The sequence below is a fragment of the Bradyrhizobium algeriense genome, assembly GCF_036924595.1.
Classification (GTDB): Bacteria; Pseudomonadota; Alphaproteobacteria; order Rhizobiales; family Xanthobacteraceae; genus Bradyrhizobium; species Bradyrhizobium algeriense.
In genome coordinates this window covers 112,790-169,860 of record NZ_JAZHRV010000001.1, presented here as the reverse complement: position 1 = coordinate 169,860, position 57,071 = coordinate 112,790, and the positions used below count along the sequence as shown (strand labels likewise).

59 protein-coding genes (1 of these 59 cut by a window edge) are annotated in these 57,071 nt (G+C 62.8%); 21 read left to right on the top strand and 38 right to left on the bottom strand.

Translation table 11 applies throughout. The features are described from left to right. The 8 genes from cysW to cysG form a co-directional block, all read right to left on the bottom strand. Positions 1–226: the beginning of a sulfate ABC transporter permease subunit CysW gene (gene cysW / locus V1286_RS00810; protein ID WP_334476970.1), read on the bottom strand. It extends 773 nt beyond the left edge of the window; 226 of the gene's 999 nt are visible here — the first part of the coding sequence; it begins with the start codon at positions 224–226; its stop codon lies off the left edge, out of view. Positions 227–236: 10 nt separating this feature from the next. Then, positions 237–1,043 carry a sulfate ABC transporter permease subunit CysT gene (cysT, locus tag V1286_RS00805; RefSeq protein WP_334489473.1) on the bottom strand — a complete coding sequence of 269 codons (807 nt, stop codon included), beginning with the start codon at positions 1,041–1,043 and terminating at the stop codon, positions 237–239. A 69-nt stretch (positions 1,044–1,112) separates the two neighbouring features. Continuing rightward, positions 1,113–2,102 (bottom strand): sulfate ABC transporter substrate-binding protein, encoded by a 990-nt coding sequence (locus V1286_RS00800; RefSeq protein ID WP_334476968.1) that lies wholly within the window; start codon positions 2,100–2,102, stop codon positions 1,113–1,115. A gap of 138 nt (positions 2,103–2,240) precedes the next feature. Beyond that, positions 2,241–2,966: a phosphoadenylyl-sulfate reductase gene (locus V1286_RS00795; protein ID WP_334489470.1), complete on the bottom strand. Its 726-nt coding sequence runs from the start codon at positions 2,964–2,966 to the stop codon at positions 2,241–2,243. A gap of 2 nt (positions 2,967–2,968) precedes the next feature. Then, positions 2,969–3,484 (bottom strand): DUF934 domain-containing protein, encoded by a 516-nt coding sequence (locus V1286_RS00790; protein WP_334476966.1) that lies wholly within the window; start codon positions 3,482–3,484, stop codon positions 2,969–2,971. Next, on the bottom strand, positions 3,471–5,126 hold the full coding sequence (locus V1286_RS00785; protein WP_334476964.1) for a nitrite/sulfite reductase: 1,656 nt from the start codon (positions 5,124–5,126) through the stop codon (positions 3,471–3,473). Before V1286_RS00785 ends, V1286_RS00790 begins: the two co-directional genes overlap by 14 nt. A gap of 25 nt (positions 5,127–5,151) precedes the next feature. After that, positions 5,152–5,463 (bottom strand): DUF2849 domain-containing protein, encoded by a 312-nt coding sequence (locus tag V1286_RS00780; RefSeq protein ID WP_108514273.1) that lies wholly within the window; start codon positions 5,461–5,463, stop codon positions 5,152–5,154. Beyond that, on the bottom strand, positions 5,460–6,896 hold the full coding sequence (gene cysG / locus V1286_RS00775; RefSeq protein WP_334476961.1) for a siroheme synthase CysG: 1,437 nt from the start codon (positions 6,894–6,896) through the stop codon (positions 5,460–5,462). Before cysG ends, V1286_RS00780 begins: the two co-directional genes overlap by 4 nt. A gap of 254 nt (positions 6,897–7,150) precedes the next feature. Between cysG and cysD the strand changes: the two genes are divergently transcribed. From cysD to V1286_RS00755, 4 genes are all read left to right on the top strand, one after another. After that, the gene (cysD, locus tag V1286_RS00770) at positions 7,151–7,945 is read left to right on the top strand and encodes a sulfate adenylyltransferase subunit CysD (protein ID WP_334489468.1); all 795 of its coding nucleotides are present in this window, start codon (positions 7,151–7,153) and stop codon (positions 7,943–7,945) included. Between the two features lie 24 nt (positions 7,946–7,969). Next, complete coding sequence (gene cysC / locus V1286_RS00765) at positions 7,970–9,907, top strand: adenylyl-sulfate kinase (RefSeq protein WP_334476960.1); 1,938 nt, start codon at positions 7,970–7,972, stop codon at positions 9,905–9,907. 133 nt (positions 9,908–10,040) lie between these two features. Further along, positions 10,041–12,203: a malate synthase G gene (locus V1286_RS00760; protein WP_334476959.1), complete on the top strand. Its 2,163-nt coding sequence runs from the start codon at positions 10,041–10,043 to the stop codon at positions 12,201–12,203. 84 nt (positions 12,204–12,287) lie between these two features. Further along, positions 12,288–12,488, top strand: a complete 201-nt coding sequence (locus V1286_RS00755; RefSeq protein ID WP_190241775.1) for a CsbD family protein — start codon at positions 12,288–12,290, stop codon at positions 12,486–12,488. Between the two features lie 146 nt (positions 12,489–12,634). Here V1286_RS00755 and V1286_RS00750 read toward each other — a convergent pair whose 3' ends face one another. Then, on the bottom strand, positions 12,635–12,787 hold the full coding sequence (locus tag V1286_RS00750) for a Thivi_2564 family membrane protein (protein ID WP_156438825.1): 153 nt from the start codon (positions 12,785–12,787) through the stop codon (positions 12,635–12,637). A gap of 202 nt (positions 12,788–12,989) precedes the next feature. On the opposite strand from V1286_RS00750, the gene V1286_RS00745 reads away from it, so the two are divergent. Beyond that, positions 12,990–15,083: a methyl-accepting chemotaxis protein gene (locus V1286_RS00745; protein ID WP_334476954.1), complete on the top strand. Its 2,094-nt coding sequence runs from the start codon at positions 12,990–12,992 to the stop codon at positions 15,081–15,083. A gap of 109 nt (positions 15,084–15,192) precedes the next feature. On the opposite strand, the gene V1286_RS00740 is transcribed toward V1286_RS00745, so the two are convergent. Together V1286_RS00740 and V1286_RS00735 are read right to left on the bottom strand one after the other, a co-directional pair. Further along, on the bottom strand, positions 15,193–15,837 hold the full coding sequence (locus V1286_RS00740) for a DUF2865 domain-containing protein (protein ID WP_334476952.1): 645 nt from the start codon (positions 15,835–15,837) through the stop codon (positions 15,193–15,195). A 35-nt stretch (positions 15,838–15,872) separates the two neighbouring features. Next, a complete protein-coding gene (locus V1286_RS00735; RefSeq protein ID WP_334476950.1) occupies positions 15,873–16,640 on the bottom strand; it encodes a L,D-transpeptidase in 768 nt (255 codons plus the stop codon). Between the two features lie 295 nt (positions 16,641–16,935). Between V1286_RS00735 and V1286_RS00730 the strand changes: the two genes are divergently transcribed. From V1286_RS00730 to V1286_RS00720, 3 genes are all read left to right on the top strand, one after another. Further along, positions 16,936–18,039: an AI-2E family transporter gene (locus V1286_RS00730; RefSeq protein ID WP_334489465.1), complete on the top strand. Its 1,104-nt coding sequence runs from the start codon at positions 16,936–16,938 to the stop codon at positions 18,037–18,039. Positions 18,040–18,114: 75 nt separating this feature from the next. Continuing rightward, the gene (locus V1286_RS00725) at positions 18,115–18,486 is read left to right on the top strand and encodes an ElaB/YgaM/YqjD family protein (protein ID WP_334476948.1); all 372 of its coding nucleotides are present in this window, start codon (positions 18,115–18,117) and stop codon (positions 18,484–18,486) included. A gap of 137 nt (positions 18,487–18,623) precedes the next feature. Then, a complete protein-coding gene (locus V1286_RS00720) occupies positions 18,624–19,076 on the top strand; it encodes a hypothetical protein (RefSeq protein ID WP_334476946.1) in 453 nt (150 codons plus the stop codon). 430 nt (positions 19,077–19,506) lie between these two features. Here V1286_RS00720 and V1286_RS00715 read toward each other — a convergent pair whose 3' ends face one another. The 6 genes from V1286_RS00715 to V1286_RS00690 form a co-directional block, all read right to left on the bottom strand. Then, complete coding sequence (locus V1286_RS00715) at positions 19,507–19,932, bottom strand: hypothetical protein (protein WP_334476944.1); 426 nt, start codon at positions 19,930–19,932, stop codon at positions 19,507–19,509. A gap of 246 nt (positions 19,933–20,178) precedes the next feature. Next, a complete protein-coding gene (locus V1286_RS00710) occupies positions 20,179–20,823 on the bottom strand; it encodes a 2-hydroxychromene-2-carboxylate isomerase (protein ID WP_334476942.1) in 645 nt (214 codons plus the stop codon). Between the two features lie 49 nt (positions 20,824–20,872). After that, on the bottom strand, positions 20,873–21,109 hold the full coding sequence (locus V1286_RS00705) for a hypothetical protein (protein ID WP_334476939.1): 237 nt from the start codon (positions 21,107–21,109) through the stop codon (positions 20,873–20,875). Positions 21,110–21,241: 132 nt separating this feature from the next. After that, entirely contained in the window at positions 21,242–22,516 is a 1,275-nt protein-coding gene (locus V1286_RS00700) for an MFS transporter (RefSeq protein WP_334476937.1), read from the bottom strand. Positions 22,517–23,266: 750 nt separating this feature from the next. Then, complete coding sequence (locus V1286_RS00695) at positions 23,267–24,265, bottom strand: DUF808 domain-containing protein (RefSeq protein WP_334476936.1); 999 nt, start codon at positions 24,263–24,265, stop codon at positions 23,267–23,269. A 127-nt stretch (positions 24,266–24,392) separates the two neighbouring features. Then, positions 24,393–25,199 carry a response regulator gene (locus V1286_RS00690; protein ID WP_334476934.1) on the bottom strand — a complete coding sequence of 269 codons (807 nt, stop codon included), beginning with the start codon at positions 25,197–25,199 and terminating at the stop codon, positions 24,393–24,395. A gap of 304 nt (positions 25,200–25,503) precedes the next feature. On the opposite strand from V1286_RS00690, the gene V1286_RS00685 reads away from it, so the two are divergent. Beyond that, positions 25,504–25,701, top strand: a complete 198-nt coding sequence (locus V1286_RS00685; RefSeq protein ID WP_108514289.1) for a NepR family anti-sigma factor — start codon at positions 25,504–25,506, stop codon at positions 25,699–25,701. Further along, a complete protein-coding gene (locus V1286_RS00680) occupies positions 25,701–26,249 on the top strand; it encodes a sigma-70 family RNA polymerase sigma factor (RefSeq protein WP_108514290.1) in 549 nt (182 codons plus the stop codon). Before V1286_RS00685 ends, V1286_RS00680 begins: the two co-directional genes overlap by 1 nt. 197 nt (positions 26,250–26,446) lie before the next feature. Here the strand turns inward: V1286_RS00680 and V1286_RS00675 are convergent, their stop codons facing one another. From V1286_RS00675 to urtA, 15 genes are all read right to left on the bottom strand, one after another. Next, positions 26,447–28,096, bottom strand: a complete 1,650-nt coding sequence (locus tag V1286_RS00675) for a CHASE domain-containing protein (RefSeq protein ID WP_334476930.1) — start codon at positions 28,094–28,096, stop codon at positions 26,447–26,449. 351 nt (positions 28,097–28,447) lie between these two features. After that, the gene (gene ureG, locus V1286_RS00670; RefSeq protein WP_334476928.1) at positions 28,448–29,086 is read right to left on the bottom strand and encodes an urease accessory protein UreG; all 639 of its coding nucleotides are present in this window, start codon (positions 29,084–29,086) and stop codon (positions 28,448–28,450) included. 156 nt (positions 29,087–29,242) lie between these two features. After that, positions 29,243–29,977 carry an urease accessory protein UreF gene (locus V1286_RS00665; protein WP_334489463.1) on the bottom strand — a complete coding sequence of 245 codons (735 nt, stop codon included), beginning with the start codon at positions 29,975–29,977 and terminating at the stop codon, positions 29,243–29,245. Next, entirely contained in the window at positions 29,958–30,575 is a 618-nt protein-coding gene (gene ureE, locus V1286_RS00660; protein ID WP_334476926.1) for an urease accessory protein UreE, read from the bottom strand. The genes V1286_RS00665 and ureE overlap by 20 nt, the downstream gene beginning before the upstream one ends. Positions 30,576–30,596: 21 nt before the next feature. Next, a complete protein-coding gene (locus tag V1286_RS00655; RefSeq protein ID WP_212419428.1) occupies positions 30,597–30,896 on the bottom strand; it encodes a putative quinol monooxygenase in 300 nt (99 codons plus the stop codon). A gap of 24 nt (positions 30,897–30,920) precedes the next feature. Then, positions 30,921–31,220, bottom strand: a complete 300-nt coding sequence (locus V1286_RS00650) for a putative quinol monooxygenase (protein ID WP_108514295.1) — start codon at positions 31,218–31,220, stop codon at positions 30,921–30,923. Between the two features lie 48 nt (positions 31,221–31,268). Next, the gene (ureC, locus tag V1286_RS00645; RefSeq protein ID WP_334476922.1) at positions 31,269–32,984 is read right to left on the bottom strand and encodes an urease subunit alpha; all 1,716 of its coding nucleotides are present in this window, start codon (positions 32,982–32,984) and stop codon (positions 31,269–31,271) included. After that, entirely contained in the window at positions 32,981–33,286 is a 306-nt protein-coding gene (locus tag V1286_RS00640; RefSeq protein WP_334476920.1) for an urease subunit beta, read from the bottom strand. Before V1286_RS00640 ends, ureC begins: the two co-directional genes overlap by 4 nt. Before the next feature lie 9 nt (positions 33,287–33,295). Beyond that, positions 33,296–33,598, bottom strand: a complete 303-nt coding sequence (locus V1286_RS00635) for an urease subunit gamma (protein WP_334476918.1) — start codon at positions 33,596–33,598, stop codon at positions 33,296–33,298. Positions 33,599–33,622: 24 nt separating this feature from the next. After that, the gene (locus V1286_RS00630; protein WP_334476916.1) at positions 33,623–34,459 is read right to left on the bottom strand and encodes an urease accessory protein UreD; all 837 of its coding nucleotides are present in this window, start codon (positions 34,457–34,459) and stop codon (positions 33,623–33,625) included. 30 nt (positions 34,460–34,489) lie between these two features. Beyond that, entirely contained in the window at positions 34,490–35,185 is a 696-nt protein-coding gene (gene urtE, locus V1286_RS00625; protein WP_334476914.1) for an urea ABC transporter ATP-binding subunit UrtE, read from the bottom strand. Positions 35,186–35,188: 3 nt separating this feature from the next. Then, positions 35,189–35,950, bottom strand: a complete 762-nt coding sequence (urtD, locus tag V1286_RS00620) for an urea ABC transporter ATP-binding protein UrtD (RefSeq protein ID WP_334476912.1) — start codon at positions 35,948–35,950, stop codon at positions 35,189–35,191. Between the two features lie 4 nt (positions 35,951–35,954). Further along, on the bottom strand, positions 35,955–37,121 hold the full coding sequence (urtC, locus tag V1286_RS00615) for an urea ABC transporter permease subunit UrtC (protein WP_334476909.1): 1,167 nt from the start codon (positions 37,119–37,121) through the stop codon (positions 35,955–35,957). Further along, positions 37,118–38,695: an urea ABC transporter permease subunit UrtB gene (urtB, locus tag V1286_RS00610; protein ID WP_417021234.1), complete on the bottom strand. Its 1,578-nt coding sequence runs from the start codon at positions 38,693–38,695 to the stop codon at positions 37,118–37,120. Before urtB ends, urtC begins: the two co-directional genes overlap by 4 nt. A 141-nt stretch (positions 38,696–38,836) precedes the next feature. Beyond that, positions 38,837–40,120: an urea ABC transporter substrate-binding protein gene (urtA, locus tag V1286_RS00605; RefSeq protein WP_108514304.1), complete on the bottom strand. Its 1,284-nt coding sequence runs from the start codon at positions 40,118–40,120 to the stop codon at positions 38,837–38,839. A gap of 596 nt (positions 40,121–40,716) precedes the next feature. Between urtA and V1286_RS00600 the strand changes: the two genes are divergently transcribed. The 5 genes from V1286_RS00600 (at position 40,717) to V1286_RS00580 (ending at position 45,673) form a co-directional block, all read left to right on the top strand. Then, entirely contained in the window at positions 40,717–42,219 is a 1,503-nt protein-coding gene (locus V1286_RS00600; RefSeq protein WP_334476905.1) for a DEAD/DEAH box helicase, read from the top strand. 23 nt (positions 42,220–42,242) lie between these two features. Next, entirely contained in the window at positions 42,243–42,527 is a 285-nt protein-coding gene (infA, locus tag V1286_RS00595) for a translation initiation factor IF-1 (protein ID WP_074819689.1), read from the top strand. A 269-nt stretch (positions 42,528–42,796) separates the two neighbouring features. Beyond that, positions 42,797–43,009, top strand: coding sequence for a cold-shock protein (locus V1286_RS00590; protein WP_002714433.1), 213 nt, complete (start codon positions 42,797–42,799; stop codon positions 43,007–43,009). 297 nt (positions 43,010–43,306) lie between these two features. Continuing rightward, positions 43,307–45,028 carry a TadE/TadG family type IV pilus assembly protein gene (locus tag V1286_RS00585; protein WP_334476903.1) on the top strand — a complete coding sequence of 574 codons (1,722 nt, stop codon included), beginning with the start codon at positions 43,307–43,309 and terminating at the stop codon, positions 45,026–45,028. Between the two features lie 264 nt (positions 45,029–45,292). Then, positions 45,293–45,673 carry a hypothetical protein gene (locus V1286_RS00580; protein WP_334476901.1) on the top strand — a complete coding sequence of 127 codons (381 nt, stop codon included), beginning with the start codon at positions 45,293–45,295 and terminating at the stop codon, positions 45,671–45,673. Positions 45,674–45,945: 272 nt separating this feature from the next. Here V1286_RS00580 and V1286_RS00575 read toward each other — a convergent pair whose 3' ends face one another. From V1286_RS00575 to V1286_RS00550, 6 genes are all read right to left on the bottom strand, one after another. Continuing rightward, a complete protein-coding gene (locus tag V1286_RS00575) occupies positions 45,946–46,548 on the bottom strand; it encodes a TadE/TadG family type IV pilus assembly protein (protein ID WP_334476899.1) in 603 nt (200 codons plus the stop codon). A gap of 28 nt (positions 46,549–46,576) precedes the next feature. After that, on the bottom strand, positions 46,577–47,134 hold the full coding sequence (locus V1286_RS00570) for a TadE/TadG family type IV pilus assembly protein (protein WP_334476897.1): 558 nt from the start codon (positions 47,132–47,134) through the stop codon (positions 46,577–46,579). A 318-nt stretch (positions 47,135–47,452) separates the two neighbouring features. Next, complete coding sequence (locus tag V1286_RS00565) at positions 47,453–47,944, bottom strand: pilus assembly protein N-terminal domain-containing protein (protein ID WP_334476895.1); 492 nt, start codon at positions 47,942–47,944, stop codon at positions 47,453–47,455. A 244-nt stretch (positions 47,945–48,188) separates the two neighbouring features. Beyond that, positions 48,189–49,016 (bottom strand): sterol desaturase family protein, encoded by an 828-nt coding sequence (locus tag V1286_RS00560; protein ID WP_334476893.1) that lies wholly within the window; start codon positions 49,014–49,016, stop codon positions 48,189–48,191. Positions 49,017–49,080: 64 nt separating this feature from the next. Then, positions 49,081–50,532, bottom strand: a complete 1,452-nt coding sequence (locus tag V1286_RS00555; RefSeq protein ID WP_334476891.1) for a hypothetical protein — start codon at positions 50,530–50,532, stop codon at positions 49,081–49,083. 18 nt (positions 50,533–50,550) lie between these two features. Continuing rightward, on the bottom strand, positions 50,551–51,378 hold the full coding sequence (locus V1286_RS00550) for a sterol desaturase family protein (protein WP_334476889.1): 828 nt from the start codon (positions 51,376–51,378) through the stop codon (positions 50,551–50,553). 354 nt (positions 51,379–51,732) lie between these two features. Here V1286_RS00550 and V1286_RS00545 point away from each other — a divergent pair, with 354 nt between their 5' ends. The 6 genes from V1286_RS00545 to V1286_RS00520 all read left to right on the top strand — a co-directional run bounded on the left by V1286_RS00545 (position 51,733) and on the right by V1286_RS00520 (position 57,058). Then, positions 51,733–51,897 (top strand): Flp family type IVb pilin, encoded by a 165-nt coding sequence (locus V1286_RS00545; protein ID WP_334476887.1) that lies wholly within the window; start codon positions 51,733–51,735, stop codon positions 51,895–51,897. 200 nt (positions 51,898–52,097) lie between these two features. Next, the gene (locus tag V1286_RS00540; protein WP_334476885.1) at positions 52,098–52,622 is read left to right on the top strand and encodes an A24 family peptidase; all 525 of its coding nucleotides are present in this window, start codon (positions 52,098–52,100) and stop codon (positions 52,620–52,622) included. 127 nt (positions 52,623–52,749) lie between these two features. Beyond that, positions 52,750–53,544 carry a Flp pilus assembly protein CpaB gene (gene cpaB / locus V1286_RS00535; RefSeq protein WP_334476883.1) on the top strand — a complete coding sequence of 265 codons (795 nt, stop codon included), beginning with the start codon at positions 52,750–52,752 and terminating at the stop codon, positions 53,542–53,544. 17 nt (positions 53,545–53,561) lie between these two features. After that, positions 53,562–55,028: a type II and III secretion system protein family protein gene (locus V1286_RS00530; protein WP_334476881.1), complete on the top strand. Its 1,467-nt coding sequence runs from the start codon at positions 53,562–53,564 to the stop codon at positions 55,026–55,028. Between the two features lie 21 nt (positions 55,029–55,049). Further along, entirely contained in the window at positions 55,050–55,790 is a 741-nt protein-coding gene (locus tag V1286_RS00525) for a CpaD family pilus assembly protein (protein WP_334476879.1), read from the top strand. Next, on the top strand, positions 55,787–57,058 hold the full coding sequence (locus V1286_RS00520; RefSeq protein ID WP_334476877.1) for an AAA family ATPase: 1,272 nt from the start codon (positions 55,787–55,789) through the stop codon (positions 57,056–57,058). The genes V1286_RS00525 and V1286_RS00520 overlap by 4 nt, the downstream gene beginning before the upstream one ends. Positions 57,059–57,071 lie beyond the last annotated feature (13 nt).

Below are 57,071 nucleotides of genomic sequence, written 5' to 3'. Positions count from 1 at the left end.
CCACGACCAGCGGCAGCACGACAAAGACGGTGAGGAAGGTGACGGCAAGCGCGATGATGATAAAGCGGACGGGTGCCGGCTCGGTCCGCAGGTCTTTTGGTGAAGCAACAGCGCGTGCCCGGTCGCTCGCCTCGCGGTGCGATGGCGGGGAGATCGCGAGGTCCGCCGTCGACGTATAGGCCCTTAGCGGCGCCGCCGGAGTCACGAAGCTCGTTTGCGTCGACATCGTCAGGTCCTCAATGCGCGGGAATGCGGGTTTGCGCCCAGCGTTGCAGGCGATTGACGACGAGGATGATCAGGAACGAAGCCAGCAGCATGATGACGGCGATGGCCGTCGCATCGGCATAACGAAATTCGGACAACCTGATCACGATCAGGAGCGGCGCGATCTCCGACACGTTCGGCAGATTACCGGCAATGAAAATGACCGAACCGTATTCACCGACGGCGCGCGCGAATGCCAGCGCAAAGCCTGTCAGCAGCGCCGGAATAAGACTCGGCAGGATCACCCGGAACACCGTGTGCCAGCGGTTGGCCCCCAGGCTCGCGGCCGCCTCCTCGATTTCAGGATCGAGATCGATCAGCACCGGCTGAACCGTCCGCACCACGAACGGAATGCCGATGAAGACCATCGCAATGAAAATTCCGATCGGCGTGAATGCCACCTTGATGCCAAGTTCGGCGAGCGGCGCGCCGAGCCAGCCCTTTTGCGCGAACAATTGCGTCAGCGCCACGCCCGCGACCGCGGTCGGCAGCGCAAAGGGAATGTCGACGATGGCGTCGAACAGCCGCCGGCCCGGAAAGCGATACCGCACCAGCGCCCACACGATGATCGTCCCCATCACCAGATTGACGCAGGCTGCGGCAAACGAAAGGCCGAATGAAATTTTCAGCGCGTTCAAAGTGCGGCGGCTGGTGAGGATTTCCCAGAACTGTCCGGGCGAAAGCTCGAGCGTCTTGAGGAACAGGCCGGCGAGCGGGATGAGGATGATAACGGAGAGCCATGTCAGGGTCAGGCCCATGGTGAGCCCGAACCCGGGCAAGCTCGTCCGCCGTGCGACCGCTGTGCTCACAAATCCCCCTGCTTCCGCTTTGGCTGGCTGTTGGCCAGATCAATTCTTGTAAATCTGGTCGAAAATGCCGCCTTCGCCGAAGTGATCCTTCTGCGCCTTGGTCCAACCACCAAAAACGTCGTCAATCGTGAAAAGTTCGACCTTGGCGAAGGATTTTTCGTACTCCCTCGCAATTTCCGAATCGCGAGGACGATAGGAATTGCGTGCGGCAATTTCCTGACCTTCCTTGGTATACCAATACTTCAGGTAGGCCTCGGCGACAGCGCGGGTGCCTTTTTTATCGGCAACCTTGTCGACGACCGCGACCGGCGGCTCGGCAAGAATCGACAATGGCGGCGCGACGATCTCGAACTTGTCCTTGCCGAACTCGCGCTGCGCCAGGAACGCCTCGTTCTCCCACGCCAGCAGCACGTCGCCGACGCCGCGCTCGACGAAGGTCACCGTCGAGCCGCGCGCGCCGGTATCCAGCACCGGCACGTTCTTGAAGAGGTCGGCGACGAACTTCTTTGCCTTGTCGGCGGAGCCGAATTTCTTTTCCGCAAAGCCCCACGCCGCCAGATAATTCCAGCGCGCACCGCCCGAGGTCTTCGGGTTCGGCGTGATCACCTGCACGCCGGGCTTGATCAGATCGTCCCAATCCTTGATCGCCTTGGGATTACCCTTGCGCACCAGGAACACGATCGTTGACGTATAAGGCGACGCATTCAGCGACAGGCGCTTCTGCCAGTCCGGCGCCACCAGGCCCTTGGCGGCGATGGCGTCGATGTCATAGGCCAGCGCCAGCGTGACCACGTCCGCCTGCAGGCCGTCGATCACCGCGCGCGCCTGCGAGCCCGAGCCGCCATGCGACTGCTTGATCTCGACGCTCTTGCCGGTTTCCTTCTGATAGGCCGCCGCGAACGCCTTGTTGAAATCGGCGTAGAGTTCGCGCGTCGGATCGTAGGACACGTTGAGCAGGGTATGATCGGCAGCGAAGGCCGAGCTCGCCCAGAACAGTCCGGCGACGAGCGGCAGAATGCGACGGATCATCGTTGATCTCCATTCGGCTAGATGAAACATATCATCAAGCAGGAAGCGCATAAGTCGCGACGAAAGGTCGCTTAGTCAACGAAACGGCATTTCATTGTTTTTGGTTCCGTAGCTTCGTTGTCCTATGAAGTCCAAGTTCTAGGAAGTTTTCATCGTATGGATGCCGCATTCGGTCTTTTGCCTGCCCCGCCAGCGGCCGGCACGGGCGTCTTCGTCCGGCGCGGTCCGGCTCGAACATGGCATGCACCCGACCGACAGATAGCCCGAGGCGATCAAGGGATGTGGCGGCAATTTGGCGAGCTTGTAGATCGCCTCGATCTCCTCGCGCGACACGTTGGCGAACGGATTGAATTTCAGCTTCGCGCCGTCGTCCTCGACGACGGAAATCTCGGCGCGCGCGCCACCCTGAAAACGCTTGCGTCCGTTGATCCAGGCCGAGAACGGCTTCAGCGCCCGCGCCAGCGGTTCCACCTTGCGGATACGGCAGCAGGCGTCGGGATCGGAAAACCACAATTCGCGATCGGGATCCTGGCGTGACAGCGCCTCTTCCAGCGGCTTGATCGAGCGAACGTCACGAAGGCCGAGGGCTGCGACCAGCGTGTCGCGATAGGCGAGCGTCTCTTCGAACAGCCATCCGGTATCGAGGAAGATCACGGGAATCGCGGGATCGACATCCGCCATCACCTTGAGCAGCGCCGCCGATTCCGTGCCGAACGACGACACCAGTGCAAGCTGTTCGCGGCCGACGGTCTTCAGTGCAGTTTCAATAACTTCCGCCGGAGACGCATCGCGCAACGCGCGGTCGAGCGCCTGCGCCGGCGAAACATTCGCCGCATCCGTGGTCAGGGCCTGCTGTACGATCATGCTCACTGGCCGGCACTCTCCGAATGACGCAACTGCATCCGCCGATTGAGCGCGGTGACGCGGCCATCGCCGGTCGGCTGGTAGAACACCGAATAGCGTTTCATGGTCTCGGCGAAGGCATCGGCGTCGGCATCCTTCTTCACCTCGAACGCGTCGAAGCCGGCGCGCGACATGAACACGAACTGATCGCGCAGCACCTGGCCGGTGGCGCGCAATTCGCCGTCATAGCCGTGGCGTTCGCGCAACAGGCGCGCCTGGCTGTAGGCCCGGCCATCGCGGAAGGACGGGAACACCAGCGCTACCGCGGCGAGACGATCGAGATATGGTACGAGATCGTCGAGATTTCGATTATTCGGCCAGATCACCCCAAGCTTGCCCGGGCGCCGCAGCATGGCTTCCGGATCTTCGAGAAATCGCGCCGCCGGAACAAGGATCGCTCCATCGCCCGGCAATTCGGCGCCTTCGGCAATATGGACGAACAGGTCGGTGGTAATTCTTCCGTTCTTAACGAGTGGCATAAACCCGCTCCTTGAATGGCTCGACGCCCAGACGCTTCACCGTATCGACGAACAGTTCCTCGGGACGGTCGCGCAGCGCGAGATAGGCTTCAACAATGTCTTCGATCACATCGGCAACTTCCGCATAGGGAACGGCCGGGCCGATCAGCGCGCCCATCTGCGCGTTCTCGTCGGCGCGGCCGCCGATCGTGATCTGGTAGAATTCCTCGCCGTTCTTCTCGACGCCGAGAATACCGATGTGGCCGACATGGTGATGGCCGCAGGCGTTGATGCAGCCGGAGATGTTGATGTGCAGACGGCCGATCATCTCGGCGGTGTCATGATTGGCGAAACGCCGGGTCAGTTCCTGCGCGATCGGAATCGAGCGCGCATTGGCCAGCGAGCAGTAATCCAGCCCCGGGCACGCGATGATGTCGGTGACCAGATTGACGTTCGGGGTAGCGAGCCCGATCCGGTCGAGCGCCTTCCATAGCTGCGGCAAGTCGCGCTTGGCGACATGGGGCAGCACCAGGTTCTGCTCGTGACCGACACGGATTTCGCCGAAGGAATACTTGTCGGCGAGATCGGCGACCGCATCCATCTGGTCGGCGGTGGCGTCGCCGGGCGGGCCGCCCACCGGTTTCAATGACAGCGTCACGATCGAATAGCCCTGCACCTTGTGTGGGGCCACAGAGTTCTTGCGCCAGCGCTCGAACAACGGATCATGCGCGGCCTGCTTCAGCTCGTCCGGCATGTGCGGCAGCTTCTCATAGGCCGGATAGGAGAAGCGCGAGCGCACTTCCTCAATGACGGAATGGTCGAGCGTCAGGGCGCTGTGACCCATCTGCTTCCATTCCTCATCGACCTCCTTGGCGAACTTCTCGATGCCGAGCTCATGCACCAGGATCTTGATGCGCGCCTTGTAGATGTTGTCGCGGCGACCGTACTGGTTGTAGACGCGCAGGATCGCCTCGACGTAACTCAGGATATCGCGGCCTGCTACGTACGGCTTGATGGTCTTGCCGATGAACGGCGTGCGGCCGAGGCCGCCACCGACCAGTACCTCGAAGCCGGTCTCGCCGTCGGCGTTCCTGTGCAGGCGCAGGCCGATGTCGTGGACCTTGATCGCGGCGCGGTCATGCTCGGACGCAGTGATCGCGATCTTGAACTTGCGCGGCAGGAACGAGAATTCCGGATGCAGCGTGGTGTGCTGGCGCAGGATTTCCGACCAGATACGGGGATCCTCGACCTCGCCCGGCGCGACGCCGGCCCACTGGTCCGAGGTGACGTTGCGCATGTTGTTGCCGGACGTCTGCATCGCGTGGATGCCGACCTCGGCGAGTTCAGCGAGCGCATCGGGCAGATCGGAAAGCTTGATCCAGTTGAACTGGATGTTCTGCCGGGTCGTGAAATGGCCGTAGCCGCGGTCGTAGCGGCGCGCGACATGCGCAAGCCGCCGCAGCTGCTTCGACGACAGCGTGCCGTAGGGAATGGCGACGCGGAACATGTAGGCGTGCAGTTGCAGATAGACGCCGTTCTGCAGCCGCAGCATCTTGAATTCATCCTCGGTGAGTTCGCCGGTGAGACGGCGCTTCACCTGGTCCCGGAATTCGGACACGCGTTCATTGATCAGCGTGCGATCGAGTTCGTCATATGCGTACATGATGGATCAGCCTTGATACGTCGTTTCAAGCCGGAAGCAGGTCAATGGTGAGACCCTTCGACCGGATACGTTCGCGCAAATTGCCGGGTTTGATTTCGCCGCTGTCCTTGAGCTCGACCGGCGCGATATAGGCGCCGATCGCGCCGACGTCGTCGGCATTGGCTTCGTTGAGCAGCACCCGCGCCTCATCGGAAGTGTGGACGATCGCAGCGTCCGACAAGCTTGCCGACCAGCCCTGCTGCGCGGTGCGATAGATCACGATGCCATCCGAGGTGCGGTTGGCGGTCACCATCGAGGGGCCGGTGATCTTGATTTTTTGTTGAAGCGGAGAGGTCATTCAGCAGCATCCAGCAGTTTGGAGATGACTTGATTGAGGTTGGACTGGCGCCACGGCGCGGAATGCGCGACGACGTCGCCGATGATGAGGATGGCAGGACCGCCATCGATTTTTTCGACCAGCGCAGGAAGATTCTCGAGCGTGCCGACCACGGCCTGCGCATCCGCCCGCGTCACCCGCGCGAACACGCCGACGGGCGTTTGCGGCAACCGGCCGGCGGCCAAAAGACCCGCGCGCACCGACGGCGCGGCCGTCATGCCCATGTAGACCACGATGGTCATCTTCCTGTCTGTCAGCACCGACCAGTCGACCGTCTCGGCGTCCTTTGCCTTGTGCGCGGTCAGAAAGGTGATGCGTAGCGCTTCATGCCGGTAAGTCAGCGGCGCCTCGAATTGCGCAGCGGCGCCGAGGCCTGCGGTAATGCCCGGCACCACCGAATAGGCGACGCCGGCCGCGCGCAGCTCTTCGATCTCCTCGCCGCCGCGGCCGAAGATGAAGGGATCGCCGCCCTTCAGCCGCACCGCGCGCTGTCCTGCCTTCGCAGCGTCAATCAGCAGCTTGTTGATCGCATCCTGGCCGATGCCGGGTTTGCCGACACGGCGGCCGACCGGAATGCGCGCGGCGTCGCGGCGGATGCGATCGAGAATTTCCGGCGAGACCAGTTCGTCGTAGAAAACGATATCCGCATCCTGCAGCGCGCGCAGCGCCTTGATGGTGAGCAGATCCGGATCGCCCGGTCCGGCGCCGACCAGCGTCACACGGCCTTCCGCCTTGCCGTCCTTGCTCGCGCCGGCGAAGGCGGAGGGGTCGGCGATTTCGTTCAAGGCTTTTTCGGCCTCGTCCTTGCGGCCGGCGAGTACCAGCGCGCCGATTGGGCCGTCGATCACGCGCTCCCAGAAGCGGCGGCGCAACGGGAATTCGGGAATGCGCGCATGCATCGATTTGCGAAAGCTGCCGATGAAGGCGGCGAGATCGCCGATGCGTGCCGGCAGCACCGCTTCGATGCGCTCGCGCACGCGGCGCGCGACCACCGGCGACGCGCCGCCGGTGCCGACGGCAACGACGACGTCGCCGCGATCGACGATCGCGGGAAAGATGAAAGTGGAATGCGCGAGATCGTCCATCACATTGATGGGCAGCCCGACCGCTTTCGCGCGCGCCGACATCGCAACACCGATATCGCCGGCGCCGGCGCAAAGGATTGCGATCACGCCGGACAGATCGGAAGTGAGCGGATCGCCGGTGGCGCGTTCGATCCGGGCATCAACGGCCGCATCGAGCCCCGAAACGTCATGGCTGCCGTCGGTCGCATACCAGCGGACACTCGCTCCGGCTGACGCCAGCAGGCGCAACTTCGCGCGCACGAGTTCGCCGGCTCCGACGAGCAGCACCACGCCGCTTTGCAGATCGAGAAACACGGGCAGGAATCGCATGCGAAACTCGCTTCCCCCACTTCGGGGTTGACTGGAATTATTTTCTATATATGTGTCGTTCAACGCCCGCAAAGAGAAAATTATTTCTTCTCTATTGCGGCGCAACTTTAGAATTTTTCCACTCCGAAGTCCAAGGCCCAGAGATGCATCTTCTCGACAATGAATCCGGCGGACACGGGTTGCGGCCCGCAGCCTTCACCAAAGCATCATCCGTGCCGAAAATTTTGGCCGACGGACGGCTGCCGCCGCCCTCGATGGACCATCTCGACGAACTCGAGGCGCAGAGCATCTACATTCTCCGGGAGGCGTTCGCGCGGCTGAAGAAGCTCGCGTTGCTGTGGTCGTTGGGCAAAGATTCCAACGTGATGATCTGGCTGGCGCGCAAGGCCTTCTTCGGCCGCGTGCCGTTTCCGGCGCTTCACGTCGACACCGGCAAGAAATTTCCGGAGATGTATGCGTTCCGCGATCGCTTCGGCAAGGAATGGGAGCTCGATCTCAAGATCGAGCCCTGCCCGCCGATCGACGCCGTCGACCCGACCCTGCCGCCGGCCGCACGTTCCGCCGCGCGCAAGACCGAGGGGCTCAAATGGGCGCTGACCAAATATGGTTTCGACGGCTTGATCGCCGGCATTCGCCGCGATGAAGAAGCCACACGCGCCAAGGAGCGCGTGTTCTCGCCGCGTGGACTCGAAGGCGGCTGGGACGTGCGCGATCAGCCTCCGGAATTCTGGGACCAGTTCAACGCGTCGCCTCCAACAGGCGCGCATTTGCGCATCCATCCGATCCTGCATTGGACCGAAGCCGACATCTGGGCCTACACCAAGCGCGAGAACATTCCGATCATCCCGCTGTATCTGTCGAACGACGGCAAGCGCTATCGCTCGCTGGGTGACCAGGACATCACCAACCCGGTGGCTTCGACCGCTTCCAGCATCGATGAGATCCTGACCGAACTCGACGGCACCAAGGTGCCGGAGCGCGCCGGCCGCGCACTCGATCACGAAACCGAAGATGCATTCGAGCGGCTGCGTGTCGCCGGCTATCTCTGACAGACATTTGGTGTGAGCGTCGCAATGAACATGATCCTCCCCGCAAGCGTCTCGGCCACGCCGAACGGCACCACGTCGATGCCAAATGGCACGACGCGACCGCAGGTTCGCATCGTCATCGTCGGCCATGTCGATCACGGCAAATCCACCCTGGTCGGTCGCTTGCTGCATGAAACCGGCAGCCTTCCCGAAGGCAAGCTTGAAATGCTGAAGGCGGTCAGCGCGCGGCGCGGCATGCCGTTCGAATGGTCGTTCCTCCTGGACGCGCTGCAGACCGAGCGCGACCAGGGCATCACCATCGACACCACGCAAATCCGCTTCCGCACCCGCTCGCGCGACGTCGTGCTGATCGACGCGCCCGGCCATGCCGAATTCCTCCGCAACATGATCACCGGCGCCTCGCAGGCCGATGGCGCGGTGCTGATCATCGACGCGCTCGAAGGCGTGCGCGACCAGACCAGGCGGCACGGCTATCTGCTGCATCTATTGGGCATCAAGCAGGTCGCGATCGTCGTCAACAAGATGGACCGCGTCGATTTCAGCGCGGATCGTTTCAAGGAAATCAGCGACGAGATTTCGGCGCACCTGATTGGCCTCGGCGTGACGCCCACAGCCGTGATTCCGATTTCCGCCCGCGACGGCGACGGCGTTGCCGAACACACGCCGCGGATCGGCTGGTATCAGGGACCGACCGTGGTCGAAGCGCTCGATGCGCTTGAACCGGCCCGGCCGCTGGTGCAACTGGCGCTGCGCTTGCCGGTGCAGGCGATCTATAAATTCGACGACCGCCGCATCGTGGCGGGCCGCATCGAATCCGGCAGCTTGAGCGCCGGCGACGAAATCGTCATCATGCCGGCCGGCAAGATTGCGAAGATCAAGACCGTCGAGAGCTGGCCGGTGACGCCGCTCACGGGCAGCCATGGCGCCGGCCGTTCGGTCGGCATCACTCTCGACCGTGAATTGTTTATCGAACGCGGCGACGTCATCGCCCATGCCGGTGCCACTCCGCGCGACACAAGGCGGATTCGCGCCCGAATCTTCTGGCTGCACGACAAGCCGCTGTCGAAGGGCGATCAGATCCTGATCCGCCTCGGCACGCGGGAATCGCGCGCCAGTGTCGTCGCTATCGAGAAGGCCGTCGATCCCGGCGAACTCTCCAATGAGGAGACCAAGGCGATCGCGCGCAATCATGTTGGCGAAATCGATATTTCGCTGGCGCAGCCGATCGCGGCCGATCCCTATCAGGATAATCCGCGCACCGGGCGGCTGGTGATCGAGGTCAACGGCCGCATCGCCGGCGGCGGCCTCGTGCTGTCGGTCGACGCCGGACAGCGCGCCGTCCCGATCGACATCGTGCCGGTCGAAAGCGCATTGCGCCCCGAGGAACGCTCGGCGCGCTATCGCCACAACGGCGCGGTGATCTGGCTGACCGGCCTGCCGGGCTCGGGAAAATCGACGCTGGCGCGCGCGCTGGAGCGGCGACTGTTTTCGCGTGGCGGTTCGCCGATCCTGCTCGACGGCGACACCTTGCGCGCGGGCCTCAACGGCGATCTCGGCTTTTCGCCGCAAGACCGCACCGAAAACATCCGCCGCTTGGCGGAAGTCGCAACGCATCTGGCGCGCAACGGACACATTGCGGTTGTCGCCGCGGTGTCACCGTCGGCGGATGATCGCGCCGCCGCCCGCCGCATCGCCGACACGACGTTCCGCGAGATCTATGTCGCGACGCCGGCCGAGATCTGCGAGAGCCGTGACCCCAAGGGCCATTACGCCAAGGCGCGCGCCGGCACGCTGCAGGCCTTCACCGGCATCGGCAACGACTACCAGCCGCCGGCCCGCGCGGAGCTCAGCATCGACACCTCGGCCAAGACGGTTTCGGATGCGACCGACGAGATCGAGCGGATGCTGGCGGAAACCGGCATTCTGTTCGACGAATTGGTGGATCTGGCGGCCAATATCTAGGCCTTTTAGGCACTTCTCATCGACCCGGCTTTAGGGCTAAAAGGGCGGCCAACGCTTGCCCCTTTGGCGCGTTTTTTGCTGCTTTTCGCCTGAAAACAGCGTGTAAGCGCCATTCCTTTTGAGAAAGCCCGTCATGAATCGTGTCGACGCCCACGGATTGAAGATCGCCCCCGTCCTGTTCGATTTCATCGCCAAGGAGGCGACCCCCAAGACCGGAATTTCGCCCGACGCGTTCTGGGCCGGTGTCGCGGCCATCGTCAAAAAGCTGGGGCCGAAAAATCGTGAGCTGCTCGCCTTCCGCGATGCGCTGCAGGCCAAGATCGACGGCTGGCACCGCGCCAACAAAGGCAAGCCGTTCGACATGAACGCCTATACGGCTTTCCTCAAGGAGATCGGCTATCTGCTGCCGGAGCCGGCGACAAAGGCAGTTGAGACCGCCAACGTCGACGAGGAAATCGGCAAGATCTGCGGACCGCAGCTCGTCGTTCCCTTGACCAACGCCCGCTACGCGCTGAACGCGGCGAATGCGCGTTGGGGTTCACTCTATGACGCCTTCTACGGCACCGACGCGATCCCGCACGATCCGAGCGAGGCTGGCCGCGGCTACAACAAGGCGCGCGGCGACAAGGTGATCGCCAAGGCAAAAGCCTTCCTCGATGCGGCTGTGCCGCTCGCGACCGGCAGCCATACCGACGTGACGTCCTACAGCGTCATCGCCGGCCAGCTCGCCGTGAAACTCAAGAGCGGCAATGCCACCGCATTGAAGTCTGCTTCGCAGTTCGCCGGATATCAGGGCGATGCTGCCGCACCGACTGCGATCCTGCTGGTCAACAACGGCATGCATGTCGAAGTGAAGGTCGATCGCAGCCACGTCATCGGCAAGGACGATCCCGCAGGCGTCGCCGACATGATCCTGGAATCGGCGGTCTCGACCATTCTCGACATGGAAGACTCGGTCGCCGCCGTCGATGCCGAAGACAAGGTGCTGGTCTATCGCAACACACTCGGCCTGATGGACGGCACGCTCTCGGCGGATTTCGAGAAGGGCGGCAAGACGCTGAAGCGCGCGCTCAATCCCGACCGCGTCTACAAGACGCCCGACGGCAAGCAACTCACCCTGCACGGCCGCAGCCTCTTGCTGATGCGCAATGTCGGCCATCACATGTTCACCGACGCCGTACTCGACGAAAAGGGCGAGGAGATTCCGGAAGGCCTGCTCGATGCCGCTGTAGCCGGCCTGCTCGCCATCCACGACCTCAAGGGCTCTTCGAAGACGAAAAACAGCCGCACCGGCTCGGTCTATATCGTCAAGCCGAAGATGCACGGCCCCGACGAAGTCGCACTGACTTGCGAATTATTCGCTGAGGTCGAGAAGCTGCTCGGCCTGCCGGAAAACACCATGAAGGTCGGCATCATGGACGAGGAGCGCCGCACCACGGTCAACCTCAAGGCCTGCATCCAGAACGCGTCAAAGCGCATCTGCTTCATCAATACCGGCTTCCTCGACCGTACCGGCGACGAAATCCACACCTCGATGGAAGCGGGCCCGATGATCCGCAAGAACGACATGAAGGCGCAGCCCTGGATCAAGGCCTATGAAGACTGGAACGTCGACATGGGCCTGATCGACGGCCTGCCCGGCCATGCCCAGATCGGCAAGGGTATGTGGGCGGCGCCCGACAAGATGGCCGACATGCTCACCCAGAAGCTCGGCCATCCGCAGGCCGGCGCGACCACCGCGTGGGTGCCGTCGCCGACCGCGGCCACGCTGCACGCGCTGCATTATCACCAGGTCAACGTGATCGCGCGCCAGCAGGAACTCGCCAGGAGCGGCCAGCGCGCAAAGCTCTCCGACATCCTCACCATTCCGATGTCGCAGTCGAACTGGGCGCCCGACGACGTCAAGCAGGAGATCGACAACAACTGCCAGGGCATCCTCGGCTATGTCGTGCGCTGGATCGACCAGGGCGTCGGCTGCTCCAAGGTGCCCGACATCCACGACGTCGGCCTGATGGAAGATCGTGCGACGTTGCGCATCTCGAGCCAGCATCTGGCGAACTGGCTGGCGCATGGCGTCGTCAGCAAGGACCAGGTGATGGAATCGCTGAAGCGGATGGCGGTCGTGGTCGACAAGCAGAATGCCGGCGACCCGCTCTACAAGCCGATGGCGCCTTCGTTCGACGGTGTCGCCTTCCAGGCCGCCTGCGACCTCGTCTTCAAGGGACGCGAGCAACCGAACGGCTACACCGAATACATCCTCACCGCGCGCCGCCGCGAGGCGAAGGCGGCAGGCTGAACCATGTCATGATGCCGCGGATCCGGCAGGAACGTCCGGCGCGGATTGCCGTTGATCATCATCTCAATACAGGAGGAGATGACGATGGATTGGAACAGGGTCGAAGGGAACTGGAAACAATTCAAGGGCGCCGCCAAGGAGAAGTGGGGCAAGCTCACCGATGACGATCTCGACGTGATCGAGGGCCGTCGCGAACAACTCGAAGGCAAGCTGCAGCAGCGCTACGGCTTTGCCAAGGACCAGATCCACAAGGACGTGGACGACTGGTTCAAAAGCTTGAAATAGAGCGTACTTGAATCGAAAGCTCCGGCTCGACGCCGGGGCTTCTTTCGCTGCGGCCTCAATCACTGCATCAGATTCTGCTCGCTACCGCAGCGATCGCTCTGTCGGTCATCGCGGCACGCGGCCCGAGATAACGTCCACCGCGCGCCCTAAACGGTGATGTATCTCAGCAGCGAGATCACGCCGAGGATTATCACGACGACACGGGCAATCTGCTTGGCGCGGCCGTCGAGCGGCAGCAGGTTGATGAGATAGAGAACGAGAATAACGACCAGGAAGGTGATGAGGATACTGACAAGCATGCGAAAGCCCCCTGGGAATTCACGGCAAATGCGCCGTTAGTAGCTTGTTAACGTGAACGGACGCTGCCGGTTCCATCCAGCGGAACATTGAATGATCGAAATACCTGCAATCATTTCAGGAACCCTCGTAGTTCTACCAAGCCGTCCTCGTTAAGTATTTACGGTTCTTCCCCCAAATGGCCGGGCGTCTTGGGGGAGCATCATGTTGAATCGTCTAACCGTATCCGCGCTGCTGAAGACCGTAATCCTCGTCACCTCCTTCTGCGTGGTGGTTGGATTTTCGCTCAACGCCTGGGACTCCTGGGGCCGTTTGCAGGCGGCGAGCCGCATTGCTGTGATCGCCGATGCCTCGGCGAACATCTTCAAGGCGATGCACAATCTGCGCACCGACCGCTCCACGACCAACCGGTTGCTGAATTCCGATGCGCCGACGGACCCCGATATCGAGAAGTATCTGCGCAACATCCGCGACACCGAAATGCCGGCGATGGGCAGCGCGCTCGGCCTGCTCGGCAGCCTGGAATTCGCGCAGCAACAGACGCTCGTGCCGGAATTCGACCGCGTGTTCAAGACGATGGGCACCCTGCAGAAGGAGTTCTGGGAAGCGGTGGCCAAGCCGAAGGCGCAGCGCCGTCCCGAACTGGCCAAGGAATACATGGCTGCGGCGAACGCGATGCTGGAGGTGCTCGAGAAGCTTTCCGGCGCCCTTTCCGCCGCCGTCAATCACCAGGACGCGACCATCGACCAGTTGCTGGCGATCAAGCAGATCGCCTGGCTGTTGCGTAACACCGCCGGCGAAGCCTCGCTGATCGTCTCGACCGGCCTCAGCTCCGGGAAGGTCTCGCCGGAGGCGAACCATGCCTACACGAAATATGCCGGCGGCATCGACGCCGCGTGGGGCGCGCTGCAGCTGACTGCGTCGGGGATGGCGTTGCCGCCGGCGATCTCAAGCGCGATCGCCGCGACCAAGACCGCCTATTTCGAGCCGTCCTATCTCAACCTGCGCGACCGGCTGTTGACGCAGATTGCGGCCGGCGAGAAGCCGGAGCTGACTGCCAACCAGTGGACCCCGGTCACGGTCGGGCGTCTCGGTGCCGCCGTCACTGTCGCCGAAGGCGCGCTCGACGCCGCCAAGGATCACGCCGCGCATCTGCGCTTCACCGCCCAGCGTTCGCTGACGACGCAGCTCACGCTGCTGGCCGGCGCACTGGCGCTGGCATTCGGCGCCATGGCGATCGTCACGCGCCGCGTCATCAAGCCGCTCCACACCATGCGCGACGCCATGCTGAAGGTCGCAGCCGGCGACCTCCACATCGATACCGGCTACGCCGCGCGCCACGACGAAATCGGCGCGCTGGCCGGCGCGCTGGAGACCTTCAAGCAGCAGGCCGCCGACAAGGCCCGGATCGAGGCGCAGGAGCGCGAACGCAACGCCGGCGCCATGGCGCGGCAGCAGGCGATCGAGAGCTATGTCGGCGAGTTCGAGAGCTTGGTGCGCCAGACGCTCAACCAGCTCGGCGATGCTTCCGGCCAGATGCGAACCACCTCGGCCGGCCTGTCGACGATTTCGCGCCAGACCAACGAGCGGGTCCAGGTCGCCGAGAAGGCTTCCGGCGATGCCTCGATGAGCGTCGAGACCGTGGCCGCGGCTTCCGAAGAGCTCAGCGCCTCGATCAACGACATCAGCCAGCAGGCGGTGCACGCTGCCGGTATCGCCAGCCGCGCGGTCGGCCAGGCGCGCGACACCGACGGCACGGTCCAGGGGCTCGCCCAATCGGCGGGACGGATCGGCGAAGTCGTAGGTCTCATCAACACCATCGCCGCCCAGACCAACCTCCTGGCGCTCAACGCCACCATCGAGGCCGCGCGCGCCGGCGAGGCCGGCCGCGGCTTCGCGGTGGTCGCCTCCGAAGTCAAATCGCTGGCGAGCCAGACGGCGAAGGCGACGGAGGAAATCTCCGAGCAGATCTCTGACATCCAGCGGGTCGCGGGCGAGGCCATAGACGCCATCAAGGGCATCGGCAGCATCATCGGCGAGGTCAATGAGGTCGCGACTGCGATTGCCACAGCCGTGCAGCAACAGGGCGCCGCCACCCAGGAGATCACGCGCTCGACGCAATTCGCCGCGCAGGGCACCAAGAACGTGTCCGACAACATCACCGGCGTGAAGGCCGATGCGGACGCGGCAGCCGCCGCCGCCGAGGATGTGAAGCAGGCGTCCCAGACGCTGGAGACGCAGAGCCAGCAACTCGGCAATCAGGTCACTGATTTCCTCGGCAAGATCTGCGCGGCGTAAAGACTCGTCATGCCCGGGCTTGACTCGGGCATCCATCCATCTTCAGAAGATTCGTGCGAAGGCGATGGATGGCCGGGTCAAGCCCGACCATGACAGCCGGCAATCATCCTCACTCCCTCGCCACCACCGGCACACGCCCATACTTGGCGCGGACCTTCTCGGATGCGGGCGAGAAATTCAGTTCGGCGCCGCGCTTGTCACCGCTGCGGCCTGCGACCAGAAGGCCGTTCTCGCCGGCGACGATGTCGCCCCTGCGTAGCGTCGGATCGTCCTCGATCTTGACCGGCGCCAGCCCGACCTGATCCTTGCCGTTGCAGGTGCAGCCGCCGACGAGTTCGTTGCGATAACGGAATGCGTTCGGCAATTCCGAGTAGGGCTTGCCGTTGTCGGCGGCGGCGTTGTCGATGCTGCTGCCGTAAAACAATTTGGTCTCGCTCGCCGGACACAGTTTGTTGCAGGCGGCCGCCCGGCTCGCATTATCAGATGCAGGCACCGGGAAATAGCGCCCGTCGCAGGTCCGCACGCAATAGGCCTGGCCACCGCCTCCGCCGTAGCGGCCACGCCCCTCGCCGCGCGGCGCGTAGACCTGGCCGTCGTCGTTGCCGAACGGCATCTGGATAAAGGGCTGATGGCGCGGGCGGCCGAAGCCGCCGAACAGTTGCGAGAAAAAGTCCTGGGCCTGCGCGGCCGGCGCCAGCACCGAGGCGCACATCAGCGCGGCTGCCCCCCATGCTGCGAGTTTTCCCGATCGCATCAAGCTTCTCCTGTCACGCAACACGACGCGTCCATTCAGTTCACTTGCGGCGCCGTCAGGTTCAGCGCCTGGCGGCCCGAGGGTGTGATCGCGACCGGGTGCGGATGCACGCCGGCCGGACGGGCTGTGATGCCAGTCCTGCTATCCCCGCCTCGCGCCATCACCGGCGCATTCTTCGGCAGCACCACGACCCTGGTGCCGACATCGACCCGGCTGAACAGATCGATGACGTCCTCATTGGTCAGGCGGACGCAGCCCGATGAGACGAATTTCCCGATCGTCGAGGGATCGTTGGTGCCGTGAATGCGGTACTGGCTGGTGCCGAGATACATCGCCCGCGCGCCGAGCGGATTGCCGGGACCGCCGGCCATGAAGCGCGGCAGATACGGCTGGCGCGCGATCATCTGGGCCGGCGGATGCCAGTCCGGCCATTCCGCCTTCCGGCTGATGGTCTGCACCCCGGACCAGGTAAAGCCTTCGCGGCCGACGCCGACGCCGTACCTGATGGCACGACCCTGTCCGAGCACGTAGTAGAGCGTGGTGTTGCCGGTGTCGATGATGATGGTGCCGGGCGCCTCCGTCGTGCCAAAGGCGACGACAGCGCGGCGAAGCCGTTCCGGCGTCGCGCCCTCGTCGGACGCGATCACCTCATCGGCGGGATATCCATTCGGCTGGGTCGAAGCGTAGCCGAGCGTCTGCGCGTTCGCGCTCGAGATCACTAACGGCGTCAGCAGGACGGCGCTGACGAGGACGAGCGCGCTTGCCACGCACGACGAAAGCCGGCGATCGGTGGACTGTGTCATGGGCCTGCCCCGCTGGATGTGTGCATCATTGGATGCTCTGCACCAACAAACGCCGCTGCGGGCCGGCGGTTCCGTGCGGCCGACGCCACGCCACAGCGCGCCTGATGCAACACCGCTCACGCCTGCGCGATTGGAACCCGCACGTTCGCGTCACGTTATGATCGCGGTCCGGTTTGCGACGTCGCCTTTGCCGTGTCATCGCCGCTTCGGGCGAGGGAAAGCCATTGTGAGCGTCATTCCCACCAAGCCTTCGACTGCCAAGCCCTTGGCTTCCAAATCTCCGCCGGCAAAGCCGTTGCCCCGTGAACGCCAGCTCCCCCACGAGCAGGAAGGCGCGCCGGTCCCCGACAGCAAGACCGAATTGCCGCCGGTCATCCGCCGCACGGAAGTGGTGGCCACCGCCCTCGTTGGCCTGCTGATCATCTGCATCATCGCCGGCCTTTACCTTGCCAAGGCGTTCTTTCTGCCGATCACGATGGCCTTCATCGTCGGCACCATGCTCTCGCCGGCCGCCAATCTCCTGGAGCGCTATCGCATCCCGCGCCCGGTCGCGGCTGTACTGATCGTGGCGGTCGTCAGTGCCGCCTCGGCCTTCATGGTCAGCCTGATCGCATCGCCCGCGGTCGAATGGAGCGGCAAGCTTCCTGAGCTGGGGTCGCTGCTGAAGGAGAAGCTGCACGTGTTCGACCGGCCGCTCGCGCGCTGGCAGGAGTTGCAGAGCATGCTCGGCGGTCCCGACACGCTCACGACATTGCATCTGCCGAAGATCGACTGGGTGCAGCCGACATTGGAGTTCCTGTCGCCGACCTTTGCCGAATTCCTGCTGTTCATTGCGACGCTGATCCTGTTCATCGCGAGCTGGCGGGACCTGCGCCGGGCCTTGATCATGAATTTCGGCGAGCGCGCGTGGCGGCTGCGGGCGCTGCGGATCCTCAACGAGATCGAGGACCATCTCGGCGGCTACCTCCTGATGGTGACCATGATCAATGTCGGTGTCGGCATTGCCACCGGCCTGATCTGCGCGGTTACGGGCATGCCCAATCCGGCCAGCCTCGGCGCGCTGGCCGCGATCCTGAATTTCATCCCGATCATCGGCCCTGTCGCGATGTTCGCCGTCCTGGTCGTGGTCGGTCTCGTCGCGCTCCCCACCATCAGCGCCGGCCTGCTGGCGTCGGCGATATTTGCGGTCATGACCTTCCTGGAAGGCCATTTCCTGACGCCGATGATCGTCGGACGCCGGCTGGCGCTCAACGCGCTCGCCGTGTTCCTGGCGCTGGCGTTCTGGACCTGGTTATGGGGGCCGATGGGTGCGTTCCTGTCGTCGCCGCTTCTGATCGTCGCGCTGATCGTGAAGGAGCATCTGATGCCGGTCGATTCGCCGCAACTGCCGGAGGATTAGCAAACCCCGCATCGGGAACTTCCCCTTCGACGGGGCGTTTGTTCCGCACCTGATTTCAGTACCTGGGAGCTTTCGATGTCGACGACGAACGGTGAAGCCGCGGCGAAAAATCCGACCGACAAAGCGACCTATGAACGCCTGCAGAAGGATGTAATCGCCGTGAAAAACGATATCGCAGCCCTGACCGAGCAGATCACCGACGCTCTCAACAGTTTTGCCGGCACCGCCAGCAAGCAGGCGCGACGGGGCTACAAGCAGGCGCGCGCCAATGCGGAACAGGCTGTGGAGGATGTTTCCGAACGCGGCAGCGCGATGATAGATGCCGCTCAAGACGCAGCCTCGTCCATCGAGGAGACGCTGGAAGACGCCATTACGCAGCGTCCGCTGGCAGCCGTGGGCCTCGCGCTCGGCATAGGCTTGCTGATCGGCTTGACGTGGCGCAGGTAGGTTTTGGGGCAGGTAGTCTTGGGGCAGGTAGTCTTGGATCCGGGCGCAGATCGTTCTCGCGTCGGTAATGATGGTGCGCCCCATGGTTTGTTGCGCTGTTGTTTTCAGATCGAGGTGTTTCAGATCGAGGCTTGGCCATGTTTCAGCGATGGATTGACGATTTCAAGAATTCGGCCAGCAGCACGCTGCGGCTGACATCGCTGGCGGCAGCCGCGGCGATGGCGTTGCTCATCACCGCCGCATTTCTGTGCGCCGCCGCCTTCGTGTTCGTTCTGCAAAATTACGGCCCGGTGCATGCCTGCCTGACCGGCGCGGGCTTCTTCTTCGTAGTCACTCTGATCGCGGTCGGTTGCTACATGGTCCGCAAGAAGCAGATCGAGGCGCGCGCCGAACTGGCGGCGAAGATGGCAAAATCCACCGCGCAGACTGTGCTGTCCGATCCGATGCTGGTTGCGGCCGGCATCCAGGTGATCCGCGCCGTCGGCGTCAAGAAGCTGATCCCGATCCTTGCGGTCGGCGGGCTGGCACTGGGATTTCTCGCCAGCCGCGCCAACACGAGCGGCAGTACCAGCGAAGCACCGGCGGAGTAGGCGGTCCGCGCGCTGCGAAAGCCGGGTATCCGGTACGCTGCGGCCCATCCACGTCATTGCGAGCGAAGCAATCCATCTTTCCGTGCACAAGGTGACAATGGATTGCTTCGCGGAGCCTTTCATCGGGCGGCGCTTCGCGCCGACCCGTTGGCTCGCAATGACGGTGGATACAGTTTCGTCTTCTCGCGGCGCTGATCGCCCGAGGTTTGCATCTTCGTTTGCCCTCCTCGAAATAGAGGGCGCAGGTGCTTGCTGCATTTGGCCTGCGTGTTAAGCGGAATATTTTTGCGGGAGGAGCTGGACAGGTTTTTACTGATTTTGCCCGTCGTGTTGATTTGTCGCAAATGAGCGTCGAGATTGTGCTTGCGCGCAAAGCAAATCAGTTCGCAGTCCGTAGATGGGGTAACGGCTTCACAACACCGTGGCGCGATCAGGTCACGCAGCGGCCGGGCTGAAGCAGTTTTGCGACCTCGGTCAAAACGCTGACCGGCGGTTCGCAGGCTACCGTCATCTTCTTCGTCGGGCCGGGCTTGGCCGGCGCCGGTGCCGACGGGCGGTTCCGCGCCTCGTCCTGGACAACCGGCTCCTGAGTCACGGGCGCCTGGACCACGGGAACCCGTACCACCACCGACGTATCGTCGAGGCCGACGCTACGGATCGTAATCGTGTCGCTCTGGCCTGACGCGGCTCTGGGCGCCGCGCGGTCGGCCTTGGCGGCGCGGTTGATGTCGGTTGCGGGTGCAGTCGCGGCGAGTTGCCGACGGCCGGTGAGGTCATGGCCTGACGCGAGCTGGAAGGCGCCAAATGTCGCGGTAATGGCGAGAGCAGCTAAAATTGCTTTGAAAATCTGTGACATGCCGGTTTTTCCCTCGCCCTATGGCGATCACGGACACAACCCGAACCGAGCCAAAGGGGGTCCGGCGCTTGTTGATCACTTAACCGTGTACGAAAAAAATTTGCGGCACCATGGAACGACTCCGGGGGGCTCGGAGTCATCCCGGCAGCCGGTTATTCCCCCTGCCCCATTGACCGGCGACGTGGGGTGCGACCGTGGTGATGCCGGTCGCACCCTGCTTTTTTATGAGGTCAGCTTCTCAAATTCTCAAGGCGCCAGCTTTTTCAAAGCGTGTTCCAGCTGGTCCAGCCGGTCCTGGCCCCAGAAAATCTCGCCCGAGGGCAGCACGTAGCTCGGCGCACCGAAGACGCCCACGCTCAGGGCCTCCTGCGTGAACTTCTCATACAGCGCGTCGAGTTCAGCGTCTGAAGGCCCGCCCGCGCGCAACTCCGCCGCGTCGAGACCGGCGCGCTCGGCGGCCAGCGCGATCGTTGTGGCATCAGCGAGCGTTTCCTCGCGTTCCCACAGCGCACGCCCGAGCTCGAGCGACAGCCTGTGGGCATTCTTGCCCTGCAGCTTAGCTGCGATGACCAGGCGGACCGCCGCGGCGTCGTCGCAGGGGAAATGTTTCGGCTCGAGATTAATGGGAGCGCTCCGCACCTCGCGCCAGCGCTTCAACTCCATCATCCGGTAAGCGCGCCGCTGCGGCGAGCGCTTCGGCAGGGGCAATCCGCCGGTCTGCTCAAAGATCGGTCCGAACTTGCAGGGCTTGATGTTGACGATCGCGCCGTTGCGCTCCGTTATCTCGGCGAACGGCGCGCTGCCGAGGTACGTCCATGGCGAATTGAGCGACAGGTAGTAGTCGATGGTAACCGGCATAATCCGAGAGTTTTCCATGCAGGCGGACGTCACGCAAGCGAACCTTGCGAGCATATGCCAGCATACTCATGGCAGACCGCCTTCAGTGCAAGGCGTTCGTGATCTTGTGATCGAGATGACCGGTCTTGTAATCGCGGCGAAGCTGACTCAGCGATGTCTCGTTCAGGTGAAGCATAACCTCGCTCAGTTTGTCGGTTGGGGGATAACCGGCAGCAAAACCTTGTCCGTAAATCTTGCGCAAGGTGCCGACCAGGGTGGCGCCGTGCTTGTGGCTGATTTCACCATCCTGCTTGCGGTTGTCGGGAACTGCCTTGCTCATGCCGCTCTCCCTTGTGCCGATGCTCAAGCATCCTCCCGCTGGGACGGAATGGCAATCGTGCACTGCAACCGGAATTAAAGCGGCTTGGCGCTCGGGCCAGGCGGTACGGCGGGCAACTTTACCGGCGATTGACTACCGCCTCGCCGCCCGCATCTCCTCGCTCGGCTTCACATCCTGCGAGCGGCTGTAGATCGCGACCGCCACGATCAGCACCAGCGTCAGCGTCCCGAACAGCGCGCGATAGGCATCTTCCGTCCGCGCGCCGCTGGCCAGCGGCTCGAACGCGCCGATGATGATGCCGGACAGCGTCTGCATGCAGGCGACGCCGAGCATCACTGCCGTGTTCATGGTCGAGATGCCGCGGCCGATCAGCCTGTCCGGGAAGATGCCGCGGCCGTGCGTCATCACCATGGTGCTGGAGGCCGAGAAGAAGCCCATGGCGATGATGACGGTAACGGGCAGCCAGACTGGCGGGTGCGAAAACAGCGCCAGCATCGCGAGCAGGACAATGATCACCAGCGTGCCCCCGATCGCGATGCCCTTGCGGGTGTCGAGCCGGCGGTCGAGCGGGCCGAAAGCGAGCATGCCGGCCTGGTAGGCGATCACGGCGCAGAGCAGGACGTTGCCGGCCGCGATCGGGCTCAACCCATGCACCTCGCGCAGGAATGCCCCGCCCCACAGACCCTGCACGGTGAAGGTGCAGGCATAGTTGCAGAAGTTCAGCGCCAGGATCGGCTTCAGGCGCGGGTTGCGCAGCACCTCGATCAGGCCGTTGAGCATCTCGCCGGGCGGCTCGACCTTGCGGCTCAGGAAGGGATGACCTGATGGCGCGTCGCGCACCACCAGCCAGATCGCGATCGTTGCAAGCGCCGTGAAGACGACGACGGCGCCGAACACCGCCCGCCAGCCGACCGCCTCCGATGCCCAGGCGAGTGGCGTGGTGGCGGCAAGGTTGCCGAGCAGGCCGATGGACAGCACCATGGCTGTCATCGTGGAGAAGCGGTCCGGCGGAAACCAGCGCGAGATCACCACCATGCTGCCGATCAGCATCACGCCGCAGCCGGCGCCCATCAGGGCGCGGCCGGTCAACAGCACCGGCCAGCTCGGCGCCAGCGTGAACAGGGCGCCGCCGAGGCTCGCGACGACGAGCATGCCGACCATAGTATAGCGCGGCCCGAAGCGATCGAAGAAGAAGCCGCAAGGAATCTGCATCGCGGCAAAACCGAAGAAGAACGCGCCGGTCAGTGCTCCCAGCGCTTCCGGCCCGATGGCGAGATCGCGCATCAGGTCGAGACCGATGGTGACGTTGGAGGCGCGGAAAAAATGGCTGGCGACATAGGCGGTGGCCAATGTAGCGACGATGATCAGGCCCCGGCGGTAGGGCAAAGGCCGCTCGGCGGACTGCATCGGTTAAAGGGCCGTTTCCCGTCTATTTTCTTGTTGCTGCAGCGAGCCTATGCGGGCGTGGGGCGCAGTTCAACAAGCAATCCGGTCCATCGCGCCTTCCGCAAAGCCAACACCACGCCGGCGGGCGTCAACGCTGTTGGTGCACGTAAAAAAATCCGGCGCGCAAGTGGGGCACGCCGGATCAGTCCGACCAGCTTTCAAATCGAGGCTGGTGGCCCGAGCCAGGGGGAGGTGCCTGGCCGCGAACACGGGTGTCGTCCACAATCGCCAGTCCCAGGTGAAGTCGCCGGGATTGGCGCTGAATCACGAGAAAGGATCATAATGCCGGCTCAGTGAACCCGAGGTGAACTGGTTCACATGGCACGCTCAATCAGAAATCATTTCGCGAGGTCACCTGATCGTCGCGTGCGAACGAAAATTGCGGCGACCGAGGTGACGAGGCAGGCGGCGCCGACGACCGGGAGGAAAGATCGACGATGCGCAGGCAATTCGTAACATACATCCTGCCTCGACGTGACGACATTAGGATCCGCGCGCGCCATGCTCAATTGTACCGAGGTAAGTGGCCCATATCGAAACGGATGAACCGGCTATACGAAGGTTTATGAGCCCGGCTTTGCGCAGCGGAACCGGGTACGCTCGACACGGCGCAGGCGTGGAGGAAATTCGCTCCGCAACAATGGTGTCGCTGCCACCCAGCCCACTCGCAAGCGGCAGAGAGGGCACAGTGGCGGCGAAACAGGCGGCCCTTCACTGAGCGGACGTATTCCGACGGCGATGCAAAAAGCGTTTCAGCGATTTCCATGCAGGCGCGAAGACAAATCCGACGACCGGAATCGATACGGCACCGACCAGCAGGCCTATCGCGCCGGACATGGCTGCCTCGACCGCCCATTCGAGGATCGCGGCAAGCGGCGGGAATGCGTGGGCCACTGCCTCGACAGCGGCCTTGACGGCATGGTGGATTGCCGGCGGACCGTAGACCTCGACGCCATGAAGGATAATGCCGCCGCCAACCCAGATCATGGCGGCAGTGCCGACCACGCTGAGAATCTTCAGAAGCACGGGCATGCCGCGAACGATGCCGCGTCCGAACGCGCGGCCCATGGCCGAGGCGTGATCGTTCCGCGCCAGCGCAACACCGACATCGTCGGCTTTCACGATCAGCGCCACCACGCCATACACGGCGACAGTGATTCCGATCGCCACGACCGCCAGCACAAGCGCCTGCTTCCAGATGCTCCCCACCGGGAGGGCCGCCAGTGTGATCGCCATGATCTCGGCCGAGAGGATGAAGTCGGTCTTGATCGCGCTTGCGACCTTCTCGTCTTCGACCGACTGCGCGTTCAACAAGACCGTGCCGAGCTGGGCTTCGTGCTGGTGCGCCTGATGGGGCATGACGGCCTCGAGCACCTTCTCCACCCCTTCGTAGCAGAGATAGGCGCCGCCCAGCATCAGCAGCGGCGTAATCGTCCAGGGAAGGAAGTAGCTGAGCACCAGGGCCGCGGGGAGCAGGACCAGGAGCTTGTTGCGCAGCGAACCCGTTGCGATCTTCCCGACAATGGGAAGTTCGCGCTTCGGCTCGAACCCGATCACGTAACCGGGCGTGACGGCGGTATCGTCGATGACGACACCTGCCGCCTTTGCACCCGCTTTGGCAGCCTGGCTGGCCACATCATCGAGGGAAGCTGCAGCCACCTTGGCGATACCAGCGATATCGTCGAGAAGGCCGATCAGCCCGACACTCATCGATCCCTACTCCACATCATCAGGAGGGTCGTCGCCGGGAGGACCGTAGCAGATTGGCCCAACAAAAATCCGGCGCGCAGTGGGGAGCGCGCCGGATCATTCCAAACTCTACGCTAACAAGCTTCGATCAGCCCGTGGCGGCGCGCGGCGCGCGGTTGCGCGAGTTGCGCTGGAAGAACAGCGCCTGGCTCGCAACCGCGGAGACCATCGCGGGCTGGAACGGTTTCGAGATTAGGAACGCCGGCTCGGGGCGTTCGCCGGTCAGGAAGCGCTCGGGGTAAGCGGTGATGAACACCACCGGCACCTCGAACACCTTCAACAACTCGTTGACCGCATCGAGGCCCGACGAGCCGTCGGCGAGCTGGATGTCGGCGAGGATCAGGCCGGGCTTCTTGTTCTTGGCGAGCGCCACCGCATCGGCATGGGTGCGGGCGACGCCGATCACGTTGTGGCCGAGATTCTTCACGAGGCTCTCGAGGTCCATCGCGATGAAGGTCTCGTCCTCGATGATCAGGACGTCGGTGGCGATTTCCGCCGCCATCTCGCGGCCGGCGGCATCCGTCAACGCGCGCGTCTCGGGGATGTCGGTATTGAGAATGAACGCCACCTCCTCCTCGGAGAAGCCTTCGAGGGAGAGCAGCAGGAACGCCTGCCGCGGCAGCGGCGTGATGTTCGACAGCCTGCGCTCCGGCGGCAACGCCAGCGTCGCGACGTCGGGGTTGTCGTTGAGCGAGACCGAATTCCATATCTGGGTGAACAGCTTGAACAGCCCGGCGCGCGGGCCATGCCGTTCGTCGAGCAGCGAGCCGTCCTGCAGCAGGGCCTCCAGCATGGCGGCCACATAGGCATCGCCCGAGGCCTGGTTTCCGGTCAGCGCACGGGCATAGCGCCGCAACAGCGGCAGATGTTCAGCAACGAGCTGTGATCGGGACATCCCCATTCCATCCTTATCCTGGGCCGTATCCTTGGCCATACTTAGGGTCTCAGCCGGGCGGACGTAACCTTAAGCGCCCGATCGGGCGTCAATTTAAGTTTCGGCGGGGGGACCCCGGTTCCCCTGTCACCCCCCGACTACTCACGTAGGGCAAAAAAGTTCCAGAAAAAGTTCCGGGATTTCGGAACCTTCCGCACGTATTCGCATTAGCCTTCAACCTACAACGCGGCAGCCTAGGGCCCAATTTCGAGGTAACCTCTTGAAACCACAGAGACTTAACTCTCGGGGAAGCGTGGATCAGACCATGAAGGAAGTAAAGAAGCAGGGCGGGCTTAACGCCGAGATTCAATCCAGGATCGGGCACCAGCTTCGCGCCATGTACGACGACGTGGTCCGACAGGGTGTGCCGGACCGCTTTGCGGAGCTGATCCGGAAGCTCGATGGGCCGGAGGCGGCGGCGGCCCAGATCGACGACCCAGCAAAAAACGACGGGAGGGACTAATGCCTCTCACAGACTCTCTTCGCGACGACATTTTGGCGTCGGTACCCAGCCTGCGCGCGTTCGCGATCTCGCTCTCAGGTAATGGCGACCGTGCGGACGACCTGGTTCAGGAAACGTTGCTGCGCGCCATTGCCAACATCGACTCGTTCCAGCCCGGCTCGAACCTGCCGGCCTGGCTGTTCACCATCCTGCGCAACCTTTTCCGCTCGGACTACCGGAAGCGGCGGCGCGAGGTGGAGGACGCCGAGGGCAATTACGCGAAAACCCTGAAGACCCAGCCGGCGCAAAATGCGCACCTGGAGTTCGAGGAGTTTCGCACCGCGCTCGACAAGCTGCCGCAGGACCAGCGCGAAGCGTTGATCTTGGTCGGCGCCTCCGGCTTCTCCTATGAGGACGCAGCTGCCATCTGCGGCTGCGCGGTCGGCACCATCAAGAGCCGCGTCAACCGCGCGCGCTCGAAACTCTCCGCGCTGCTCTATGTCGATGGCGCCGAGGATTTCGGACCCGACGAGACCGTGCGCGCGGTAATCGGCGGCAACGGCGGCTGATGACGCTATCGAAATGACATGGAAAAGGCGGCCCGCGTGGCCGCCTTTTTTGTTGTCGATGTCGTAGCCCGGGCGAAGCGCAGCGCAACCCGGGATTCACTTCCGACGCCTCCACCGCATAGACCGGCCCCGGATTGCGCTTCGCTCGATCCGGGCTACGCCAGTTTGCGAATTCAGTGCAGGCCGCCGAACTTGCCCTACCGCAGCGGTGCGGAAATCTGCTCCGTCCTGTCGCGCTCGGTCATGTCGACGACGGTGACCATCGGCGCGGTGAGTTCGTAGACGTAGCTGACGTCGGTGAAGTAGCGCTTCGCGGTGCCGCCCATTGCCTCCGGCGCGACGCGGTCGAGCAGGATGAGGCCGAAATCACTGTCTTCCCGCCGCGTCGCCGCGCTGGTGTTGAACTCTTCCCACCGGAAATGAAAGATCGTGTCCGGCTCCTCGCCCGAGACTTCCCAATTCGCCACGATGTGCGGGTGCTTGCCGACCAGCGACAGGCCCTCGTCGGAATGCGAGGCCAATTCGAAGAGCAACAGCGACAGCGACTGCGCGGCGCGCGCGCTGACGGCGATATCCGGGCCGTTGACGACGATGCGGTCGGCATGCGGGATGGCGCGCGACTCGAACAGGCCCTTGAGCTTGACGCCCTGCCACTGGCTTTCGCTGAGCAGCGTCACCACGTTCGACATCGCATGGATACGGCCGATCAGGAGCTCGCGCGACACGTCCATGTCGGAGCCGTGGCGCAGCGTGCGCGTCACGATCGACTGGATCACGGCGAGGATGTTCTTGACCCGGTGGTTGAGCTCGTCGATGACGGCGGTCAACCGCCGCTCGAAACCGATCCGGACCTGGATCTCGCGGCTGAGCCGCAGATTGTTGTAGGCGACATAGCCGAACAGGCCGCAGACGATGCCGGTGAGCGCGAAGCCGATGGCCGCGACGATGATCGCCGTCTGCTGCGCGCGCTGTATGGCATTGTTCTTGGCATAATAGCCCAGCGACCAGTCGCGGCCGCCGAACGTCACCGTCCGCACCACCGACGGCAACGGATCGCCCTGCTTGACCTCCCGCAAGGAGATCACGCCCTGGTCGTTGGCGACATATTCGTCGCTGGCGTCATTGGGATCCTTCAGCACCACCGAAAACAGCGAGCGGTCGTCGTTGGTCAGCATCAGCGGCGCCAGCTCGTAGGAAAAGGTGACGAAGCCCACGGGCTCGGCGGTGCCCTCCTTCAGGATGGCGGAGGCCAGCACGATGCCGATCGGTCCGTTCTTCCGCAGCAGCGGTATAGGGTCAGACGCCACCGGCTTGCCGGAGGCCGCCGCCTGCGCCAGCATCGGCCCGATCACCGAATGCCGGTCGTAGGCGCGGCCCGGAAAGCCCAGCGTATCCGCGCTGCGCGGTTCGAGGTCCATCAGGACGTCGAGCGGCTTGTCGATCGTCTTGATGTCGAGCGGCCGGTCGTCGTAATCGCGGATCGTCGGGTTGGTGAAACCGGCGCTCTTCAGCTCCGCCTGCGCCACGGCCAGATCGCTTGGCTTGAGCCGCGCGATCCAGTTCGCGATCACGAAATCGGTCTTGAAGGCGTAGATCGCCGAGCGCAGCGGCTGCAGCATATTGGCCTTCACCGCCGACGGCGCGCGAAACAATCCGGATGCAACGCGAGCGAGCAATTCGCGCTCGGTCAGCCGGTCCTGCACCAGGCTGGCATGGACGTCGATCGCGCGCGAAAGCGCGATGCCGTCGATCGCCAGTTCCTGGTCGTGGACGCGATAGGCCGCGAGACCGGAGAGCAGAACTCCGATCAGCGCGATAAAGCCGATAATGAAGCCCAGCCGAACCACTCGCTTACTCAGGAATGACGTGTTGGCGAAGACGTATCGGAAACAACTTGAGGTCTGCCGGGGCAGAGGCACATGGCAATAGCGCGAAGGCCAACCGCGGCGAATATGACGGAGCGTTCATCAGCACGCAACTGACAGGTGGCAGCGAGGTAAACAACACGGCCGCCGTTAACGCTGATTTGGCGGGGCCAGAGGTTGATAATCTGACAGCGCGGATTTGGTTCCGGCGAGGACGGACAAATCCGCTTGGCTGCGGCGACGGACCGAGTGTTAATGTTAATGCACCGCCCGTCCCGGCGCTTGTCCGGCCGCTGATCCGCCTACCCGGCTTTGACCTACCAAGACTTTGACCTACCCAGCCTTGGCCTTCCCGGCCGGGCGCAGGCCGCCCTTGGTCTCGATGAAGCCGATGATGCGATCGAGCCCCTCGCTCTTCTTCAGATTGGTCATCACGAACGGCCGCTCGCCCCGCATCCTTTTCGTATCAAGCTCCATCTTCTCAAGCGACGCACCGACATGCGGCGCGAGGTCGATCTTGTTGATCACCAACAGGTCCGAGCGGGTGATGCCGGGTCCGCCCTTGGAGGGGATCTTGTCGCCGGCGGCGACGTCGATCACGTAGATCGTCAGATCGGCGAGTTCGGGCGAAAACGTTGCGGCGAGATTGTCGCCGCCGGATTCGATCAGCACCATATCGAGATCGGGAAATTTCGCGCGCATGTCGGCCACCGCGGCGAGATTCATCGAGGCGTCCTCGCGGATCGCGGTGTGCGGGCAGCCGCCGGTCTCGACACCGGCGATGCGATCCGGTGTCAGCGAACCCGAGCGCACCAGAAACTCCGCATCCCATTTGGTGTAGATATCGTTGGTGATCGCGGCGATGTCGTAGCGCTGGCGCATCGACTTGCAGAGCAGGTCCATCAGCGCAGTCTTGCCGGAGCCGACGGGACCGCCGACGCCGATGCGGAGGGGACCGTGAGATTTAGACATGTCGAACATTCCCTCCTCTATCGTCGTCCCTGCGAACGCAGGGACCCATACCGCGTGATCTATCAATAAGGCAGAACGGCCGACACCGTTTGTAACAACCGAGGCCGGTGGCTATGGGTCCCTGCGTTCGCAGGGACGACGAAAGAGTGTGCCGCATCATGACCGGAACAGCCGCGTATATTGCGTCTCATGACGCAGGCTGGCGAGATCGGCACGGAAGGCGGCGCTGCCAAGATCATCGATGGAAGCTTCCAGTGCGCGCTTTGCCGTGGCCGCGACATCGGCTTCGAGGCTTGCCAGAATGCGCTGGCTGTCGGTTTGTCCGAGCGGCACCAGGCGGGCGCCGGCGGAAATCCAGTTCGACACCACGGCATGCAGGAAAGCGTGCATCGCCGGCGCCAGCGGCACGGCGTGCGCCGCGCTGACGATTCCGACTGCGACGGGATAGACCGTGCCGCCGCAAGCAGCCACCATGCCGTCGAGCCCGTCGCAGGCCCAGGCTGAGCGCGCGATCTCGATGAAGGCGCGGCCCTGTGTCGAGGTCTCGAGTTGCCGCTCGCGCGAGGGCACGAACGCGGCGGCCAGTTCGGCGATCTCGCGCAATCCAGAATCGTCCTGCGCGGATGCGGTGCGATGCGCCTGCGCCAGAAACACCGCGTCGCAGAAGCCCGAGCCGTCACCGAGCATCGCGGCCAGCCAGTCGCGCAGCGATGCGGCATCCGTGATGTCGCCCGCCTCCACCGCCCATTCGATGCCGCTGGAATAGGAAAATGCGCCGACCGGAAAGGAGGGCGACAGCCAGGTCATCAGCCGGTACAGCGCCGCCGCCTCATCCGCATTCATTCCGCTGCCCGCGTCGGCCGGCGCGGGCTCACTTGTGGTCATGAGCATGGGAGTGATCGTGGTGGTGATGATCGTGGTCGCAATGTTCGTCGTGGTGATGGTGATCATCGTGATCACTGTTGTGATCGTGATCACTGCTGTGATCGTGATCGCCGTGATGATGGTGATCACCGTGGTGATGATGGCCATGATCATGCGCGGCATGATCGTGAGCCGCCTGCGCATACGCGCCACCCTCGGGATCGAACGGCGCCTCGATCTCGATGATGCGCGCGCCGAGCCCCTTCACCATCGCCTCGATGACGTGATCCCTGCGGATGCGCAAGCCTTTTGGCATGATCTGGGTCGGCAGATGGCGGTTGCCGAGATGCCAGGCGACCCGGACCAGATGCAGGGGATCGGCGCCACGGATTTCGACCAGCGGCTCGGCGGCCGCGACCACCTCGATCAGCCGGCCGTCTTCCAGTACCAGTGCATCGCCGCCGCGCAGCGCGACCGCGTTCTCCAGATCGAGCAGGAATTCCAGCCCGCGCGTCCCCATCATCGCTATCCGCCGCCGGTGCCGGTCGTTGAAATCGAGCACGACGGTATCGGCGGCGTCGTTCGTCCAGCGATGCTGGCCCAGGACTTTTGTCGCGCGGATCATGGCAGCCTGCTCAAAGACACGTCAGAATTTCTCCACCTTGCCGTCGCTGATGATCTCGATCACCGTCGGCGCCGTCTTCATCTGCGAGGAATACTCCCGCCACACCTTCATATGGGGCGCGCGGCCATGCGCGTTGAGGTCGTCGCGGGTCTCCCAGCGCTCCACCACCACATACAGATTGGGATCGTTCACGCTGACATGGCCGTCATAGGAGATGCAGCCCTTCTCCTTGAGCGTTTCGGCGGTACAGGCCTTGTGCCCCTTGATGAAGTCGTCCTTGTTTTCCGGCTTCATCGGTGTGGTGGCGATGACGTAGATCATGAGTTTATCCCTTGTTTTTCTTGATTAGCGAACGTCGACCTTTTCCGGCGTGATCACTTCGATCTTCGGTGGCGCCGACATGCATTTTACGGCGACGCGGCCAAATGTCTTCATGTGCTCGGCGCCACGATGCGGCACCAGCGCTTCGGCGTTTTCCCACTGCTCGACGAACACCATTTTCGAGGGATCGGTGACGCTTTCATGCAGGTCATAGGCGATGTTGCCAGGCTCTTTCCGGGTTTCCTTGATGCAGGCGGCGGCAGCCGCGATGAATTCGGCGCGCGTTTCAGGCTTCACGGTCAGCGTGGCAACGACGTAAATCACTAGATCCTCCCGGACTTTTGTTCTGGCTTTGAACGCCCGGGAGAAACCCTAGTACATGAAATACCTCTGCGCCATGGGCAGGACCTCGGCCGGCGCGCATGTCAGAAGCTCGCCGTCTGCGCGCACCTCATAGGTCTCGGCGTCGACCTCGATTTTGGGCGTGGCGCCGTTATGGATCATGCTCTTTTTGGAGATGCCGCCGCGGGTGTTTTTCACGGGGTAGAGTTTCTTTTCGATCCCGAGCCTGCGCGCCAGTCCGCCCGTGATGGCAGCCCTCGAGGTGAACACCACCGAAGAGGCCGTCAGCGACTTGCCGTAGGCGGCGAACATCGGCTGGTAATGCACCGGCTGCGGCGTGGGAATGGAGGCATTGGGATCGCCCATCGGCGCCGCCACGATCGAGCCGCCCTTGATGATGCAATCGGGCTTCACGCCGAAGAAGGCCGGCGACCACAGCACGAGATCAGCAAGCTTGCCTTTCTCTACTGACCCTATCAGCTTCGACACGCCATGCGCGATCGATGGGTTGATGGTGTATTTCGAAATGTAACGCTTGACGCGGAAATTGTCGTTGTCGTTGCCCTTGTCCTCGGGCAACGCGCCGCGTTGTTTTTTCATCTTGTCGGCGGTCTGCCAGGTGCGGATGATGACTTCGCCGAGCCGACCCATCGCCTGCGAGTCCGATGACATCATCGAGAGCGCGCCGAGATCATGCAAAATGTCTTCCGCCGCGATGGTTTCTTTCCGGATGCGGCTTTCGGCAAACGCCAGATCTTCCGCGATCGACGGATCCAGATGGTGGCACACCATCAGCATGTCCAGATGCTCGTCGATGGTATTGCGCGTGAACGGCCGCGTCGGATTGGTCGAGGACGGCAGCACGTTCTTCAAGCCGGCGATCTTGATGATGTCAGGCGCATGGCCGCCACCGGCGCCCTCGGTGTGGAAGGCATGGATGGTGCGGCCCTTGAAGGCTTTTACGGTATCCTCGACGAAACCTGACTCGTTCAGCGTGTCCGAATGCAGCATCACCTGCACGTCGTAATCGTCGGCGACGACGAGGCAGTTGTCGATCGCGGCCGGCGTGGTGCCCCAATCCTCGTGCAGCTTCAGTGCACAGGCACCGCCCTTGATCATCTCGACCAGCGCCGCGGGACGCGCGGCGTTGCCCTTGCCGGAAATGCCGAGATTGACCGGGAACGCATCGAATGACTGGATCATCCGCCCCATGTGCCAGGGGCCGGGCGTGCAGGTGGTCGCAAACGTGCCGTGCGAGGGCCCGGTGCCGCCACCGAGCATCGAGGTGACGCCACTCATCAGCGCGTGCTCGATCTGCTGCGGGCAGATGAAATGGATATGGCTGTCGAAACCGCCGGCGGTGAGGATCTTGCCTTCGCCCGCAATGATGTCCGTGCCGGGGCCGATCACGATGGTGACGCCGGGCTGGATGTCGGGGTTGCCGGCCTTGCCGATGGCAGCGATCATGCCTTCCTTGATCGCGACGTCGGCTTTGACGATGCCCCAGTGATCGACGATCAGCGCATTGGTGATGACGGTATCGGCCGCGCCCTGCTTGTTCGTCACCTGCGACTGCCCCATGCCGTCGCGGATCACCTTGCCGCCGCCGAACTTCACCTCCTCGCCATAAATGGTGAAATCCTTCTCCACCTCGATGATGAGATCGGTGTCGGCCAGCCGCACCTTGTCGCCGGTGGTGGGCCCGAACATGTCGGCATAGACGGAACGTTTGATTCTGGCGCTCATAGTTTCCCCTGCACGTCGCCGCGAAAACCGTAGATGACGCGTTTGCCGGCAAGCGCAACGAGCTGCACGTCGCGGGTCTGGCCGGGCTCGAAGCGCACCGCGGTGCCGGCGGCGATATCGAGCCGCATGCCGCGGGCTTTCCTGCGCTCGAATTTCAGCGCCGGGTTGGTTTCGAAGAAATGGTAGTGCGAGCCGACCTGGATCGGACGGTCGCCGGTGTTGGCGACGGTGAGCGTTACCGTCTTGCGGCCGGCATTGAGTTCGATCTCGCCGTCCTTGATGAAGAGTTCGCCGGGGATCATCTGGTGCTCCTATCGGATCGGCTCATGTACGGTGACAAGCTTCGTCCCATCCGGAAACGTCGCCTCGACCTGGATGTCGTGGATCATCTCCGGGATGCCGTCCATGCATTGGGCCCGGGTGATGACCTGCGCGCCCGATTGCATCAGTTCGGCCACGGTGCGGCCGTCGCGCGCGCCCTCGACGATGAAGTCGGAGATGATGGCGATCGCTTCGGGATGGTTGAGCTTGACGCCGCGCTCGAGCCTGCGGCGTGCCACTATGGCCGCCATCGAGATCAAGAGCTTGTCCTTTTCGCGGGGGGAGAGATTCATGCGGGCACTCGGGTGATTGAAGACCTAATTTAGCCAAAGCCTTGGGAGCGCCACGCCGCTGGCGCGGCCGAGCACTGCCATCATATCGGCGCGGAGCCGGGCCGCATCTTGGGCACAGAAACGGGCCATTGCAAATCCATTCCAGCAGGAGATGCCGACCTCGCCGCCGAACGTTTCAGAGGCCTCGCGGATCCGCTCCACCAGCGCCTCGTCGCCCGGCACGATCAGCGCGGTGCCGATGGCGACGCCGCCCTTCGCAACGGCCGGCCGCGCCAGTTTTTCGCCGATGTCGCCGTCGAGCCGGATGGTCTCCGCAAACACGAGGCGACCGCCACGGCGCAGGCGCCAGCGGTCGATGAACTCGCCGTGCAGCATCTTTTCGCCCATTGCCGCGCGGCCGAACACCACGATTTCGCAGAGCAGAAGCGAGGCGTCTTCGGCCAGGTCGATGTCAATGCGCCTGATGATCCGCGCGCGGTCGAACAGGATGGTTTCCTGCGGCAGCCAGGAGAGGCGAGCGCCTGCTTCGGCCTTCAACGCGATATTGAGCTGCGCGGCGGGCCCGGCCGCGCGATAGACCTTTTCAGCCGCCGCCGTCGTCAGCGTCAGCCGCGATCCCTCGCCTGCCGCGATATCGATATCAAAACGGTCGCCGCCGGCAATGCCGCCGGCGGTGTTGACGAACACGCCCGACAGGCCTTCGGCCTCGGGCGAAGGAAAGCGCACGCGCAGCGAGCCGGATTCATGCAAATCGCCCCGGCGAGTGGCGCCGTCCTTGACATGCACGCCAAACCGCACCGCGCCCTGGGCGCGGTTGGCCGCGAACGTCGCTGAAATCGCGCGCGTGCTATCGGTCCGCATCCGTCCCCCAAACGCAACGCCCGATACGCCTTACAGCGCCATCTGGCGGCTGATCTCGGCGGGATCGAGGTTGGCGCGGTCGCAGGCATATTTCACCGCGCCGCGATCCATGACCGCAAAATTGTCGCCGAGCTCGCAGGCAAAGTCGAGATATTGTTCGACCAGCACGATCGCGATGTTGCCAAGACTGCGCAGATAGGTGATGGCGCGGCCGATGTCCTTGATGATCGAGGGCTGGATACCTTCGGTCGGCTCGTCCAATAGCAACAGTTTCGGCCGCATCACCAGCGCGCGACCGATCGCCAATTGTTGCTGCTGCCCGCCGGAGAGGTCGCCGCCGCGCCGGCCCAGCATCGTGTTCAGCACCGGAAACAGCGAGAACACGTCGTCGGGGATATGGCGGTCGTCGCGCTTGAGCGGGCCAAAACCGGTCTTGAGATTTTCCTCCACCGTCAGCAGCGGAAATATCTCACGGCCCTGCGGCACGAAGCCGATGCCGCGCCGTGCGCGCTCGTAGGGTTTGAGGCCGGTGATGTCGTTGCCGTCGAGCGTGATCGATCCGCCTGCGATCGGGTATTGGCCGACCATCGCGCGCAAGAGCGAGGTCTTGCCGACGCCGTTGCGGCCGAGCACGCATGTCACCTTGCCCGGCTCTGCGGACAATGAGACGCCGCGCAGCGCCTGCGCCGCGCCGTAGTAAAGGCTGATATTGTCGACCTTCAGCATGGATCAGCGCCCCAGATACACTTCGATCACCCGCTCGTTCGACGAGACCTGATCGATGGTCCCTTCCGCCAGCACCGTGCCTTCGTGCAGGCAGGTGACCTTGACGCCGAGTTCGCGGACGAAGGTCATGTCGTGCTCGACGACCATGACCGTCTTTTCCTTGTTGATTTCCTTCAGCAGCTCCGCGGTCTGATGCGTCTCGACGTCGGTCATTCCGGCGACGGGTTCATCGACCAAAAGCAGCTTTGGATCCTGCGCCAGCAGCATGCCGATCTCGAGCCATTGCTTCTGGCCGTGCGACAGGCTCCCTGCCAATCTGTTGCGCGCATCGGTCAGGCGGATGGTTTCCAGCACCCGGTCGATCCGCTCGGCTTCGTCCCTGCTGCCGCGCCAGAACAGCGTGCCCTTGACGCTGTGATCGACGTTGAGCGCCAGCAGCAGATTGTCCTCGATAGTCTGGCTCTCGAACACCGTCGGCTTCTGGAATTTGCGCCCGATGCCGAGTTCGGCGATGCGGGTCTCGTCGAGCCGCGTCAGGTCGGTGATGCCGTCGAACAGCACCGTGCCCTCGTCGGGCTTGGTCTTGCCGGTGATGATATCCATCATCGTGGTCTTGCCGGCGCCGTTCGGGCCGATGATGGCGCGCATCTCGCCGGGCTCGAGCGTCAGCGACAGATTGTTGATGGCGTGAAAGCCGTCGAAGGAGACGTGAACGCCGTCGAGATAGAGCAGCGCGGAAGTGGTCCTTCCCTCCATGACACTCATGCGCTCACTCCGCCGGCTTTGGTTCGCCGACACCGTCTTCGAGATCGGCGCTTTCGGCATTGGCCTTTTCCGTTGCTTTCCGCGACTCGCGCCAGGCGGTGAAGGTGCCGACGATGCCCTTCGGCAGCAGCAGCGTCACCAGGATGAACAGCGCGCCCAGCATGAACAGCCAGTAGGGCGCCAGCGGGCCCGACGTGAAGTAGGTTTTTGCGTAGTTGACGACGACGGCGCCGAGGGCTGCGCCCACCAGCGTGCCGCGGCCACCGACGGCGACCCAGATCACCGCCTCGATGGAATTGCCCGGTGCGAATTCGCTCGGGTTGATGATGCCGACCTGCGGGACATAGAGCGCGCCGGCAACGCCGGCCATGCAGGCCGACAGCGTGAACACGAACAGCTTGTAGGACTCCACGCGATAGCCGAGGAAGCGCGTGCGGGATTCGGCGTCGCGGATCGCGATCAGGACCTTGCCGAGTTTCGAGGTCACCACCGCCCGGCAGATCAGGAAGGCCAGGATCAGCGCCAGACAACTCAGCGCGAACAGGGCGGCGCGGGTGCCGTCGGCCTGCACGTTGAAGCCCAAAATATCCTTGAAGTCGGTCAGGCCGTTGTTGCCGCCGAAACCGAAATCGTTGCGGAAGAACGCCAGCAGCAGCGCGTAGGTCATCGCCTGCGTAATGATCGACAGATAGACGCCGGTGACGCGGGAGCGGAACGCAAGCCAGCCGAAGCAGAACGCCAGCAGGCCCGGCACCACCAGCACCATCAGCGCCGCGAACCAGAACATGTCAAAGCCGTACCAGTACCATGGCAGGCTTGGATAGTTCAGGAACACCATGAAGTCGGGCAATATCGGATTGCCGTAGACGCCGCGGCTGCCGATCTGGCGCATCAAGTACATGCCCATCGCGTAGCCGCCGAGCGCGAAGAACGCGCCGTGGCCGAGCGAGAGAATGCCGCAATAGCCCCAGATCAGATCGATCGACAGCGCGAGAATGGCGTAGCAGGCGTATTTCCCGAACAGCGCGACCAGATAGGTCGGCACCTGGAACATCGAGCCCGCCGGCAACAGCAGGTTCGACAGCGGGATCAGCACGCCGAGGGCTGCGACGACGACGAGGAAGATGGTGGCGCTGCGATCGAGCGAACGCGTCAGCACGTGCAGCGTCATGCTTCCACCGCCCGGCCCTTGAGCGCGAACAAGCCGCGCGGCCGCTTCTGGATGAACAGGATGATCAGCACCAGAATGGCGATCTTGCCGAGCACGGCGCCCGCGACCGGCTCCAGGAACTTGTTGGCGATGCCGAGCGTGAAGGCGCCGACCAGCGTGCCCCAGAGATTACCAACGCCGCCGAACACGACGACCATGAAGCTGTCGATGATGTAGCTCTGCCCGAGATTGGGGCTGACATTGTCGATCTGCGACAGCGCCACGCCGGCGATGCCGGCAATCCCGGAGCCGAGGCCGAAGGTCAGCGCGTCGACGCGCGAGGTGGCAATCCCCATCGAGGCCGCCATGCGGCGATTTTGAGTGACCGCGCGCATCTCGAGTCCGAGCGCCGTGTAGCGCAGCATGGCGAGCAGGATGACGAAGACGGCCAGCGTGAAGCAGAGGATCCAGAGCCGGTTATAGGTGATGGTGATCTGCCCGAGCTCGAACGCGCCGCTCATCCAGGAGGGATTGCCGACCTCGCGGTTGGTCGGACCGAACGTGGTGCGCACCGCCTGCTGCAGCACCAGCGAGAGGCCCCAGGTTGCGAGCAGCGTTTCCAGCGGGCGGCCATAGAGGAAGCGGATGATGCCGCGCTCGATCAGGACGCCGATCGCGCCGGCGACAAGAAACGCCAGCGGCACCGCGATCAGCAGCGAGTAGTCGAACAGTCCGGGATAGCGGGTGCGAATGACCTCCTGCACCACGAAGGTGGTGTAGGCCCCTAACATCACCATCTCGCCATGGGCCATGTTGATGACGCCCATGACGCCGAAGGTGATGGCGAGCCCGATCGCCGCGAGCAGCAGCACTGAGCCGAGCGACAGGCCGTACCAGGCGTTCTGCACCATCGACCACATCGCCAGATTGCTCTGGATCGAAGCGATCGCGCTGGCCGCGGCGCGCGCGACGCTGGGCGGCAGGTCGGTGCCCAGGCCGGTCAATAGCGCCATCGCTTCCTGGTCGCCGCGCGCCTTGACGATGGCAACGGCTTCGAGCTTTTCCACCTCGGTCGCGTCGCCCTTGTAGAGCAGGATCGCAGCGCGGGCCTCGGTGAAGGCCGCCTTGGCGCCCTTGTCGGTTTCCTTGGCGAGCGCGCCATCGATCACGGCCAGTGCGCTCTCCTCATGGCTCTTGAAGACCGACTGCGCGGCCGCGATCCGCTTGGCGGGATCGGGCGACAGCAGCGTCAGGCCGCCGAGCGCGGCCTCCACGGCGCGGCGCAGGCGGTTGTTGAGGCGGACGGCGGCGGCATTGTCGGGCAGCTTGTCGACGGCGGCGCCGGTGGCGGCATCGATGATCTTGCCGTCGCTTCCGGTTACGAAAACCTTCTTGGTATCAGGATCGGCCGACAAGCGGCCTTCCTGCAGCGCGCTGATGATGGGAAAGGCCAGCGGATTGCCCGAGACAGCGACCGCGCCGATCGCCTCGTCGGTGTCGGAAAAATCGTCATTGGCGAATTTGGCGACCGCATCCTCGAACGGACCCGCCAGCGCCGGCACGGCGAAGGCTGCGGTCAGGAGGATTGCGAGCAGAACCGCGCGAAAACGGTCGAGGAAATTGGCAGACACAATACGACCCCGGCAGGAGTGTGGGGAGAAGGCGGCGGCACCGCCGCCTTCTCCGGTCTCTCTTCGTAGTTCTCTTGGAAGTTATTCTTGCAAGCTAGCGGGAAATCAGGAGCCCTGACCGCCGCACTTGTTGGTCTTGGTGTTGTAGTTGCCGCACTTCTTGCCGACCCAGTCGCCGATCAGGTCCTTGGAACCGTCGAGCTCCTTCGACCAGGCGTCGCCAGCGACAAGACCCGGGGTCTTCCACACCACGTCGAACTGGCCGTTGGCTTTGATTTCGCCAATGAACACCGGCTTGGTGATGTGATGGTTCGGCAGCATCTTGGAGGTGCCGCCGGTCAGGTTCTTGGCTTCAATGCCGGGCAGCGCGTCGATCACCTTGTCCGGATCGGTCGACTTCACCTTCTCGACTGCCTTGACCCACATGTCGAAGCCGATGACGTGCGCTTCCATCGGATCGTTGGTCACGCGCTTCGGATTCTTGGTGTAGGCCTGCCAGGCCTTGATGAACTTCTCGTTGGCCGGGTCCTTGATCGACTGGAAGTAGTTCCAGGCGGCGAGATGGCCGAGCAGCGGCTTGGTGTCGATGCCGGCGAGCTCTTCTTCACCGACCGAGAACGCGACAACCGGAATGTCGGTCGCCTTGATGCCCTGGTTGCCCAGTTCCTTGTAGAAGGGAACGTTGGCGTCGCCGTTGATGGTGGAGACAACAGCCGTCTTCTTGCCGGCCGAGCCGAACTTCTTGATGTCGGCCACGATCGTCTGCCAGTCGCTGTGACCGAACGGCGTATAGTTGATCATGATGTCTTCCTGCTTGACGCCCTTCGACTTCAAGTAGGCTTCGAGGATCTTGTTGGTGGTGCGCGGATAGACGTAGTCGGTGCCGGCCAGCACCCAGCGCTTCACCTTCTCGTCCTTCATCAGGTAGTCGACCGCCGGGATCGCCTGCTGGTTCGGCGCAGCACCGGTGTAGAACACGTTGCGCTCGCTCTCCTCGCCCTCGTACTGCACGGGGTAGAACAGGATCGAGTTCAGCTCCTTGAATACCGGGAGCACGGACTTGCGCGACACCGAGGTCCAGCAGCCGAATACGACCGAGACTTTGTCCTTGGTGATCAGCTCGCGCGCCTTTTCAGCGAACAGCGGCCAGTTCGAAGCGGGGTCGACGACGACGGCCTCAAGCTTCTTGCCAAGCACGCCGCCCTTCTTGTTCTGCTCGTCGATCAGGAAGAGCACGGTGTCCTTCAGCGTGGTTTCGCTGATGGCCATGGTGCCGGAAAGCGAGTGCAGGACGCCGACCTTGATGGTCTCCTGCGCCTTGGCATTTGAAAATGCGGCCAAGCCCAAAACCAGGCCGGCGGTCGCCGCCAGCCAGCGACGGCGGCTCATCGTCGTTATATCGTGAGTCAATTGAGTAAGCATGAGGTGTCATCTCCCTGACGCAGTCGCGTTAAACGCTGCGAACGGCCCCACGGCCGCCTGCGTTAACGGAATCGCAAGAACCATGCCATCGGCTGAAGACCGGGTAAGCCCATATAATCGCTCTGGAATTCGGGGCCTGCGGAAACCAGCGGCGACAAATTTGCTTATTTTTTAGACTGCAAAAATGTATGCTTTGGCGGCAAACTATCTATTTTTTGTGCAAAAGCCGCAATTTGGCTAAATTTCTTGCACGAATTTTGGTCGTTTGGATTGCTGACGGGCGCAACAGCGTGGTCTGGCTGACTGGTTTCCTTAACCGCGCGGACGACACGCGCGGAATTCACCTTGAAAGCGCCGCACGGGTGCTCCATATGATCTGCGTGACCTAGAGAATCATCAGGTCCTTGCGAGCCGCGTGTTCTGAGCCCGTTCAACGGTTTCTGGCTTGCCCCTTTTCAGCTAGCACAACCGACGCCCCAAACACGCGGGTGTCTCAGACACACTCGCGCGCTCCTGGCCATCGAAGCCGGGCGCCTGCCTTTTTTGATGGAAAGAACCCTCTTTTGACCTCCTTTCAGGATTTCGGCCTCGCCGATCCCATCTCGCGTGCACTCCAGGAAGAAAATTACCACACGCCCACACCCATCCAGGCCCAGACCATCCCTCTCGCAATGACCGGCCGTGACGTCGTCGGCATCGCCCAGACCGGCACCGGCAAGACGGCGGCCTTTGCGCTGCCGATCCTGCATCGGATCCTGGAAAATCGCATCCGGCCGCAGCCCAAGACCTGCCGTGTGCTGGTGCTCTCGCCGACCCGCGAATTGTCCGGCCAGATCCTCGACAGCTTCAACGCCTATGGCCGCCACATCCGCCTGAGCTCGGCGCTGGCGATCGGCGGCGTGCCGATGGGCCGTCAGGTCCGCTCGGTGATGCAGGGCGTCGAAGTCATGGTGGCGACCCCCGGCCGCCTGCTCGATCTCGTCCAGAGCAACGGGCTGAAGCTCGGCCAGGTCGAGTTCCTCGTGCTCGACGAAGCCGACCGCATGCTCGACATGGGTTTCATCAACGACATCCGCAAAGTCGTCGTTAAGCTGCCGATCAAGCGGCAGACGCTGTTCTTCTCGGCCACCATGCCGAAGGATATCGCGGAACTCGCCGAAGCCATGCTGCGTGACCCGGCCCGCGTGGCGGTGACGCCGGTGGCCTCGACCGTCGAACGCATCGCCCAGCGCATCATCCAAGTCGATTTCTCGGCCAAGTCAGGGGTGCTGGCGCAGCTTCTGAAGCAGGAACCGGTTGACCGCGCGCTGATCTTTACCCGCACCAAGCACGGCGCCGACAAGGTCGTGAAGACGCTGGCCAAGGCCGGCATCTCAGCCAACGCTATTCACGGCAACAAGTCGCAGAACCACCGGGAGCGCGTGCTGGCCGCGTTCCGCACCGGCGAGATCCGCACCCTGGTCGCCACCGACATTGCCGCCCGCGGCATCGACGTCGACGGCATCAGCCATGTGGTGAATTTCGATCTGCCCAACATCCCGGAAACCTATGTCCACCGCATCGGCCGCACCGCCCGCGCCGGCGCCGAAGGCGTTGCGATCTCGCTGATCGCGGGCGCCGAGGAGATGGGCTATCTGCGCGACATCGAGCGGCTGATCCGTATCACGCTGCCGCGGGAAGACCGTCGCACGCCCGGCAGCCGCGATGCCGCGCCGGCCCCCTCGCAGCGCCCTGCACAGCAGCACCGGGGTGGACGATCCGCCCCGCGAGCCCACACCGCCCGGTCCCAGGACTCCCGGGGACATGACTCCAGAGGTCATGAATCCCGTGGGCACGAATCCCGTGGACATGAATCGGCACCGGGATCAAAAGGCCCTCGCCGACCCCGCCGCGGTGGTGGTAATAATGCCGCGCCGCAGCCGAACCGGCACGAGCAGCCGCGTCCGGCGCAGCAGGCCGGCAAGAGCCAAGGCGGGAAAAGTGAGGGCATTCAGGGCGTCGCCTTCTTGCATCGCGAGAGCCGTCCGAATACTCAACCCAACCGTACCCACCGACCGCAGCGCTAGCTTCGATCGACCTGGAGACCACCATGGCTAAAGAAGAGCTGATCCAGTTCGAAGGACTGGTGACCGAAATCCTCCCCGACGCGCGCTACCGTGTGCAGCTCGACGCCGGGCACGAAATTGTTGCCTACACCGCCGGCAAGATGAAGAAGAACCGGATCAAGACGCTGGCAGGCGATCGGGTCACGATCGAAATGTCACCCTATGATCTGGAGAAGGGCCGCCTGATCTTCCGTCACAAGGACGAGCGCCCGAGCACCGGTGCCCCGCGTGGGGGACCGCCGCGCGGCGGTCAGTTCCGCCGCCGGTAAGCGTACCCTGACGTCAGCGAAAACGCGCCCGATACGCCCATATCGTGCGCGGTCGCGGCCGGCTGGCCGGCCGAATCAAAAAAACGTGCACGTCAGGATTGTTTTGACCACTACTATCGAATAATATTAGCCATCGATTTTCGGCCGGACGACATTAGCTATCCACCGGTACAGCCGGTTTAGACGCTGACGACCCTTCCAAAAATTCGATCTCACCAGCCCATCGAAGGGTGGGCTACGACTTGTATATCTGAGAAGGGACTACCCCCGTGAGCATGGGAACCGTGAAGTGGTTTAACGCAACCAAGGGCTATGGCTTCATCCAGCCGGATGACGGCGGCAATGACGTGTTCGTGCACATCAGCGCTGTCGAGCGTGCCGGTCTTGGAACGCTGCGTGAAGGCCAGAAGATCTCCTACGAAATCGTGGCAGATCGCCGCTCTGGCAAATCTTCGGCCGACAATCTACGCGCCGCCGGATAAAGCGATTTTCCAGGGCGCGCGCGCCATGGAAAATCGCCTCTGAATGAAGCGAAAGGCCGCGCCCTTGGCGCGGCCTTTTTCGTTCGGCGATGCGGGCGATCGGCTCCCGACGAAGAACCCGCAAGCGCTGCGGCTTCACTGAGCCCTCGTAGTAAACAGATCGTAACCCATGTCCTGATATCCGGGTCCTGAAATCGGTCGCATCCGAAATCAGCCTGTTTTTCGATGATCGGATTAAGGGGCACTTAGGGGAGGCCGGGCTACGATCGCGCGCTTTTGGATAGCCAGGGGGCGCTCGTGCCATTTCGTCTTCAGCAGTATGTTTCCCGTTTCTGCCGCGATCGACGCGGCAACGTCGCGATCATTTTTACGGTCGCGGCGATCCCACTGATATCGGCCATTGGTTGCGCGGTGGATTACTCGCAGGCGACCAGAATGAAGGCCAAGCTGCAAACCGCGGCCGACGCCGCCAGCATCGCCGCGCTTTCGCAGAAGTCGCCCGGCTTTATCGCGGCCTCGACAATGACAGGCAACGGCTCGGTCAACGCCGGCGTTACGGATGCCAACAATGTCTTTGACGCCAACATGACCGGGATCACCGGCTATCAACTTGTGGATCGCACCAGCGTCGTTACGAAGACCGGAATCAAGCTCGCTGCCAGCGTCACGTTCACGGCCGACGTACCGGTAACTTTCCTGAAAGTGATTGGGTTTCAGAAACTGACGGTAACGGGCGTTTCAAGTTCGGCCGCCACGTTGCCGCCGTACCTCGATTTTTATCTGACGCTGGACGTCTCGGGGTCGATGGGCCTGCCGTCGACGCCCGAAGAGCAGAAGCGGTTGGGCAGGATCAACCCGGATAACTGGGTCCAATACCACAACTCCACCGGCATCAGTTGTACCCTGGCCTGCCATTTTGACCCGAAAATTGACCTGACAAAAAGCGCGTGCAAAGATCCCCTTGTCACCCCCCCGACCAATCCGCCTGCCAACCCCCCTACCAGTACCAATACGTATACCCAGCAGTACCACACGAATAATCATTGCATGGGCTATATATATTCGCGCCTCGGCCAGACCGCGCTCAACAACCTCATCAACCAGGCGTCGACCACGTCCGTACCGAAGCAGAAGCCTGGCTTGCCGGTGGCGATGCTTGCCGACCTGAATAATACGGTTACTCCTGGCGCGGCGAATTCGCTGATTAAAGGCAACTCCAAGAGCCGGCCGGACAGCCTGACGGCGGTTTCATCCTGCCCGACCGATGGCACCGACGACTGCATCCAGTTGCGCCTCGACGCGGTCGGCTACGCCGTGACCAAGTTGTTCGAAACCGCGAACGCCTCCAAGAAGGTTGACGACCAGTTCCGGATCGGTCTCTACCCGTTCATTCAAAAACTCTATGCCTATTTTCCGCTGACCAAAGACATCAACGGATCTTCCACCACCCCCGGCACCATCAACTACGCCGCCGCAAACCTTGCCACGCTGCTTGACACAAATACGAGTACGGACCTTGGCTCCGGCGGCACGCATATCGATACCGCGCTTGATTCGGTCAATAAAAAAATCGGCACCGGCTCCGGCGCCGTCGGCGACGGCAGCACGCCGACCACCCCGCAGCCTTACGTCTTCCTCGTCACCGACGGCGCACAAGACAACCAATACAAAGACATTCCCACTCCCTCCGTTCCCGGCGGCTGGCACGACAGCAACCGCGCCACCACGATTGATAAACAGGGCACCCTGGCGACCGTTCCCGTCTGCGAAACCCTCAAGGGCCGCGGCGTCATCGTTTCCGTGCTCTATATTCCCTATCAACCGGTCTCACCCGTGGTTACGACCTTTGCCGGCGACGAAGACACCTATGCCAACAACAACATTCAGTATATTCCGGCCAGCCTGCGGAAATGCGCGTCGCCTGGCTTCTTCTACACCGCGAACACGCCCGCTGAAATCGCCGCGTCGCTGAACGCCATGTTCAATCACGCGCTGCAGACCGCGCATCTTACGAACTAACCTGGCAGAAGGCGGTGCCGACGACGCCTTGAAGTAAACATCGAGCCTCAGAAAGCCCCGGAGCGATCCGGGGCTTTTTATTGATCGGCCGCACAGGGTGGATGCCGTGATTGCGCGCGGCTCGATGGCGTGGAGCGGCAAGGCCATCGGACGAACCGCGGAGACGCCAAGCGTCGATTTGTGCCGTTGATTTGGGCTGGCCATCAGACCTCCAATGGGCCGTTTGGCCGCGGGCCTCGTCTTTAAAATCGGCCAGGATTACGGATGACCTACGAGGCCGGCGTTTTCTTCTTCGCGTTCTGTCTTACGGCGGCAGGTGTGCAGGAGGATCACGATGAGATCGGTTGTCCGTTCCGTAGCCGGCACAAGCAGGCGATGAATCGGGGAATTCCGGGTTGCTCGCGCGCAATAGATCATGATCCGATCGGATTGAATTGGATCACGGATGTCTTTGCGGATGATCTGCCGGCAAACGCTTCGCGTTTGTCCCGAGCGAAAACGGTTCCCGCTTTGCGCCAACGCAGCCCTGCGGGTCCGATCATGCTCTGGCAGCCAAAGTCCCACGATGGCGTTGGGCAGAGGTCCCTTGTGTCATTAGAGCGTGATGACTTTTCTTCGAATCGTCATCCCGCTCCATCTCTTTGATTTGAGCATGATCTCCGCGCAAACGTTCCGCGTTTGTCGCGAGGGAAAACCGGTACCCACTTTTCCGGATCATGTTCTAGTGGAGAGTCTGGACTCATCCGCCTTGGATGTAACGCTGCTATACGGGGCCGCTTTCCAATGCAGCGGATCACGCCGGCGCTTACCGAAGCCTGAACAAATGCAGCGCCACGAATACAGCGCCGATCCTCCTCCAGGAGAAGGTCGCGCGGCGAACGGTGCAAGTTGCGAAGGTTATCCGAGACTACCTGCCGTCACAGCGGCGTCGCACAGTCGGAGAAGCCAGCCGTCGGATTTAAGACGCAGAGCACCTGCCGCGGACGCGTGTAAGCGGTATCGTTAAAGGGGATGCCAGTCTTCGCCACCATATAACCGATGGCCGGTACATACCTGTAGCTGACCTCGCTCCAAATCACAAATGTCCCCTTGGCCACGACGAGACCTGGCGGCAACACCACAATATCACCTGGATTATGAGGCGGCGTCGGCGCGATCGTGACAAGGCCTGCTGTACTGATCGTCAAACCCTTGCTCCACTGAACCCGAGCGACCCCCGAGGTTTTATCGACGTAAACCTCCGTGACCGAGGATATCAACGGCGATGGCGAATAGGGTGTCATGATCGCCTTTGCCGCTTCACCAAAACTGATGATATCGGCATCCGCCACACTCGCCATCTGAGACGTCAGATCGGAAAGCGTTCGCGCCACCTGGGTGGCCTTGCGATCCACGGCAATAGCCGACGATATCTCGACCACCCCGAAGTACATCACCACCATGATTGGAAAGACGAAGGCGAACTCGACGGCCGCGAGACCGCTGCGATCATCCAACAGACTGCGCACGCGAAGCGACATCTTCCGCATCGGGGATACCATCATCGCATCACGGCTCTACATGAAAAGCGGCGGTCGCAGAGAGCAGCCGCTTGCTGCCGTTGAGATTTCCAATGTTGTAGCCGAGTTTGGTCACGAACAGCGGCCATTGATAGAAGGCGCGAATCACGACGGTATTGGGAGAGCCGGCTGGCGGCAGAGAATATGCGAAAGTTCCGGTAAAGTTTCCACTGACGATCGGATCGGTAATCGTAATCGTGGTGCCTGGGGCAAAGACCTTCACATCCACAGTAATGTTCCCCAGATTGCCTCCTACACAGTTGAACATCACCTTGATGCGATCGCAGAGTTTGGTCTTGAACGTATCTTCGGTCATGGCACTGTCCTGAGCCTCATGCGTGAGCATCAGCCGCGCGGCGTCCTGCGTTCCCTGCTCCAGAAGCTGGCCTGCGAAAAATACAATCGCCGTCTCGAGAATCGCAAACAGCATGCAGAAGAACAACGGCGCAACCAGCGCGAACTCGACGGCGGCCGAGCCCCGTCGGTTGCGGCGAAATCGGTCCAGCGCATTTCTTACAGGAACGGTTGCAACAGCGGGTGACGACATCGAAAATCCCCAGACGGCAGCGGTTATCCGCCTGCAAGAACTATCTGAAAGTGATTGTGGAAGTGTTTCGTCGAACCGAAGCAGAGCGGCCCGGCCCGCTAACCGGCCGTTAACTGTCTTCAGAGGGGCTCACACAGGCGGGATCGATTCGCGGACAGGATGATGTGCTGACGCGCCGACAAGCTTGCGCCGAGCCGTCGGGAAGAACCGGCTGGGTGTCTAGAGCAAGGCGGAAAATGGTTCGGGTGCAGAAATACGTCGGAGCAAAAACCGGAGCTTCGGTTCTGATTCGATCAGAACCGAAAGCACTCAGTTTGCCTATTTGGTCCCGGCGCTGGCGGCTTGACCGCTGAGAGAACCGGCCTGGTCGATCGCCGATCTGAAGTAGGTCTCGCCGTCGCCAAGGGTGACGCGGCGCTGGCAGATCGGCATGCAGCTATAGGATTCCCGCTCGACGCCGCGGTAGACGGTGACGAGTTGATCGGTCGGGCCTTCGACCTGGATCTGGCGGTCCACCAGCACCTCGCCGTTGCGGTCCATGGCGATGAAATTGGTCGCGCCGTAGCCCTTGCCGGTGACGACGACGATGCCGCCGCTCTGCAGGGTCACGTCGGCAATCAGCGGGTTTCCGACCACGATGGTGGAGACCTTGGCAGGAAGCTTCACGAGCTTTGCCTGATCGACATAGACGGCGATGCGGTCGGGATCGGGCGCGGCCAGACAGACGGCCGGCCACAGCAGGAGACCTGCGGCGAGGGAACGCAATCCAAAACGCGCGCGCGCGCGAATACGCTGGGACTTGAACGACATACTTTACCCCGGGGCATCAACAAGCCGGCAATGGCGATACGCAGCGGAACCGGCGCCCGACAACGGTGAATCTGACGACAATTCATGAACAAAGGGCAAATAGGCCCCGAAACGGGGCAAGAAATCCGCGGCAAGCGTGATTAATAGATCATGATCTCCGCGCAAACGCGTTCCGGGTTTGGAAAACCGGCAACCGCGTTTCCCTTGCGACAAACGCGCTCCGCGTTTGCGCGGAGATCATGTGCTATTTGCGGAACGGATAGGCCAGCTGCCCGATGATTTCGCGGGGAAACGAGGACTGATCGTCCACGCCATATTGGACCGGCAGCGTGCCTTTCGGCATCCGGAAGGTCCCGAACAGGATGTCCCAGAGCGGAAAGGTGCCCGCGAAATTGGTGTCGCCGCCCTCCTCGCGGGGGGTGTGGTGCCAGCGGTGAAACACCGGCGTCGCCACGACATATCTAAACGGGCCGAGTGTCCAGTTGAGGTTGGCGTGAACGAACGCCGAATGGAAGATGTTGAACGGCCCGAGCCAGAGCATCACACCCGGCGAAATGCCGGCCATCAGCAGCACGACATCGACCCCGATGGTACCTAACAGCAGGTTGACGGGGTGAAAGCGCGCCGCCGAGATCCAGTCCACATCCTCCGACGAGTGGTGGATGGCGTGGTATTTCCAGAACCCGCCGCCATGGAACATGCGGTGCAGCCAGTACATCATGAAATCGGCCGCGATCAGGAACAGGATCGCCTGCAACCATAGTGGCAGCCTCGACAGCGGGCCATGGCCGTTGTCGTAGAAGGCGATCAGCTCGTCGGCGTCGTGAATTCCAAACACCAGGGCCGCGCCGAGCACCAACAGGGCGATGCGGAACACGCGCGCGAACAGCGGCACCAGGAACCAGTAACAGATGTCGGTGACGAGCTCGCGCTTGCGCCACCAGGGCCTGCCGGGATTGCAGGCCCAGAAATGCGCCAGCACCGAGAACACGAGCGCCAGCGCGATCGTGACCGGCACCACCTTGGCCAAGGTCTGGCCAAGCATCTCGACGACTTCGGTCGGCAGGTTCATCCGGCCCGCGTATCAGAATCCCGGTCCGCCCGCCAGTTCGGGTCTAGAGTCCGGTTCTGATTGATCAGTTGGCCGTACGAACGTGCAGTACGGCGTTCTTGTCAGCGTAGGCGCGCCGCCAGCCGCCAATATGATCGAGCAGGCCCACCGCAGGCGTACCCGGCGTCAGCAGCACGGCCTCGATGTCCCACTTCTTGAGAATGTCGAGAAACTGGTTGACGTCCTTGAGCTGCATCGCGCGGTAATAGGCCATCTCGAACGCTTCACCGTAGAGCTCGGCGCGCCCGTCGATGAACACGGGCATCTGCCGCCATATCAGATAGCCGGCAAACGGAAGATCGTTGAGAACCCGCCTCGGATTATGCGCCTTCAGCGCATCGACAGCCGCCGCCGGCGACTGGTTTTCGGGCGGTGCGAAGGTGGTGTTGGCTGCGAGCAGCCACGTCCAGCCGCCGAGCAGGGCCAACACCACCGCCATCACGGACATCGGGGCGCCGGTGCGGGCGAGCCAGGCCGGCCGCAGCGCGAACTGCGATGCCACCGGCGCGAGCACCACGATCGGCAGCAGCAGCGCGAAGATCTCGACATTCCTGACATGCGACAGCGCCATATGCAGCAGGCCCAGCACCAGCGCAATCCGCGGCGGCGTGAGCTTGACGCCGGCGTAGAGCGCGCCGGCGATCGGCGCGAGGATCGCCAGCTCGAACATGCTGAATTTGCTGAAATCCGCCGGCATCCATTCATAGATCAGATGCAGGAGTTCGCCGAGATCAAGGATCTTGCGTGCGGCAAGGATTGATCCCCACCCGTAAGGCGTGGCGCAGCAGGCCACCAGCGCGCCAATACCGAACGCCGCCCAGCGCAGCACCACAGACCTTTGCTGCGCGCGATCAGCATTCCACAGCGCATCGAGCGCAAACGCGCCGACCAGCACGAGGCCGAACACGAATCCGCCGTGCAGGTTCGCCCACACCGCGATCAACGGCAGCAGCCATGGCGACGGCGCCTGGCCGCGCTCGCTCGCCGATATCAACCCGTTCGCCCACGCGAGAATGATCGGCAGCACCAGCACATGCGGGCGCGCCAGAAAATGCCCCATCGAAAGAGCCAGCGCCACCATCGCGACGGCGACCGCATAGACCGCGGGAACGCGGCGGCCGAGAATGTGAATGAATAGTGCGAAGGTTGCGGCGATGCAGCCGGCGGCGAGAACCACCGGTCCGATCCAGCCTACCAGGTTGTAGCTCGTTGCGTACAGCACCTGCGCCAGCCAGGACGATGATGTCCACGGCTCGCCTGCCTTGGTGAAGGAGTAGATGTCGACGCGCGGCAAGGCGTTGTGTTCGAGGATCCACTGACCCACGGCGGTCTGCCAATAGGTATCGGAATCGCCCAGAAGCTGGCTGCCGTTGATCAACAGCAGCGCATAGACGACGATCCCGACCCAGAGCCATGCCGGAACGTCGCCAAGGCTCAAGGCGTTGTCCCGACGGATCGCTCCAGCGTCAGTGGTCATGAAGACTCCGCCCAGGCCCTAGTGGCGGAATGGATAGGCCAATTGCCCGCCGATCTCGGTGGGGACCTCCTGGTCGTCCACGCCGTAATTGTCGGGCAGCCGGTTCTCCGGCATCCGGAACGTTCCGAACAGGATGTCCCAGAGCGGGAAGGTACCCGCGAAATTGGTATTGCCGCCTTCTTCGAGCGAGGTGTGATGCCAACGATGGAAGACCGGCGTGGCGAGCACGTATTTGAACGGCCCGAGCGTCCAGTTCAGGTTGGCGTGGACGAAGGCGGAGTGGAAGGTCGTGAACGGCCCGACCCACAGCATGACGTTGGGCGAGATGCCGGCCATCAAGAGGATGACGTCGACCAGGATTGTTCCGATGAACAGGTTGACGGGGTGAAACCGCGCCGCGGAGATCCATTCGAGATCCTCCGAGGAATGATGGATGGCATGGTATTTCCAGAACCCGCCGCCGTGAAACATGCGGTGCAGCCAGTACAGCACGAAGTCCGACGCAACGAGGAACAATAGCGCCTGCACCCAGAGCGGAAGCTGCGACAGCGGTCCATGGCCATTGTCGTAGAATGCGATCAGCTCGTCCGCCTCATGAATGTTGAAGACGACCGCAGCGCCGAGCACCAGCAAGCCGATGCGGAAGACGCGCGCAAATACCGGCACGAAGAACCAGTAGCAGATGTCAGTAATGAGCTCGCGCTTGCGCCACCACGGTTTGCCCGGGTTGCAGGCCCAGAAATGCGAGAGCACCGTAAATACCACGGCGAGCGCGATCGTCACCGGAGCGACCTTCGCCAACGTCTGGCCCAGCATCTCGATGACTTCAAATGGCAAACTGGACATGACGGCCTCATTCGATCGGAGAGATCAAGAGGTATCCGCTCGCGCTTAAGGAGCCGTGAATCAAAGCATCGAAGCCTTTTCGATGCTCGGCTGTTACTGGCGGAGGACGCGCGACCCGGAAACAGGTGGCGCATGAGCAAGCGAACGCTCGCGAAGCCGCGCTTGCATTTCATCTGATGCTTTAATGCAGTGTTTACCGTGCTCAAGAACAGCGAGTTCCAAGCATTTTTGCGTGATCGAATTAACTGCGTCGAAATTGTCGCACCCTAGGGTCACGACATGGTCACGGTGCTGAGAACGCCGGCAAGACCAAACTTAAGTTCGACCAGCCACGTGTACACAGGAGTTACATAGATGAAGAATCTCGTTTCGCGTTTCGTGAAGGATGAGTCCGGCGCCACCGCCATCGAATACGGCCTGATTGCCGCCGGCATCGCGATCGCGATCATCACCGCCGTTCAGGGCGTCGGCACCCAGCTGAAGACCAACTTCAACACGATCTCGACCTCGCTGAAGTAAGCGACGGTTGCGAGCTAACTAACGCAAAGGCCCCGGCAAGCCGGGGCCTTTGCTGCTTCTAACAAGGCGCGCGCCGATCTGACAAAGCCGTCGAGCCTCGCACGTCCTGAAATCTTCCGCCGTTTCCCGATTTTTCACTTCTCGTAGCTAGGCTCGGCCAGAGCCCGGATCTCGGGTCAACTTGCAGCCTGCGTGAATTCATGATCCTCGATACCGCCCGCCTCCTGCTGTTTCCGGCTCTGATGGCATTCGCAGCCGCGAGCGACCTGTTCACGATGACGATTTCGAACCGGGTGTCGCTGGCGCTGATCGCCGGCTTTGTGGCGCTCGCGGTGCTGGGCGGCATGGGCCTGCACGACATCCTCCTGCATTTCGGCGCCGGCGCGGCCGTCCTGGTGGTGGCCTTTGGCTGCTTCGCGATGGGATGGGTCGGCGGCGGCGACGCCAAGGTCGCGGCCAGCGTGGCACTCTGGTTCGGTTTCGACCATCTCCTCAATTATTTGCTCTATGTCTCGCTGCTCGGCGGGGCGTTGACGGTGCTGCTGATTCAGTTCCGGCAATGGCCGCTGCCTTCCCTGCTTACGGGACAGCCATGGCTGAACCGGCTGCACGACAAACAGAGCGGGATTCCCTACGGCATCGCGCTCGCCATCGGCGCGCTGATCGTCTATCCGCAGACCGAATGGATCAAGGCTATCGACCTCGCTCACCTCGCGATGCGCTGATCAAACGTCGCTAACTTTCCGTTAAGGCAATTTACACACGCCTCATTAACCATGCTTTGACGAATAGCTGGTCAACTCCCATCACGGCGGCGGAAGCGTCGCAGCGTAATGTGGAAAGTGAAGCGTAATGAATACCGCACGCATTGTGGTCCTGGCCATCGCCATCGGCGCCGGCGGCATTGCCGCATATCTCGCCAGCGGGTCCGACGACAAGCCAGCGCCGGCCCAGCCGGTCACGCAGCTGCAGACCGTCGATATTCTCGTCGCCAAATCGGATATCGCCCTTGGCCGCTCGGTCAAGCCGGACGATCTGCAATGGCAGACCTGGCCGGCCGCGACCGCCAGCAGCAGCTTCATCAGCCGCGCCAGCAAGGCCGACGCCATCAAGGAAATCACGGGCTCGATCGCGCGCGCGCCGTTCATCGCGGGCGAACCGATTCGCGAACAGAAGCTGGTGAAGGCCGACGGCTCCGGCTTCATGGCGGCGATCCTGCCCGCCGGCTACCGGGCCATCTCCACCGAAATTTCACCGGAAACCGGCGCCGGCGGCTTCATCCTGCCGAATGATCGCGTCGACGTGATTCTTACCAAGCGCGACAAGAGTCCGGACGGCAAAGGCCCGGATATCCCCGGTTCAGAGGTCATCCTCGCCAATGTCCGCGTTCTGGCCATCGACCAGGCGCCGAAGGAAAAAGAAGGCAGCAGCTCGCTGGTCGGCAGGACGGTCACCCTCGAATTGAAGCCCGAGCAGGCCGAGACGCTGGCGCGATCGCGCCAGAGCGGCTCGCTGACGCTGGCGCTGCGCAGCATTGCCGACGTCAACGCGGTCGAGAAGCCGGACGACCAACAACTCAACAAGCGCGGCGAAAGCCTCAACGTCATTCGTTACGGCGTTGCCAGCCAGCAGACGATGCAGAAGTGACCGAAAGGACGCACGATATGAAGTGCAGGGAAATTCAGCCGATGATGCGAACGTTCATCGTCCGCGCCCTGTCGTTTTCGGCTGTGGCTGCTCTCACGCTCAATCCGGCGCTGACGCCGGTGCTGGCTAGCGACTATCGCGTTGCTGCGCCGGCCACCACCGACGGACAGATGAACGCACGGTTCGTTTCGCTCGGGATCGGCAAATCGTTCGTGATCGACCTGCCGCGGGAGATCAAGGACGTACTGGTCGCCGATCCGAAGATCGCCAACGCCGTCGTCCGCTCGACCCAGCGCGCCTATATCATCGGCGCCGCGGTCGGCCAGACCAACATCGTCTTCTTCGATTCCACAGGCGCGCAGATCGCGGCCTACGACATCGCGGTCAAGCGCGACCTCAACGGCGTGCGCGCCGCGCTGAAGCAGTCGCTGCCGAATTCGGACATCCTGATCGAGGGCGTCGGCGACGGCGTGGTATTGAGCGGCACCGCGGCGAGCCCGATCGAGGCGCAGCAGGCCGCCGATATCGCCGCCCGCCTGGTGAACGGCACCGAGAAGGTCGTCAATTCGATCGCCGTTCGCGGCCGTGACCAGGTGATGCTGAAGGTCACGGTCGCCGAAGTCCAGCGCTCGGTCATCAAGCAACTCGGCATCGATCTCAGCGCCAGCATGACCTACGGCACATCCGTTGTTAAGTTCACCAACAACACCCCATTCACCGCAAACAGTGCGCCGCTCGTCGCCGGCAACGCCCTTACCGGGAGTTTCGGCTCGACGCCATCTGTGCAGGCGACGCTGCGCGCGATGGAAAGCGCCGGTGTCGTGCGAACCATTGCCGAGCCTAACCTCACAGCCATTTCCGGCGAGTCCGCAACCTTTATCTCGGGCGGTGAATTTCCCATTCCGGCCGGCGTGACCTGCCAAACGACCACGGGCGGCACCATCGGACAATGCGTCCAGACCGTCAGCTTCAAGAAATTCGGCATCTCACTCAACTTCACGCCGGTCGTGCTGACGGAGGGACGGATCAGCCTTCGGGTGATGACCGAAGTGTCGGAAGTCTCGACCGAAAACGCTCTGACCGGCGGTGCCGGTGGAACGACCATTCCCTCGATCAAGACCCGCCGCGCCGAGACGACGCTGGAAATTCCGTCCGGCGGCGCGATGGCCATGGCCGGCCTGATCCAGGAACAGACCAAGCAGGCGATCAACGGTCTGCCGGGCCTGGCGCAACTGCCGGTTCTCGGCACGCTGTTCCGCAGCCGCGACTTCGTCAACAACCAGAGCGAACTGATGGTTCTGGTCACGCCCTATGTGGTGCGCGCGGTGGCGCAGAAGGACCTGTCGCGGCCCGATGACGGCTTTGCCGCCACCTCGGACCCGCAGGCCGACCTGCTCGGCAGCATCAATCGCATCTACGGCGTTCCGGGCCGTGTCGAGAAGGCTCGGAATTATCGCGGCACCTACGGCTTTATTACGGACTGAGGCGGGACGATGACACCGAGGATGAAATCAAAAAAGCCCGCCGATCCCAGGCGCGCCCTCTGCCTGGCGGGAGCGCTGATCGGTCTTTCCGTGGCGCTCAGTGCCTGCAAGCACAGCACCGATGTGGTGACGACGGCGGCCGTGCCCGACGACTATCGCCAGCGCCATCCGATCGCGGTGCAGGAAGCCGACCGCTCGATCGTGGTTTTCGTCGGCCGTGGACGCGGCGGCCTTTCCGCCTCCCAGCGCGCCGACGTGATGTATCTGGGCCAGACCTGGATGCGGGAAGGCACCGGCATCATCAGCATCGACGTGCCCGTCAATACGCCGAACGCGCGGGCGGCCGAAGATTCATTGCGCGAGATCCAGGCGACACTTGCCGCCGCCGGCGTGCCGCCGCGCGCGACCAATGTCCGCCAGTATCGCCCCGAAGATCCCAGGCACATGGCTGCGATCCGCCTCAACTATCCGAAGATTTCGGCGGTGGCCGGCCCATGCGGGCTGTGGCCGGAGGACCTCGGACCGTCGATCAACAACAGGAGCTATTTCGAAAACAAGCCGTATTACAATTTCGGCTGCTCCAATCAGCGCAATCTGGCGGCGATGGTCGACAACCCGTCGGATCTCGTGCAGCCGCGTCCCGAAACCCCAGCCTTCGCGCCGCGCCGTGGTGTAGCCTTCGACAAATATCGCAAGGGCATCTCCACCGCGACCACTTACTCCGAGAGCGAAAAGGCCAAACTCAGCGATACCGGCAAATGATCACTTACTCGCGCCAGAATACAGAACAGCAGCCGGAAATCACGGCGCCGTCCACCGAGGATCACATCGCGCCGGCGCCGCGGGTGTCGGTGCAGGCTTTCTGCGAGACGGTGGAAACCGCGGCCGCCGTGCAGTCGGCGGGCGAAGACCGCCGCCTCGGCAAGGCTCACCTCAAGATTCAGATGGGCGGCATGGCCGCCGCGGTCGAGGCCTACCGCTCGGCCCCGACCCCGAACGTCATCATCCTGGAAACCGAAAACCGCAACGACATTCTCCTCGGCCTCGACCAGCTCGCCACCGTCTGCGACGCCGGAACCCGCGTGATCGTGATCGGACGCATCAACGACGTCATGCTCTATCGCGAACTGGTGCGCCGCGGCGTCAGCGACTACGTCATCGCCCCGGTCAGCGCCATCGACGTCGTGCGCTCGGTCTGCAACCTGTTCTCGTCGCCGGAAGCCAAGGCCGTCGGCCGCATCATTGCCATCGTCGGCGCCAAGGGCGGCGTCGGCGCGTCCACCGTCGCCCACAACGTCGCCTGGGCGATCGCGCGCGATCTGGCGCTGGATTCCGTGGTCGCCGATCTCGACCTCGCTTTCGGCACCGCCGGCCTCGACTACAATCAGGACCCGCCGCAGGGCATCGCGGATGCGGTGTTCTCGCCCGACCGGGTCGATACCGCGTTCCTCGACCGCCTGCTGTCGAAATGCACCGACCACCTCAGCCTGCTGGCGGCGCCGGCAACGCTCGACCGGGTCTACGATTTCGGCGCGGAGGCGTTCGATTCGATCTTCGATACGCTTCGCACCACGATGCCCTGCATCGTGCTCGACGTCCCCCATCAATGGTCGGGATGGACCAAGCGCGCCTTGATCGCAGCCGACGACATCCTGATCGTCGCGGCGCCCGATCTCGCCAATCTGCGCAACACCAAGAACATCTTCGACCTCTTGAAGGCATCCCGGCCGAACGATCGCGCCCCGCTCTATTGCCTCAATCAGGTCGGCATCCCGAAGCGTCCGGAGATCCCCGCCGCCGAGTTCGCCAAGGCGATCGAAAACCACCCGATCGCCACGATACCGTTCGAGCCGCAAATCTTCGGTTCGGCCGCCAACAACGGCCAGATGATCGCGGAAATCTCCGCAACCCATCGCACCACCGAGATGTTCCTGCAGATCGCGCAGCGGCTCACCGGCCGCGGCGAGACCAAGAAGCCGAAGAGTTCGTTGCTGTCACCTTTGATCGAGAAGTTGCGGGCCAAGAAGTAGGTCGCCTGCGTGG

Coding starts and splice junctions, on each gene's coding strand:
- V1286_RS00725 (WP_334476948.1), top strand. CDS start 18,115: ATGTCGACGACGAACGGTGAAGCCGCGGCGAAAAATCCGACCGACAAA.
- cysC (WP_334476960.1), top strand. CDS start 7,970: ATGAACATGATCCTCCCCGCAAGCGTCTCGGCCACGCCGAACGGCACC.
- V1286_RS00630 (WP_334476916.1), bottom strand. CDS start 34,459: ATGCGGACCGATAGCACGCGCGCGATTTCAGCGACGTTCGCGGCCAAC.
- V1286_RS00760 (WP_334476959.1), top strand. CDS start 10,041: ATGAATCGTGTCGACGCCCACGGATTGAAGATCGCCCCCGTCCTGTTC.
- V1286_RS00565 (WP_334476895.1), bottom strand. CDS start 47,944: ATGTCGTTCAAGTCCCAGCGTATTCGCGCGCGCGCGCGTTTTGGATTG.
- V1286_RS00555 (WP_334476891.1), bottom strand. CDS start 50,532: ATGACCACTGACGCTGGAGCGATCCGTCGGGACAACGCCTTGAGCCTT.
- V1286_RS00700 (WP_334476937.1), bottom strand. CDS start 22,516: ATGCAGTCCGCCGAGCGGCCTTTGCCCTACCGCCGGGGCCTGATCATC.
- infA (WP_074819689.1), top strand. CDS start 42,243: ATGGCTAAAGAAGAGCTGATCCAGTTCGAAGGACTGGTGACCGAAATC.
- V1286_RS00800 (WP_334476968.1), bottom strand. CDS start 2,102: ATGATCCGTCGCATTCTGCCGCTCGTCGCCGGACTGTTCTGGGCGAGC.
- V1286_RS00695 (WP_334476936.1), bottom strand. CDS start 24,265: ATGAGTGTCGGGCTGATCGGCCTTCTCGACGATATCGCTGGTATCGCC.
- cysG (WP_334476961.1), bottom strand. CDS start 6,896: ATGCGATTCCTGCCCGTGTTTCTCGATCTGCAAAGCGGCGTGGTGCTG.
- V1286_RS00570 (WP_334476897.1), bottom strand. CDS start 47,134: ATGTCGTCACCCGCTGTTGCAACCGTTCCTGTAAGAAATGCGCTGGAC.
- V1286_RS00745 (WP_334476954.1), top strand. CDS start 12,990: ATGTTGAATCGTCTAACCGTATCCGCGCTGCTGAAGACCGTAATCCTC.
- V1286_RS00635 (WP_334476918.1), bottom strand. CDS start 33,598: ATGAATCTCTCCCCCCGCGAAAAGGACAAGCTCTTGATCTCGATGGCG.
- urtC (WP_334476909.1), bottom strand. CDS start 37,121: ATGACGCTGCACGTGCTGACGCGTTCGCTCGATCGCAGCGCCACCATC.
- V1286_RS00525 (WP_334476879.1), top strand. CDS start 55,050: ATGAAATCAAAAAAGCCCGCCGATCCCAGGCGCGCCCTCTGCCTGGCG.
- V1286_RS00735 (WP_334476950.1), bottom strand. CDS start 16,640: ATGACACAGTCCACCGATCGCCGGCTTTCGTCGTGCGTGGCAAGCGCG.
- V1286_RS00740 (WP_334476952.1), bottom strand. CDS start 15,837: ATGCGATCGGGAAAACTCGCAGCATGGGGGGCAGCCGCGCTGATGTGC.
- V1286_RS00520 (WP_334476877.1), top strand. CDS start 55,787: ATGATCACTTACTCGCGCCAGAATACAGAACAGCAGCCGGAAATCACG.
- V1286_RS00690 (WP_334476934.1), bottom strand. CDS start 25,199: ATGTCCCGATCACAGCTCGTTGCTGAACATCTGCCGCTGTTGCGGCGC.
- V1286_RS00540 (WP_334476885.1), top strand. CDS start 52,098: ATGATCCTCGATACCGCCCGCCTCCTGCTGTTTCCGGCTCTGATGGCA.
- V1286_RS00755 (WP_190241775.1), top strand. CDS start 12,288: ATGGATTGGAACAGGGTCGAAGGGAACTGGAAACAATTCAAGGGCGCC.
- V1286_RS00715 (WP_334476944.1), bottom strand. CDS start 19,932: ATGTCACAGATTTTCAAAGCAATTTTAGCTGCTCTCGCCATTACCGCG.
- V1286_RS00720 (WP_334476946.1), top strand. CDS start 18,624: ATGTTTCAGCGATGGATTGACGATTTCAAGAATTCGGCCAGCAGCACG.
- ureC (WP_334476922.1), bottom strand. CDS start 32,984: ATGAGCGCCAGAATCAAACGTTCCGTCTATGCCGACATGTTCGGGCCC.
- ureG (WP_334476928.1), bottom strand. CDS start 29,086: ATGTCTAAATCTCACGGTCCCCTCCGCATCGGCGTCGGCGGTCCCGTC.
- V1286_RS00575 (WP_334476899.1), bottom strand. CDS start 46,548: ATGTCGCTTCGCGTGCGCAGTCTGTTGGATGATCGCAGCGGTCTCGCG.
- V1286_RS00560 (WP_334476893.1), bottom strand. CDS start 49,016: ATGAACCTGCCGACCGAAGTCGTCGAGATGCTTGGCCAGACCTTGGCC.
- ureE (WP_334476926.1), bottom strand. CDS start 30,575: ATGATCCGCGCGACAAAAGTCCTGGGCCAGCATCGCTGGACGAACGAC.
- V1286_RS00780 (WP_108514273.1), bottom strand. CDS start 5,463: ATGACCTCTCCGCTTCAACAAAAAATCAAGATCACCGGCCCCTCGATG.
- V1286_RS00750 (WP_156438825.1), bottom strand. CDS start 12,787: ATGCTTGTCAGTATCCTCATCACCTTCCTGGTCGTTATTCTCGTTCTC.
- V1286_RS00705 (WP_334476939.1), bottom strand. CDS start 21,109: ATGAGCAAGGCAGTTCCCGACAACCGCAAGCAGGATGGTGAAATCAGC.
- V1286_RS00685 (WP_108514289.1), top strand. CDS start 25,504: ATGAAGGAAGTAAAGAAGCAGGGCGGGCTTAACGCCGAGATTCAATCC.
- V1286_RS00655 (WP_212419428.1), bottom strand. CDS start 30,896: ATGATCTACGTCATCGCCACCACACCGATGAAGCCGGAAAACAAGGAC.
- V1286_RS00580 (WP_334476901.1), top strand. CDS start 45,293: ATGACCTACGAGGCCGGCGTTTTCTTCTTCGCGTTCTGTCTTACGGCG.
- V1286_RS00785 (WP_334476964.1), bottom strand. CDS start 5,126: ATGTACGCATATGACGAACTCGATCGCACGCTGATCAATGAACGCGTG.
- urtD (WP_334476912.1), bottom strand. CDS start 35,950: ATGAGTGTCATGGAGGGAAGGACCACTTCCGCGCTGCTCTATCTCGAC.
- urtA (WP_108514304.1), bottom strand. CDS start 40,120: ATGAGCCGCCGTCGCTGGCTGGCGGCGACCGCCGGCCTGGTTTTGGGC.
- V1286_RS00795 (WP_334489470.1), bottom strand. CDS start 2,966: ATGATCGTACAGCAGGCCCTGACCACGGATGCGGCGAATGTTTCGCCG.
- cpaB (WP_334476883.1), top strand. CDS start 52,750: ATGAATACCGCACGCATTGTGGTCCTGGCCATCGCCATCGGCGCCGGC.
- V1286_RS00680 (WP_108514290.1), top strand. CDS start 25,701: ATGCCTCTCACAGACTCTCTTCGCGACGACATTTTGGCGTCGGTACCC.
- V1286_RS00530 (WP_334476881.1), top strand. CDS start 53,562: ATGAAGTGCAGGGAAATTCAGCCGATGATGCGAACGTTCATCGTCCGC.
- V1286_RS00665 (WP_334489463.1), bottom strand. CDS start 29,977: ATGCTCATGACCACAAGTGAGCCCGCGCCGGCCGACGCGGGCAGCGGA.
- V1286_RS00545 (WP_334476887.1), top strand. CDS start 51,733: ATGAAGAATCTCGTTTCGCGTTTCGTGAAGGATGAGTCCGGCGCCACC.
- cysD (WP_334489468.1), top strand. CDS start 7,151: ATGGACCATCTCGACGAACTCGAGGCGCAGAGCATCTACATTCTCCGG.
- V1286_RS00550 (WP_334476889.1), bottom strand. CDS start 51,378: ATGTCCAGTTTGCCATTTGAAGTCATCGAGATGCTGGGCCAGACGTTG.
- urtE (WP_334476914.1), bottom strand. CDS start 35,185: ATGCTGAAGGTCGACAATATCAGCCTTTACTACGGCGCGGCGCAGGCG.
- V1286_RS00790 (WP_334476966.1), bottom strand. CDS start 3,484: ATGCCACTCGTTAAGAACGGAAGAATTACCACCGACCTGTTCGTCCAT.
- V1286_RS00640 (WP_334476920.1), bottom strand. CDS start 33,286: ATGATCCCCGGCGAACTCTTCATCAAGGACGGCGAGATCGAACTCAAT.